Raw genomic sequence first — 56,186 nt, 5'->3', positions numbered from 1 at the left:
GGTATTGAGCACGGAGAATTTGGAGTGAAAGCCGTGTTTGCTGGAAATCAGGATTGGCCGCGCGCGCTTCGACAATAAGCGCGTCCAGGTCATGGCTGTTGACCAGCTCATTCAGGTAGGCTGTTTCGAGACCAACCTCCATCTCAAACTTGGAGACGACGTTCTGACGCTCGGAATCGGCCTGAGCGAGATAGTCCGTTCTCGTGGACAACGAACTGCAGCCTGCAATAACCAGGCAGCATAAAGCAGTCAGCACTACTTTCGAGCAGGGCAAGCGATACATAGGTAAAGTCCATTCGGGCGCGGTCAAATCTGCGGTAAACGACGGGATACAGACTATCTAGGAGGTGGTTAATGGAGGGTTAAGACCTTCATGGACCTGCCTATTATCTACGGCGACGACCAATGGATGCTCCATGAAGAACAGGGCCATGCGCGTGTCACGAAGACCAAAGAAGCATTCGAAGCAGCCGCCGCCCCGACGTGGCGGAAGAGTACAAGAACTACTGCGGTGAAGGACGCATAAAATGGCTTAAAAACGGCGAACCTGTCACTCCGCATGTTGCTGAGCGCCGCGAACAGGTAGAACAGGTTGGTGTTCTTCGACAGGCTGCGATCGCGGACTTTGGCATAACTTAACTGCCGCTTGATGGTGCGAAAGGGATGCTCCGAGTTCAAAAAGTCCGTCAACTGGACCAGAGTGTTCCAGTGCAATTCCACGAATCGGCCCGTTAGGCTGGCGCTATCTTCCAAGCTGAATGTTCGCTTTGCGACCATAGCTTGCGTTTGTACCTCCGCCAATCAATCTGCGAGCATCCCGGTTTCAGTCGCAATGTTGGCTAAAGTTTTCCGCCCCCGGTATATCGCCAGTGCTCCGTCGCCAATCGCTGAACCCCTCACTCCTTAGTTATGCCGGTTAAGTTCGACTCGTTCTCGTTAGTCCGGAGGCCACCGCGAGTTCCCGATGATGTCAGCACTATCTAGCAAGCAGGCGGGCACTCTTCAGTGCCAACGGCCGGCTAAACTATGAGCTCAAGAACACTTTTTCGTTTAATCGTCCCTGTATCGATACGTATCACTGTAACGATACAGTTTGATACGTGGTGGTCCCGTGATATGTAACGATACAGTGATACGTATCGTTACAGGCGGCGAGCTTGTGGCTCAGTTCAGTGGTCTGTCGGTCAAGGGGCTGGTAGGGCTGCGTGGCCAATTCAGGGGCTATAGACTCTCAGGACTTGATTAGGTGTGCCGCCGTCCATATTCAGGCCAGATGAGCCTTTCTTTTTGCCAGTCCTACATGTTGGTTTTTTCGTGTCTATAGTGGCGTCTAGTCTAAAAGGAGCTAGCAGTAGAGGCGTATCTCGGGCCGGGTTGGTTGGGCAGTCTGCAATACTGGCTTGGGACGAATGCTCTTTGGAGATTCGTTGTCTCTTGATGTGTTTTGAGTGGCGGGCGTCCGGATAGAAGTTTCGCTTTGTATCGTGTGGTTACAAAAGTGGTTATTTTTCGAGGAGAGAGAATGAAAAAGGGCTTGCAGTTGCCTGCAAGCCCTTGATAAATATGGCGCGCCCGATAGGATTCGAACCTATGACCTTTGCCTCCGGAGGGCAACGCTCTATCCAGCTGAGCTACGGGCGCATTCGAAACAACGAGTGCTCGTCAATTTCGAGTGCGCAATCTTACGTGTGCCGGCGGCTTCTGTCCAGCCCCGGCCATTAAGCGTTTCGTTCAGATTCGAGGTAGCCGCTGGTCTGGCGTCAGGTTGACCAGATTTTGCTCGTTGCTGATGGTCACTTCGCCATCCTGGATGCTTACCTGCAAGGTCATGGACCGTTCTGCCAGGGCCGCCAGTGCGGCTGTTCCTTCTGCCGGAAGGTCGACAATAGTAAGGTTGCTAAATCTTTCCAGCTTGTTATGGTGCTTGTCCCACCACACCGGCACCGCACGCCCGCCGTAGGTATAGAGAATGACCTGGTTGGCCTTGTTGCAGGCCTTGCGCAGGCGGTCTTCCTCGGGCAGGCCCAGTTCCACCCAGAGTTCGATGTCTCCGGTCAGGGATTTTTGCCAGAGTTCCGGCTCGTCGTCTGTGCTCAGGCCTTTGGTAAATTCCAGGTTATCGTTGGCGTTGAGGGCGAAGGCCAGCAGCCGGATCATCATCCGCTCGTCGGTTTCAGAGGGATGGCGGGCAACGGTCAGATGGTGGTCGGCGTAGTAGTGCCGGTCCATATCGGCGATATGGAGGGTGGCTTTGAAGATGGTGGCTTTCAGTGCCATTGAATGAATAGTCCTGTGGTCTTTGGGCGGATCAGGGCGTTAGTGTAGAGCATATTGAGCGTGGCGGGGCATAGCAGCATGGTGTTGTTGCGGGGTTTTCTGGTTCTGGTGGTGTTTTTTCTGCTGGGTGAGGCACTGCGGGTGCTGGTCGGCCTGCCCATCAGCGGTGGCGTGCTGGGGATGGTCATGGTCACGGCCACTCTGATGCTGCGGGGGCGGGTCAGTGATCAGTTGGCTGAAGCCAGTCGCGGGCTGATCTCGGTGCTGGTGCTGCTGATTTCACCAGGTGTTGTCGGGGTGTTCTTTATTGCCGATCGCTTTGCGGGCCACTGGTTTTCCGTTGCAGTGGCTTTGGTTGCGGGTACCTTGCTGAGTTCCGTGACCACGCTGTGGCTGATGAAGAAAACAGCGGGAGATCGCACCCGGGGGCACAGTCATGACTGAGTTCAACGGACGAATGCAGGAATTGCTGTTGGTCTGGACCACAGGCCCGATGCTTTCCATTGCCCTGACGCTGGCGGCGTTTATGGCGGCAAACTGGTTGTTCGCGAAGGTGGGACGCCCCCTGTGGATGCCGCCGGTATTGATGGCGGCGGTGATTCTGGCGGGGGCTGTAGCGGCCAGTGGTATTGGCTATGAAACCTATCAGCAGGGCGCGCGCTGGTTAACGGTATTGTTGGGCCCGGCGACGGTGGCCCTGGGTGTGCCTTTGTATCAGCAGATGCACCATATTCGCGCGCTCTGGCGGCCAATTCTGTGCACCTTGCCACTGGCGGCCAGTCTGGCAGCTGTCTATGCGGTGGGTATTGCCTGGCTTATGGACGCTCCGCTTTCCATACTGGCGTCGCTGGCGCCGAAGTCGGTTACCGCGCCCATTGCCATGGGTATTGCAGAACAGCTGGGCGGCTCGGTTGCACTCACCCTCGGCGGTCTGCTGATTACCGGCGTACTGGCCTCGGTATTTGTGGACTGGGGTGCCAAATGGATGAAGATTTCCGATGACCGGATGGTGGGTTTTGCCCTGGGGCTTAATGGCCATGCCATTGGCACTGCCCGGGCATTTGAGATCAGCCCCACGGCGGGTGCTTTTGCCTCCCTGGGGATGGGATTGACCGGTGTGTTTACGGCGCTGTTTTTGCCTTTTGTCTTTCCGTTCTGAGGCTGCTGCTTTTTGGGTCATTCACCATACGAATAGGTCCATGTTGCAATTTCGATTGCCGTAAGGGTTTTCCGAGACTAGCTTGTTTGCCAGGCAATCGGTGCCGTCCTGCACCGATGTTCCGTGAAAATTCCTAAAACAGCGACGGAAAACGCGATGAAAAAGATACTGGCAGCTTTTGTTGGCTCCATGGCCCTGGCGTCTGCGCCTCTGGCCCTGGCAGCCGACGCGACCAAAGAACTGAAAATGGCGTACGACGCCGATCCCGTAACCCTCGATATTCATGAGCAGTTGTCTGGCGGCATTCTGCAGTTGTCCCACATGACCTTTGATCCGCTGTTGCGCTGGACCAAAGATCTGGGTTTCGAGCCGCGCCTGGCAGAAAGCTGGGAGCGTGTGGACGACAAGACCATGCGCTTCAAACTGCGCGAAGGTGTGAAGTTCCATTCCGGTAACGAACTGACCACGGCCGACGTGAAGTTCACCTTTGAGCGACTGAAGGAAAGCCAGGACTTCAAGGCGATTTTCAAACCCTTCAGCGCCATCAATGTGATCGACGATTACACCTTCGAGCTGGTCACCAGCGAGCCTTACCCTCTGCTGCTGAACACCGCCACCTACATTTTCCCGCTGGACAGTGAGTTCTATTCCGGCCAGACCGAAGATGGCAAAGACAAGGACGCCATCCTCAAGCACGGCAACTCCTTCGCTTCCGAGAACCTGTCCGGCACCGGTCCTTACACGGTAACCGAGCGTAAACAGGGCGTGCGTGTCGAGTTCGAGCGTTTCGATGATTACTGGGATACCGAGTCTCCGGGCAACGTGGGCAAGATCGTGCTGACTCCCATCAAGGAAAACGCTACCCGGGTATCCGCCCTGCTGTCTGGCGGTGTCGACTTCATCGCTCCGGTTCCACCCAATGATCTGGACCGCATCAAGCGCGACCGCAACAGCGAACTGGTGACCATGAGCGGCACCCGTATCATCCTGTTCCATATGAATCAGGAGCGGGTTGAAGCCTTCAAGAACCCGAAAGTTCGCCAGGCCATCGCCTACGCCATCAACCAGGAAGGTATTGCTGCCAAGATCATGAAAGGCTTTGCCACGCCGGCAGCACAGATGTCGCCAGCGGGTTACCAGGGCCATAACGAAAACCTGAAGCCTCGCTTCGATGTTGAGAAAGCCAAGCAGCTGATGAAAGAAGCCGGCTATGAGGACGGCTTTACCATCACCATGATGGCCCCCAACAACCGCTACGTGAACGACGACAAGATCGCGCAGGCAGCGGCGGCCATGCTGGCGCGCATCAACATCAAGGTGGACCTGAAAACCCTGCCGAAAGCCCAGTACTGGCCGGAGTATGACAACCGTGCCGCCGATATGATGCTGATCGGCTGGCACGCAGACACCGAGGATTCGGCCAACTTCTACGAATTCCTAACCTTCTGCCCGGATGCTGACAGCGGTGATGGCCAGTACAACGCCGGCAACTACTGCAACCCGGAAATCGATGCCCTGGTGGAAAAAGCCAACGTGGAGACCGACCTGGACAAGCGTGCGGCCATGCTGCAGGAAGTGGAACAGCGTCTGTACGACGACGCAGCCTTCGTACCGCTGCACTGGCAGGACCTGGCCTGGGCCTCCCGCAAGGGCGTGAACATCGAGCCGGTGCTCAATGTCATGAACTTCCCCTACCTGGGCGATCTGGTTATCGAATAAGGGGAGCGCGCTCCCTGAGACCCAACCTCTCTCCCGGTGCGGGAGAGAGGCTTTCACGTATTCATCAACGGTAAATCCTTCATGCTAGCGTTTTTGGTTCAGCGGATATCCCAGGCGCTGCTGGTCATGTTTGTGATCAGCATCATCGCCTTTGCCATTCAGGATGGCCTCGGGGACCCGCTTCAGGAAATGGTGGGCATGTCCGTCTCTGCCGAGGAGCGGGAAGCCATTCGTGAGGAGTTGGGGCTGAACGACCCCTTCCTGGTCCAGTACCTGCGGTTTGCGGGTAATGCCATACAGGGCGACCTGGGCAATTCCTATTTTTACAGCAAGCCGGCGCTGGAAGTGATTGCCGAACATCTGCCAGCGACCCTGGAGCTGGTGATCGGCGCGAGCCTGATCATCATCTTCCTGTCGGTACCCATTGGCGTGTATGCCGCCATCCGACCCCAGGCCTGGCTGTCCAAATTCTTCATGGGCGTGAGTACGGTCGGTATTTCCATACCGGTGTTTCTCACGGCCATTGTTCTGATTCAGTTGTTCTCCATTGGTGTAACGGTCAACTGGTTTCCGGCCGATACCGGTTGGGGCCAGTGGCTCAACGATTTCTTTACCACCGAAGGTGGGCTGCCGTCCTATGGCCGTGGTGATGACCTGGTGCACCTGTTCGGCACCTGGGAATCCGGCCTGTTTACCAGCGAAGGCCTGGCCCATCTGGTGCTGCCCTGCGTGTCGCTGGCGTCCATTATGCTGCCGCTGTTTATCCGCCTGATCCGGGCGGAGATGATGGAAGTTCTGCAAAGCGATTACATCCGCTATGCCCGGGCCAAGGGTTTGAGTGCGGGCCGTATCAATTTCCTGCATGCCCTGAAGAACACCATGCTGCCGGTGATTACTGTGGGTGGCGTACAGATCGGCATTATGGTGGCCTACACCATCCTGACCGAGACGGTGTTTCAGTGGCCGGGGCTGGGTCTGATGTTCCTGGAGGCCATCACTCGCAGCGATATTCCCCTGATTGTGGCTTACCTGATGGTGGTTGGCCTGATCTTTGTGGTGACCAACACCCTGGTGGACCTGATCTACGGACTGGTCAATCCCACCGTCAAACTGACAGGTAAGAAAGCATGACAACGGCAACGGTTTCCCGCTGGGACCGCTTCCGCGAGTCCTTTTTCTGGTACAGCTTCAAACGCGACAAGGTAGCGATTGCGAGCTTTCTGGTGCTGCTGGCCATGGTGCTGGCGGCGGTGTTTGCGCCTTGGCTGGCGCCCGCCGATCCATATGATCTGGCGCAGATCAACATCATGAACTCCGAGCTTCCACCGGTGGGCCTGGACGGGGCTGATCCTGCCTTCCCGCTGGGCACCGATGCCCAGGGGCGGGATCTGCTCTCCACCATTCTGTACGGCACCCGGGTGTCGCTGATGATCGGCTTTGGGGCCGTGGTGCTGCAGGCGGCGTTGGGTATCTTGTTTGGTCTTCTGGCCGGCTATCTGGGCGGTAAGGTCGATGCCATCCTGATGCGCATTGCCGACGTGCAGCTGTCGTTCTCCACCCTGATGGTCGCCATTATTGTGGGTGCTGTGTTCAAGGCCAGTTTTGGCAACCTGATGTTCGGCGAGATTGCCATCTACATGCTGATCTTCATCATCGGTGTGGCGGAATGGCCGCAGATCGCCCGTACTGTCCGGGCCTCAGTGCTGGCGGAGAAGAAAAAGGAGTATGTGGATGCCGCCAAGGTGATGGGTTTCGGTACGCCGCGCATCATGTTCCGGCACATCCTGCCCAATACCCTGTCGCCGATTTTTGTGATTGCCACGGTACAGATTGCCAATGCCATTATCTCCGAAGCGGCGCTGTCGTTCCTCGGCCTTGGCATGCCGGAAACCCAGCCGTCACTGGGTTCGTTGATCAAATCCGGTTTTGACTACATCCAGAGCGGTTCCTGGTGGATCACCCTGATCCCGGGTCTGGTGCTGGTGGTGCTCGTGCTGGTCATCAACCTGTTGGGTGACTGGTTGCGGGATGTGATGAACCCACGGCTGTATAAGGGGTAACACCATGGCACTGTTGGAAGTGAAAAACCTGGATGTCCGTTTCGCGGTGCGCGGTGGCGATCTGACCGCCCTGCGTCGTATTAGTTTCAGCCTGGACAAGGGCGAGCGGCTGGGCCTGGTGGGTGAATCCGGTGCCGGCAAATCGGTGGCGGCCTTCTCAATCCTGAACCTGATTGCCAAGCCGGGTTATATCGCCGGTGGCCAGATTCTTTTTGAAGGCAAAGATCTGGCCGCCATGAGCGAGCGGGAGCTGCGCAAAATCCGTGGCAACCGCATCGCCATGATTTTCCAGGATCCGATGATGACCCTGAACCCGGTGCTCACCATCGGCACCCAGATGGTGGAGGCGATCCTGGCACACCGGAAGATCAGCAAGAAAGAGGCGAGGGCCATTGCTCTGGATCGCTTGCAGAAAGTGCAGATTCCCTCGCCGGAAAAGCGGCTGGACCAGTATCCCCATGAATTGTCGGGGGGCATGCGCCAGCGGGTGATCATTGCCATCGCCCTGCTGTTGGACCCGGAAATCATTATTGCCGATGAGCCCACGACCGCCCTGGATGTGACCATCCAGGCCGAGATCATGGACCTGCTGCTGAACCTGTGTGAGCAGGAAAACGTGGCGCTGATGCTGATCACCCACGATCTCGGGGTGGTCTCGCAGGTGACCCAGCGCATGCTGGTCATGTACTCCGGCCGGATCATCGAACAGGGCCCGACCCGGGAAATCATCAATGATGCCCAGCATCCCTACACCCAGGGGCTGATCAACGCGCTGCCCCAGATGGGTGAACCGGGTGCGCGGCTGTTCCAGATACCTGGCTCCATGCCATCCCTGAAGAATGTGCCTTCGGGTTGTCCGTTCCATCCCCGCTGTAACTTCGCCACCGACCAGTGCAAGCGCGCCATGCCGGAATATGTGCGTTCCGGCAACGTTGACGTCGCCTGTTACGAAGTTGCCAACCTGATTGAGCAGGAGAAACGCATGCAGGAGGCCGAATCATGACCTCCCCTCTGGTAAGTATCCGCGGTCTGGAAAAACGTTTTGATCTGTCCGGCAGCTTCCTTGAGCAGCTCCGGTTTGAAGGTGGGCGTTTGCGCCGCAAACAGGAAGCGGTGCACGCCATCAACGGTGTGAACCTGGAGGTGCAGAAGGGCGAGGCCCTGTGTGTGGTCGGTGAGTCCGGTTGTGGCAAATCCACCGTCGCCCGCACCGTGATGGGGTTGCTCTCGCCGAGCGCTGGAGAGATCCACTATGGCGGCCAGCGGATTGATAATCTGGAAGGTAAGGCTGCGCTGCCCTACCGCCGCAAGATGCAGATGATCTTCCAGAATCCCTATGCCTCCCTGAACCCGCGAATGACGATTCAGCAGACCCTGGAAGAGCCGATCCGGTTCCACCATCCGGACTGGTCACCGGTTCAGGTACGGGACAAGATTCACGAAGTGATGCATTCGGTGGGCATCGATCCGGACTGGGGCAGTCGCTTCGGCCACGAGTTCTCCGGCGGCCAGCGCCAGCGGATTGCCATTGCCCGCGCCCTGGCGGTGGACCCGGAATTTATCGTTGCCGATGAGCCCATCTCGGCCCTGGATGTGTCTATCCAGGCCCAGGTGCTGAATCTGTTGATGGATGCCCAGGAAAGCCGTGGTCTGACCTACCTGTTCATTACCCACGATCTCGCGGTGGTAGAACACTTCGGTACCCGGGTGGCCGTCATGTACCTGGGCCGGGTGTGTGAGCTGGCAGACACCAAAACCCTGTTCGCCATGCCCCGGCATCCCTATACCCAGGCGTTGCTGTCGGCCATCCCGAAACTCGAGGATGACCGGCCCAATCACATTCGCCTTCAGGGCGAGGTGCCCACGCCGGTGAATCTGCCCTCGGGGTGCGTGTTCCACGGCCGCTGCCCCTACGCCAATGAGCGTTGCCGGCAGGAAGTTCCACAGCTGATCGCCACCGACGGCGGGGCGCAGGTGGCCTGTCACGCCGTTGAGGAAGGGCGTTTGTAACGGCCGGGCGCGCATAGGCTATCATGCCTGCAGCAACGTACCGGTTGTGATCATTGCCAAACCTCAGGGGTTCCCATGGAAATACGCTGGCTGGAAGACTTTCTGGCGCTTGCCCGCACGCGCCACTTCTCACGGGCTGCCGAACAGCAGCACGTGAGCCAGCCTACGTTCAGCCGGCGCATCAAGCTGCTGGAGGAATCCATGGGCACCACCCTGATCAATCGGCAGACTCTGCCATTGTCCCTGACCCCGGCCGGAGAAGTGTTTCAGGAACTGTGTGAACGCATCACCCGGGAGGTCCGGGACACCCGGGACCGGATAGCCGCTCTGGATGCGGAAGCGTCTGCCCGCATCAGCGTTGGTTCTACCCAGGGGCTGTTTTCGCATTTCTATCAGGGTTGGGCGACGGAGATGGGCATTGCCGAGCGCCTTCAACTGAACCTGACCGCCACCAACTGGGTGGGGGAGCAGTTTCTGGATGCCCTGGAAAGCGGCGAATGTGACCTGGTGTTGTGTTACTGGCACCCGGATTTGCCCTGGGGGGATCGCCTGGCCAGTGACAAGTTTCAGTGGCAGACCATCGGCAGGGAAGCACTGGTGCCGGTCAGTATCGCCAATGAGCAGGGCGAGCCCCGTTACCGGTTGCCGGGCACCAATGAACAGCCTGTGCCTCTGATTGCCTACCACAGCCGTGGTTTTTTGCAGTCGGCTATCGACGGGCATCTGCAACGCGGCAAGCTGCCGGCGAATCTTTTACCACTGAACGAGAATACCCAGTCCGCGAGCATCAAGGCCCTGGTCAAACAGGGCTTCGGCATGGGCTGGTTGCCCAAGCGGATGACGGAAAAAAGCGAACAGTTTGGGCGCCTGGTACGGGCTGGTGATGAGCGCTGGGACGTACCGCTGGAAATACGTTTGATCCGCCTGAGTGACGCCCGCTCAGACGACATACTGAATCTCTGGAAACAACTGGAAACCTGATATGCCAAATCAAGACATCCTCGACCTGCAGCCTGCCCACATCCGTGAGCTGCAGAACCGGTACGAACGGGCCATGGCTGATCACGGTTATGACAGCCTGCTGATTGCCTCGGGCGCGGCGCCCTACCGGTATCGGGATGATCAGGCCTATGTATTTCAGGGCTTCGGCCCGTTTTTGCACTGGACCGGGCTGGCTGGCCAGGAGCACAGCTGGCTGTTGGTTCGGCCCGGCCAGAAACCGGTGCTCTGGCTATACCAGCCGGTGGACTTCTGGCACGCCAACCCGGTGATGGCTGAAGAACCCTGGCTAGAGGTTGTAGACGTGCGCAGCCGGCAGCAATCTGGCGCCCCGGAGCTCGATAGCCCGGGGCGGCTGGTGGTAATCGGTGATCCGCTGGTGCTGGATGGCGTGCCGGGAGATCATAACCCGGCGGCACTGGTGGCAGCCGTGGAAGAAGCCCGCGTGCGCAAAACTCCTTACGAAATTGAATGCCTGGCACACGCTAACCGGATCGCCCTGGCTGGTCACAGGGCGGCCAGAGAGGCGTTTCTGGCCGGCGACAGCGAATTCGGTATCAATCTCGCCTACCAGCAGGCCACCGGCCAGCGGGAAGTGGAGGCGCCTTATCACAGCATCATCGGATTGAACGAACATGCCGGCACACTGCACTACCAGTACTACGACCTGAAGCCTCCCCGCCGGCCCCGCAGTCTGCTGATTGATGCCGGGGTGCGCTACCGTGGCTACTGTTCAGATATAACCCGCACCACCGCCGGGCCGGATGAGCCGAGATTCACCGCGCTGGTTCACGGGCTGGAGAAACTGCAGCTGCGGCTATGCGAGATGGTGTCGCCCGGCGTGGACTACGTGGACATTCACCGCAAGGCTCACCTGGGCATTGCGACCCTGCTATCAGCTTCGGGGCTGGTGTCCGGTTTAGCGGATGAAGCCATGGTGGAGCAGGGCATTACCCGGGCGTTCTTTCCCCATGGCATAGGGCATTTTCTGGGCATTCAGGTGCACGATGTCGCCGGCAAACCGACGCCGTCCCCGGAAGATGCGCCGTTCCTGCGCCTGACCCGCACCCTGGAAGCCGGCATGGTGGTCACCATCGAGCCGGGGCTCTATTTTATTCCATCGCTGCTGGAGCCTTTGCTGAACGGGCCTGAAGCCCAGTATCTGAACCGGGCGCTGATTGATGAACTGAAGAGCTGTGGTGGAATCCGGATTGAAGATAATGTGGTGGTCACAGCGGCCGGGGCCCGGAACTTAACGCGAGAATGCGAATAGTCACTTTTTACTACAAAAACTGACTGCAAAAGGGTTGCAATCCTGTTTGTTAATAACAATAATTATCACTAACTTTATTGCTGTTAGTGAGAGCGCCCTATGTACGTTTGCCTGTGTTACGGGGTAACAGACAGAGAAATCCGCGAAGCCGCTGAAAGCGGTGTCAGTTCCATGCGCCAGCTCGGCAAGGAACTTGGCGTCGGTCGCCAGTGCGGTCGTTGCGCCTGCACTGCCCGGGAAATTCTGAAAGAGTCCCGGTCACCGGATTATATGGCGCTCGCCAATATGCTGGCGCAACCCGCCTGAGCGGGCGGGCCTGTCCACATATTGCAATTGCACCTCTTTCCCATCCGTGATTTTTTATTGCCGTTAAACCGACTATCCTTGTGAATTAACGCTTTCGCGACACAAGGAATCCGGTTATGAAAGGCGACAAAAAAGTCATCCAGCATCTGAACAAGGTCCTCGCCAACGAGCTGACGGCCATCAACCAGTACTTCCTGCATTCGAGAATGTACAAAGACTGGGGTATCACCAAGCTCGCGGCGAAAGAATACGAAGAATCCATCGATGAAATGAAACACGCCGATCAGCTGATCGAGCGAATTCTCTTCCTTGAGGGCCTGCCAAATCTGCAGGATCTGAACAAATTGCTGATTGGCGAGAATGTTCAGGAAATGATCGAGTGCGATCTCAAGCTTGAGCACACCGCGCACACAGACCTGAAAGAAGCCATCATCTACTGCGAGCAGGTTCAGGACTTTGCCAGCCGTGAACTGTTCCGGAGCATCCTCGACAGCGAGGAAGAGCACATCGACTGGCTCGAAACCCAGCTCGAAATGATTTCCCAGATGGGCATCCAGAACTATATCCAGCTGCAGTCGGCAGCTGCTGAGTAAACTCCCCGGCGTTCCGGACACCGGCTCACTCTGCGGGCCGGTGGCGCTTTCTCTCCACTCTGTTCCCCCTGCCTTTTTCCGGGTGCTTCCCCGATTGTCTGTCGAAACAGGTAGAATGGTCGCCCAGATTGGCCAGATATGCTGGCCCAACGCGGTTAATAAACCACTCCGGAGACTGAAATGGACCTGTCCTGCTTCAAAGCCTACGACCTGCGTGGCCGAGTACCTGACCAGCTAAACCCAATCCTGGCTGAGAAAATCGGCCGTGCCTACGTTGAAATCACCGGCGCCAAAAAAGTCATCGTCGGTTACGACATCCGGCTGTCCAGCCCCGAAATCGCCGACGCGTTGAGCTCCGGCCTGATGGCGGCCGGCGCCGATGTGTTTGATATTGGCCTGTGCGGCACCGAACAGGTGTACTTTGCCACCAGTCACTACCAGATGGACGGCGGCATCATGGTCACCGCCAGCCACAACCCCAAAGACCACAACGGCATGAAAATGGTGGGCCCGGAATCCCGGCCGATCAGTTCGGACAACGGCCTGAACGACATCCGGGACCGGGTGCTGGAACCGTTCTTTGACGCCGCAGAGCAGGGCAAATACGAAACCCTGGAAGTAATGAGCGCGTACGTCGACCATCTGCTGGGCTATATTGATGCTGGCTCACTGAAACCCATGACCATCGTCTGTAATGCCGGCAACGGTGGTGCTGGCCTGGTGATCGACGAACTGGAACAGCATCTGCCGTTCGACTTCATCAAGGTTCATCACGAAGCCGATGGTCACTTCCCGAATGGTGTGCCCAACCCGATCCTGCCGGAAAACCGCTCCGCGACTGCCGATGCCGTACTCCAGAATGGCGCCGCCATGGGCATTGCCTGGGACGGCGACTACGACCGCTGCTTCTTCTTCGACGAAACCGGCCGCTTCATCGAAGGCTACTACATCGTCGGCCTGCTGGCGGACCAGTTCCTGCGCAAGACCGGTGGCGGCAAAGTCATTCACGATCCCCGCCTGACCTGGAACACTCTGGATCTGGTTGAAGCTGCTGGCGGCGAAGCCATCGAAAGCAAGACTGGCCACGCCTTCATCAAACAGAGAATGCGCGACGAAGACGCCGTTTATGGTGGCGAAATGAGCGCCCACCACTACTTCCGCGACTTCGCCTACTGCGACAGCGGCATGATTCCCTGGCTGCTCGTGGCCGAACGCCTGTGCCAGAGCGGCCAGACCCTGTCATCCCTGATCGACGCCCGCATCGAAGCCTACCCGGCCAGCGGTGAAATCAACCGCACCATCAGCGACCCCCCGAAAGTTATCGCCGCCATCGAAGCCAGGTACGGCGTGGGCGCGAAATCCGTCAGCCATGTAGACGGCCTGAGCGTGGAATTCGACAACTGGCGCTTCAACCTGCGCATGTCCAACACCGAACCGGTGGTTCGCCTGAATGTTGAGGCCCGTGGAGATAAAGCGTTGATGGAAGCGAAAACTGAAGAACTGCTGGAAGAAATGAAAAGGCTGAACGTTTAAAAGGCTGGCAGTGTTAGAAGGCCCCTGAAGTTTGTGGGGCCATCCTGGTCTTGCACCAGCGCCTAGAGCCAGTCATTCAGCATAATGCCAAACCCGACCCGCTCAATCCGCTCGTTATAGTCAATCAGGCTCTCCCCATACCCGTTGTAATACTGGAAGAATCCCTTCAGCGTATCCCCCATGGGAAAGCTGTACCCGAACTCCACCGACGTCCGGTTATCCGACCTCAGATTATTCAGCAGCTTCAAAGAAAACGTCCGATCTTCCGTCAGCTTGTAAACCGCGTGATAACTGGCGTGGCCCAGATAGCTCTCTATGTCTTCGTTGTCGTCGCTGCTGCTGTTTTCCGGCAAGCGATACCAGGGCTGAACCATAAACAGCCAGCGATCCACACTATAGGCAACGGAACCCATAATCCGGTTCCAGCTCCGGGACCGGGGGTCAGGCTGTCCGTTTGACTGGTGATTAAAGCCCACCGACACCGCACTGAGCGTACCGGGACCGAGATCCCAGTTCAGGGCGTGCCTGAAAAACAGCTCCGGCTCATAGTTGGTCTCCCGGAAAGGCGCCGATTCATCCTGGTTGTAGACCTGCCAGAAGGATTTCTGGGTGTAGCCAAACCAGAAGGTTGTGCGGTCGTCGAAAATGCCCGTCAGCAACGGAACCTTGAAGCTGATCTGGTACTTGGCTTCCTCGTTTTCCAGGTTGTAGTCATAATCGATAGCTCCCAGTCGCGGGCTTGCGGGCAAGGCATTGGGGTCGTCCACCCAGGTGATCGGCAGAATGTAATTGGGCTGATGAGTCACGAAACTGCCGGTAAACGAGAAGATCGCCCGCTCGGCAGAAAGATAGTTGTCCACCAGCGCGGCCATCACCCCGTCATCAGGATCGTCTTCCAGGGCATTACCCACGATCTTCTCCCGGGTTTTCTTGTCGGCCACCAGTTCCTCTGCATCCGCCTCGGCTTCTTCCAGCTGTTCCTCGCTGGCCTGGTCACGCTCGGCCTGAGGGTTGTACTTGGCGTCATAGCAGGCCAGCCGTTGCACACCTTCCTTGATCAGCGCGCAGTTAACATCGGGTTCCTCTGGCCGATCCTGGGCAACAACCAGATTGGCCGTGCCCAACAGAATCAGGGGTAGCAGCTTGAGGCTGGGGGTCATGGGGGCTCCTTATTGGGCGGTACTCAGGCTTATCCAGGTGTTGGCAATGCCGTAAATCCAGACCCCAAGCAGGGTGAGGGTCAGCAGGGCGAAGATCGCGCGATGGCGGGGGCGGCGCTGGTCGTTCGCCGAGGCGACCCAGCGTAGATACATCAACCCGATAAAACTCAGAAAAACGCCCAGGCTGGCAAACGCCGGAATCAGCAGCCAGCCGGCAGAAAGCGGGGTGCCATCGCTTGACTGGTTGCTGAACCAGGCCATCGAGATCAGCAGTACCGCCAGGCTGGAAAACTCCAGGATCAGTAAGGTTTTTCGGCGCTTGTCCGGGGTCGTCTGTTGCTGTTGGTTCATGCGGCGACTCTGGGTTTGAGTGAATGAACGCTATGGTAACCGGAATCCATGGCAAAGGAGCTACAACCTACGAAACTGTCATTAAAATGGTTGAAATCAAATTCTGATTTTGCTCTCTGGTTTTTTTGCGGAGGCTCAATCGCTATAATGCGGCGACCGAAAGATTATAACGCTCAAATGCGAGGTGCATTGTGAAGATGAAGAGAGTCCTGGCTGTTGTTCTGCTTGGTTTTGGCCTGGCCGCCGGCGCCGCAGTGGCAAGTGTTGAAGACGAAATCCGCGAGCGCATCAAGCCGGTGGGCGAAGTGTGTCTGCAGGGTGAAGAGTGTGGCGAGGCTGCTGCACCTGCTGAGACAGCCAGCTCCGGCCCGCGTTCTGGCAGTGAAGTCTACGACGCCGTGTGCATGGCGTGTCATACCACCGGCGCAGCCGGCGCTCCCAAGATCGGTGATACCGCTGCCTGGGCTCCGCGCATTGAGAAAGGTATCGATACCCTGATTGATCACGCCATCAATGGCTTCAACGCCATGCCGGCCAAAGGTGGCTGTGCCAACTGCCCGGATGAGGAAATCACCGCTGCCGTTGAGCATATGGTTGAGCAGAGCAAGTAAGCAATCTGTAACGACCGGACAAACCCCGCCCCGAGCGGGGTTTGTTGTTTCTACAGGCCCAGATCGCCAATCAGGGCGCTGAGAGTCGCCTTGCCCTTTTTCTGGTTCGCTTCTTTGTCCTGGTCGCCCAGTCCCTCCCATTTCACATCCTCTTCCGGCAACTCATCCAGAAAGCGGCTGGGAATGGTCTCCAGTTTTTCCCCGTACTGTTTTCGGGAGGCCGCGTAAGTCAGCGCCAGGGTTTCCCTGGCCCGGGTAATGCCCACGTACATCAGGCGGCGCTCTTCCTCAATGTTGCCTTCCTCGATGCTGCTGCGGTGCGGCAGAATCTCCTCCTCCAGGCCCATAATGAACACATGGGGAAACTCCAGCCCCTTGGAAGCGTGCAGGGTCAGCAACTGAACCTTGTCGCTGTCGTCTTCCTCTTCCCGCTGCTCCATCATGTCCCGCAGTACCAGCTTGGCGATGGCGTCCTCAATGCCGATTTCATCGGCCGTGCCCTTGCCGTCGTCCAGCATGCGCTGGATCGACTCCACCAGGTACCAGATGTTCTCCATCCGGCGTTCGGCCTGTTTCGGGCTACCGGAATGCTGGTGCAGCCACTCTTCGTACTCGATGTCAGTGAACAACTGTTTGATGACCGGGATCGGGTCTTCCGAGAACAGGCGCTCGCAGGTTTTGTCGACCCAGTGGGCGAACCGTCTTAGTCGGTCCAGCCCCTTCTCGGTGACGTGGGTTTCCGCCCCCATATCCCCCAGGGCCTTGAACAGGCTGACATTGCGTGACCGGGCATAGTGACTTAACTGTTCCAGGGTGCGCGGGCCAATCTCCCGGCGCGGCACGTTCACCACCCGCAGGAAGGCCGCATCGTCGTCCGGGTTGATCATCAGCCGCAGGTACGACATCGCATCCTTGATCTCGTTCTTGGAGAAAAACGACTGGCCGCCGGAGATGCGGTAGGGAATCTGGTAGGCCTGCAGTTTCATTTCCAGCAGCCGTGCCTGATGGTTGCCCCGGTAAAGGACTGCGAAATCCCTGAAGTCGAGGCCGTTTTTCAGCTTCTGATCGAGGATCTCGGTGGCCACCCGCTCGGTTTCGGCATCTTCGTTGCGGCAGCGGATGATGCGGATTTCCTCGCCAATGGTGTGGTCACTCCACAGCGCCTTCTCGAACACGTGGGGGTTGTTGGCGATCACCGTGTTGGCGCAGCGCAGGATCCGGCTGGTGGAGCGGTAGTTCTGCTCCAGTTTGACGATCTTCAGGCTCGGGAAGTCATCTTTCAACTGGGCCAGGTTCTCCGGCCGGGCGCCGCGCCAGGCGTAGATGGACTGGTCGTCATCGCCCACCACGGTAAACGCCGCCCGCTCGGCCACCAGCTGTTTTACGAGCTCGTACTGGCACACGTTGGTGTCCTGGTACTCATCCACCAGCATGTAGCGGATTTTCCGGCGCCACTTGGCAAGCACTTCCGGGTTGTCCCGGAACAGCTGCACCGGCAGCAGAATCAGGTCGTCGAAATCCACCGCGTTGTAGGCTTTCAGGTATTCGTTGTAGTGCTTGTAAACGATGGCAATGCGCTGCTCACGCTCGTCTGCCGCTTTGCTGTAGGCCTCCGCAGGGCTGCGCATGGCGTTTTTCCAGGACGAGATGGTCATCTGCACATCGTTCAGCTCGTCGCCGGCCTCGGCGCTGGCTTCGCGCATCATCAGATCCTGCAGCAGCGCCTTGGCATCTTCGGCGTCGAAAATGGAGAAGCCTGGGTGGTAGCCCAGGTGGGTGTGCTCCTCCCGGATCATGTTCAGGCCAAGATTGTGAAATGTTGATACGATCAGGCCCCGGGTTTTGCCCCGGTCGACAATGCGGCCCACACGCTCTTTCATCTCCCGGGCGGCTTTGTTGGTAAAGGTGACGGCGGCAATGTGTCGCCCCGGGATGCCCAGTTCCTCAATCAGATAGGCAATCTTGCGGGTAATCACGCTGGTTTTGCCGCTGCCGGCACCGGCCAGCACCAGCAGGGGGCCGTCGGCGTAGCGTACCGCTTCATGTTGTCTGGGATTGAGCTTGTTCACAGTGTTGGTGCCAAAGGGGAACGGGGCATGGGTTTTTAGCGTCTGGCTATTCTACACCAGGCCGGCATGCTGTACCTTGCCGATCTATCAGCTATTCTTTATGTAATGGACTACGCTGTTCTGTACCGATATATGGATCTCGCCAGATGACACTGCCCACCGACACCAGGCCTGATTGTTTGCGCCTTCTGGTGCTGACACCGGAATACGCCGACTATCTCTGGTTCAGCGCCATGCTCGCGGATGATTCCGAAATCTGCAGTGACGCCACCTGGTGCCCGGATCTGGTGGACTGTGATGATCTTATTTCCAACGCCAGCTTCGATGTGATCGTGTGGGACTGCGTGTTCCATGGCGGCTCGGAAGCGTCGTTTCTGCAATATCTGTCGGTATCCAGTGAGGACATACCCATTCTGGCCATGAGCGCCGAATCCTGCGGAGAAAAAGCCCGGTACCTGGTTGAAAATGGTGCATCGGACTATCTGAGCCGCCGTGAGTTAGATCCCTGGAATTTCCGGCGCTCCATTAAATGCCTGTGGTACCGCTCCCAGCTCACGCAGTCGGCAAATGGCCAGCTTGGCCGTGAAGTGGCCACCGGCTTCATCAACCGGGACCTGTTCTTCGATCGGTTGCAGCAGGCGGTGCTGAGGGCTGAGCGGGCGAATCATCGCCTGGCTCTGTTGCACCTGAATATCGATGATTTCCGTAATATCAACGAATCCTTTGGTTACCAGAAGAGTGATCAGCTCATGCTTCGGCTGGCGGAGCGGCTCCGGCAGACGTTGCGACGGGTGGACTCGTTGATGCGCATCGGTGGTGACGAACTGGCCATCATCGTCGAGAAAGTGGAAGACTCGCTGGATATCACCCAGATCATTCGCAAGGTGGTCTCGGCGCTGGATGAGCCGGTGATGGTGGATGGCCAGAATGTGGTGGTCAGCGCCAGCCTGGGCGTGGCCACCTATCCGGAGGCCGGTGACAGCCCGGAAGAACTGCTCCGGCGGGCTAACCGTGCGATGTTCGAAGCCAAACGCGATCCGGGTACCAGTTACCGGTTTTACGACCGGCAGCTGCACATTTCCGCAGGCTATCAGCTCCGGCTCGAAGCCGACCTTCGCAATGCCCTGCGGGGCAAGGAACTGGAGCTGTATTATCAGCCACGGATTGACCTAGCGACCGAGGAGGTGCGCGGGGTCGAGTGTCTGTTGCGCTGGAATCACCCGGAGCGCGGCCTGGTGGGCCCCGATGAGTTTATCCCGGTGGCCGAGCGCAGTGGTCTGATTGTGCCCATCGGCTACTGGGTTATCGAGCAGGCCTGCAAGCGCTTGCAGGAGTCCACCGAGCTGGGCTTTCCCGGACTGGTGTTTGCGGTCAACCTGTCGTTCCGGCAGTTCCACGATCGCAAGATGACCGAAACCATCTTCCGTATCATTTTCAATGCCAACGTCGATACCAGCCTGCTGGAACTGGAGCTGACCGAAAGTGCCATGATGCACGACCCGGAATACGCCCAGCGCTGCCTGCGGGAGCTCAATCAGTTGGGCATCAGTTTTGCACTGGACGATTTCGGTACCGGCTTTTCCTCCCTGAGCAATCTGCAGCACCTGCCAATCTCGCTGGTGAAGATCGACAAGTCCTTTGTCCAGGAACTGGGCCAGTCTGCCGATGCCGAGCATATTATCCGGGCCATTATCAGTCTGGCTCACAGCCTGCAGATCAGCGTGGTGGCCGAAGGGGTGGAAACCGATGGCCAGCTGGAATTCCTGCGCCAGCAACACTGTGACGAAATCCAGGGCTACTATTACGCCCGCCCGATGCCCTGGAACGATCTGGTGCAATTCATGAACCGCCAGAACCAGTCCGCTTGCCTGCAGAAGTAAGCCGCTGTACCTTTGCGCATTAATTCCGAATGCGATACCAGATCGAGGCAGCATGAACAGTATTTCCCGGCGCATTGCCGAAGAGCTCGGCGTACGTGAACAGCAGGTTAATGCCACCGTTACCCTTCTTGATGAAGGCGCTACCGTTCCCTTTATTGCACGCTACCGAAAAGAAGTAACGGGTTCTCTGGACGACAGCCAGCTGCGGACTCTGGAAGAGCGGTTGCGCTACCTGCGTGAGCTGGAAGACCGCCGGGGCACCATCCTCAACAGCATTGAGGAGCAGGGCAAGCTGACCGACGAGCTGCGGGCCTCCATCGAAGCTGCCGACACCAAGAACCGCCTGGAAGATCTTTACCTGCCCTACAAGCCCAAGCGCCGCACCAAGGCGCAGATTGCTCGGGAAGCAGGTCTGGAGCCGCTGGCCGATACCCTCTACGACGATCCCACCCAGGATCCGGAAACCGTCGCTGCCGGTTACCTCAACCCGGAAGCCGGCGTTGAGGATATCAAAGCCGCTCTGGACGGTGCCCGCTACATTCTGATGGAGCGTTTTGCCGAAGATGCTGAATTGCTTGGCGCCCTGCGGGATTTCGTCTGGCAGGAAGGCCAGCTGAAAGTCACTGTGGTAGAAGGCAAGGAAAATGAAGGCGCCAAGTTCCGGGATTACTTCGACCACGTTGAACCGCTGAGAAAGGTTCCGTCGCACCGGGCGCTGGCCATTCTTCGGGGCCGCAATGAGGGCATTCTGGCCTATTCGATTGTTATGGGCGATGCTGAGGAGGATCGCCGTCAACCCCATCCCGCCGAGCAGCGAATCGCCGCCCACTGGCGCATTCGGGATAACGGCCGGGCCGCCGACAAATGGTTGTCGGATGTGGTGCGCTGGACCTGGCGCGTGAAGTTGTCGACACAGATTGAAACCGATCTGATCGCCCAGGTGCGTGAAGCGGCTGAAACCGAAGCCATCAACGTTTTTGCTGCCAACCTGAAAGATCTGCTCCTGCTCGCTCCGGCCGGTCCGCGGCCAACGCTGGGGCTCGATCCCGGCCTGCGTACCGGGGTCAAGGTGGCGGTAATCGACGGTACCGGCCAGGTGGTGGATCACGGCGCCATTTTCCCCCATGCGCCCCAGAATAAATGGGATCAGTCCATTGCCCAGATGGCAGCCTGGTGTCAGAAATACAAAATCGAACTGGTGGCCATCGGTAACGGCACCGCCTCCCGGGAAACCGAGAAACTGGTGGGCGACCTCTGCAAACGTTACCCCGAATTGAAGCTGGCCCGTATTGTGGTGAATGAGTCCGGGGCGTCGATCTATTCCGCCTCGGAATTTGCCTCCCGGGAACTGCCGGATCTGGATGTCACCATCCGTGGTGCGGTGTCCATTGCCCGTCGTTTGCAGGATCCACTGGCCGAGCTGGTGAAAATCGAGCCCAAGTCTATCGGCGTGGGGCAGTACCAGCACGATGTGTCCCAGGTGCAGCTGTCCCGTAGCCTGGATGCGGTCGTTGAGGACTGTGTAAACGGCGTGGGCGTGGATCTGAACACCGCCTCGGTGCCACTGCTTACGCGGGTGTCTGGCCTGAATCCGAGCATTGCCCAGAACATCGTGGATTTCCGGAACCAGAACGGCAAGTTCACCAGTCGCAAACAGCTGCTGAAGGTGTCTCGACTGGGTGATCGCACCTTTGAACAGGCTGCGGGCTTCCTGCGTATCGCCGGGGGCGAAAACCCTCTGGACCGGTCATCCGTGCATCCGGAAGCCTACGGTGTGGTTGAGGCCATTGCTGAGCGAAATGGCAAGAGGGTGGAGGATATCCTTGGCGATTCCGCGTTCCTGCGCAGTCTTAACCCACAGGACTACGTAACCGAGCAGTTCGGCCTGCCCACCATCAAGGACATTATCTCCGAGCTGGAAAAACCGGGCCGGGACCCGCGACCGGAATTCCGCTTTGCCCATTTCGAGGAAGGGGTGGAAACCCTCAACGACCTCAAACCCGGTATGGTGCTGGAGGGCTCGGTAACCAACGTCACCAACTTCGGTGCCTTTGTGGATATCGGCGTTCACCAGGATGGCCTGGTGCACATCTCGGCCTTGTCCCATACTTTCGTGAAAGATCCGAGAGAAGTGGTCAAGGCCGGTGACATCGTCAAGGTCAAAGTGATGGAAGTGGACATTCCCCGTAAGCGGATTGGCCTGTCCATGCGTATGGATGACCAGCCGGGGGCGGACAACAAGCCAGCCCGGGGCGCAGACCGGAACTCTGGCCGCAGTGCAGGGCGCAAACCTCAGGCCGGCCAGGGCGCACCTCAAGGTGCCATGGCTGGCGCTCTGGCCCAGGCTATGGCCTCTGCCCGTAAGAACGGCCGTTAACCCCTTCCACTGATTCACAGCCGTTACGTCTCACAAGGGCGTAACGGCTGCAACAGGAGCTCAACATGGCACAATCCCGCCACTCCCTGTTCCAACAGTTTGCCGCCAGTGACTGGGACGGTTTCCTCAAAGGGGTCGAAAAGGAAGGCCTGCGCGTCGATGCCAATGGCTTCATTGCCCAGACACCACATCCGGAAGCCCTGGGCTCCGCACTGACCCACCCCCGTATCACGACCGACTACTCGGAAGCCCTGCTGGAACTGATCACGCCGGTCTTCGACAATACTGAAGCTATGCTGGCCTCGTTGCGGGATATACATCGGTTCGTCCAGCAGAACCTGGATAACGAAGTGTTCTGGGCCGCGAGCATGCCCTGCGAGATTGACGGCGATGCCAGCATTCCCATTGCCGAGTACGGCAGCTCCAACACTGGCCGGCTCAAGCATGTGTATCGTCAGGGTCTGGCGGTGCGTTATGGCCGGATTATGCAGAGTATTGCCGGCGCCCATTACAATCTTTCCCTGCCGGACAGTTTCTGGCGCAAATGGCAGGAACTGGTGGGCAACAAGGATAGCCTCAGGGATTTCAAATCAGACCAGTACTTCTGGCTGATCCGGAATTTCCGCCGCCGCAGCTGGTTGCTGATGCTGCTGTTTGGCGCCTCGCCGGCACTGGATGCCAGTTTTGTGGCCGGCGTCCGGCACGACCTGGCACGGTTCGATGATCGCACCTGGTTTGGCCAGCACGCCACGTCTTTGCGCATGGGGGATCTGGGTTACCACAACAATGCCCAGGCCTCGCTGAATATCTGCTTCAATGAGCTGAGCACTTATACCCGGACACTGGATCGCGCCATCCACACCAACTGGCCAGCGTATGAAGCCATTGGCACCCGGCGCAATGGCGAGTTTGTCCAGATCAATACCAATGTGCTTCAGATTGAGAACGAGTACTACAGCGCGGTACGTCCCAAGCGCACCACCGAGCGGGGTGAAAAGCCGATCCAGGCTCTGGATGCCCGGGGTGTGGAATACATTGAGGTGCGTTGTCTGGACCTGGATCCGTTCTCGCCGGTGGGCGTGAACCGCGAGCAGATCGATTTCCTCGACCTGTTCCTGCTGGATTGCCTGCTCACCGATTCTCCCCGTATTGAAGACGATGAGTGCGAACGGCTTGATGACAATTACAAGGACGTCGTCGCCAGCGGTCGCCTGCATTCACTCAGTCTGTGCCGGGGTGGACAGCGTGTGCCTGTGGGCGAGGCCGCCGTTGAATGGCTGGAGCGCTTGCAGCCCCTGGCAGAGCTGCTGGATGGCTGGAATCATAGCGATACCTACAGGTCGGCGCTGGCGGCTCAACGGTCGAAACTCGAGGGCAATGATTGGGCGGTGCCTTCCGCTCGAGTGCTTGAGGCCATGGGGCAGTCAGGCCTGGGCCATCGCGACTGGGTGCAGGCGATATCCCGTGAACACCAGCAAACCCTGAATTCGGAGCCACTGGCACCGGAGGTGCTGGCGGACTTCCGTGCCATGAGTGCGCAGTCCCTGGTCGAGCAGAAAGAGCAGGAAGCTGCGGACAGTCAGCCATTTCCGGAGTTTCTGGAGGCCTACCTGAAATCCTGACGCCGCTTGCGTCACGTCCGGAAAGGGACGTGACGCACAGAACCGGCTGTCCGGTTTGCTGGATCTGTTACCTGCTGTTACTTTCTATTACATCAGGTAAGGAGGTGGCCCATGGCAACGGATATCAAGCTCGGCTGGGATGTAGAAGCATTGAACAAGGCCTACCGGCAGGGATACATGGCCGGAGAGATGGGCATGGACAAAACCCGCTGTCCATACCGTGGTGAGGTCATTATTGCCGCCTGGGAAGCCGGTTGGGATGATGCCGGTCAGGCCCGGAAACAGCGCCCGCAACAGGATGATGATCTGTTCTCACGCATCGCCTGATCCGGTGCCACCGCCCGGTGGACGCCGCAACTAGCGCTGAACCACAAACTCGGTAAACAGCACTCCGGTAATGGTCTCACCGGTTTGCTGCTCCTCCAGCACTCCGTTTATCCGTTTGGTTGCTTCTTCCCGCAGCGCCTGCTGGCCGTCCATGGAAGACAATTGGTCAAGATCCGTCTGCTCACCAAACAGCATCACCAGTTCGTGCCGTAACCTGGGCATGTGCGCTTCTACCGCCGGCCGGGTGGTTTCGCGGGAGGCCCGAATGGTTACGGAGGCTTTGAGATAGGCCACTTTCGCATCCGGTTTGCCGACATGGGTGACGAATGCCGGTTCCATGGCGATATAGTCGGTTACCCCCTTCACTTCGGTTTCTTCATCAGCTTCCTCGGCCATGGTGGGCAGGGAAGGCATCAGTGCGCACAGGGTCAGTAACAGGGCCGGCGTCAGTTTTCTGAGAATGGTCATAGGCTTGGCGTTAGTCATGGGTTAGGATTGGTTCAGTGTTTCATGGCACGCTGGTTTTTCTCTGAGAATATCAGGCCATGGAAGCTTGTGCAGTCCACATCATGATTCCGGGGTAGCGTTTTGACAAGCAGATGGATATTCGGGTTGGTATTTCTGGTGTGCGCCGGGTTGCTGGCGGTGGCCTTTTACATGGAGCACGTGATGGGTCTGGAGCCATGCCCGTTGTGCTGGTTGCAGCGTTTCGGATTTATGGGTGCAGGGCTGGTGAGTCTGTTGGCGTTTCTGCACGGACCCCGCGGGTTCGGCAACCGGGTCTACGGGCTGTTACTGATTGTTGCCGCCGGCGCTGGTCTGGCGGTGGCGGGGCGTCAGCTATGGTTACAGAGTCTGCCGGCGGACCAGGTGCCTGCCTGTGGTCCCTCGGTTGATTACATGCTCGAGGTACTACCCTGGTTTGAAGTGCTGCAAACCGCTTTGAAAGGCACGGGTGATTGCGCCGAAGTGGTCTGGCGTTTTCTCGGTTTGAGTATCCCCGGATGGACCGCGGTCTTTTTTAGCCTGCTGATTGTACTGGGGCTGTTTGTGATGCTGCGACGCTATTCTCCCCGGGACTGGTTGCAGAGCTGAAACAGTTGCGGCTGACCATGACCATGGGGTAACTTGAATGCCACATAATAATTATCAAGACTAGATCCAGAGAACGGGCGGATTGACCGAGGGGAGACAGGCGTCATGTTGGAGAATTGCCGGAATGCCAGGGAGCGTTGGGGTGGTGTCAGCGAGCTGATTGATCGCTGGCTGAAGGAGCGCCAGGAGCTTCTGGTTCAGTATTGCGAGTTGTCTGGAGAAAGTGATTTTTCCCAGACCGATGCCCTCCGCGAAAAATTCGTCCGCCTGTGCGAAGTGCTGGTGGATTATGTTTCGGCCGGCCACTTTGAAGTCTACGAACAGCTGATTCAGGAGGCCCGTGAGTTCAACGATGGCGGTCTCGAACTGGCAGCAAAGCTCTATCCCCGGATCGAGCAGACCACGGAAGTGGCATTGAACTTCAATGATCGTCTGGATGGCCGGGAGCTGTCCGAGGTCGACGTCAAGGAATTGTTCAACGAGTTGTCACGGCTTGGAGAAGTGCTGGAGTCACGCTTCGAGATGGAAGATTTCCTGATTGAGAATCTGCATAACGCCCATGCGGGCAAGGTGGCTTCGGCCTGATTGCCTCTACCCGGAACCGCATTACCCGCAATAAAAAACCGGCCCCAGAAATGGTGCCGGTTTTTTATTGCCTGCCGGAGTGCTGGCCAGAGCTTATTCGTCTGAACCGGCGTCGTCCTGCCACGGATTCACGGCGATCAGCTCGACATCGAATACCAGGGTCTCGTTAGGGCCAATAGCCTGGTTTCCGCCCGGGCCGTAGGCCAGGTCAGACGGGATATAAAGCTTGTACCGAGCACCTTCGCTCATCAGCTGCAGACCTTCTGTCCACCCAGGAATCACCTGGTTCAGGCCAAAGGTCACGGTTTGCCCGCGCTCACGGGAGCTGTCGAACACCTCACCGTTGATCAGTTCGCCGGTGTAGTGGACTTCCACCTGATCCTCGGCGGTTGGGCGCTCACCGTTACCTTCTTCAATCACTTCGTACTGGAGACCGGACTCTGTGGTCTCAACGCCTTCACGCTCGGCGTTTTCAGCCAGGAAAGCCTCGCCGGCATCCTTGTTCTTCTGAGCCAGTTCTTCCAGTTGCTGCTCCTGCTTTTGCTGGAGCTCCTGCTGGTAGGCCATCAGCGCTTCCTGGATCTGCTCGCGGGTCAGTCGCTTGCTGTCTTCATCACCGGCATGGCCATGCTGGATGCCCTGAAGGAACTGGTCCATCTGGAGATCCGGCAAGTCGTTGCTCATGCGCTCACCCAGCACCAATCCCATGCCATAGCTGACTTTCTCGGGCGTGGTTTCAAGGGCCGGGTCGTTTGCCGGCTCCTGGGCTGTTGAGCAACCGGCAATCAGGCCGGTAACGGCGATAGCCAAAAGCGTTTTCTTCATCATTTCATCCTTTTCACGTGTTTCTGGGCTCTCTGACCCTGGATTCTGAAAGTGAACAAGGTAACGGGTTCAGCAGCGGGATGCCACTGAACATGTGTTAATCAGAGACTCATTTCGCGGCAATGCGCAACCCGCGTCAGGAACCGCTGGCGGGTGAGCCATTGAGCGAATAGGGGGCCTGGTAGGGGGACTGCCAGTCATCTTCCGGGCTGATGGTCTGCGGCTTCCGGGGCACGGGGTCTGGGCGCTCAATGGCCAAGGCATTCCAGGGGCCCTGGGCCGGGGGCTGATCGGCATAGTGCCAGTTGCCATCGGTGTCCTGCCATTTGAACACGATGTCCGGGCCCTCGGTGGGGATTGGCGATGGCAGCAACCCCTCGAATGAGGGAATCGTCGTCGCCTGCTGGGTATTCTCCGGTTCGGAAACTTGGTCAGGATCGCCCAGGCCGAAGAAAATCAGCAGCAGCAAAAGGCCGAGCGCCGGAAATGAAAGCCGGATCAGCCATTTCATGAACATGATGGGCCGCCTCTGGTGGTCTGGCCAGCAAGCCGGCGGGCCAGAAGTTCAAGGTGAGGTTTTACCCGCACGGGTACGTCACGGGACGGCGCGGCAGCGACAAGATTCTGCCCGATGATGGTGCCTGATTCCTGCATGTTTCCGCGCTCCGGTTCGGATTCTTTCAACGTTTGCCAGGCCAGAGCCAGCTCCAGCTGTTCGGCCAGCAGCTCTGCCCTGGCCAGAGTGTCCCGTAGCTCCCGGCCACGATCATTGGCCCGGGGAACAGACTTGCGGGCGGAGCGAAGGCAACCGGTTACACGGCTTCGCCACTCTGTTACCTTAGCGTCCTCAACGCCAGAGAACGACTGACCGTGCGTGGCGAGCCAGCCGGCACAGAGGATGCGGCTTACGCTCCATCCCTCGGACTGCAGCTCAAGACAGGCCTCAGCCACTTGCGGATCCTGCCATTGAGCGAGGGCATAACGCCATAACGGATTGTCTGGTTCCATGTGTTCTGGAAGTTCCAGCGGCTCCGCTTGTTGAACGGTCATGATGGCGCTTCCCTGGCAGTAATCCATGGATAGATTAAATCTATGTTAACGATAACCGATCTCAGTTTACAACGGGGCGGCGTCTGGTTGCTAGAAAACGTGAACCTGACCGTGCAACCGGGGCAGCGCGTTGCCATTGTTGGTGCCAATGGTGCCGGCAAATCCAGTCTTTTCCAGCTCTTGCTGGGGCAGCTTGCACCCGAGCAAGGCAGCGTGGCGTTGCCCGGTGGCTGCCGGATTGCCCATATGGCTCAGGAAGTCGCGGCTTCGTCCAGATCCGCCCGGGATTTTGTGCTGGATGGCGACACCGAGTTGCGGCGAATGGAGCGGGCGCTGGCCGAAGCGGAAGCGGGTGGTGACGACCATGCCATTGCCCGCCTGCACGGGGAGCTGGATATTCACGAAGCCTGGTCCGCACCGCGTCGGGCCGAGACTCTGCTCAGGGGCCTGGGCTTCGCCGACAGCGATGCCGAGCGCCCGGTTTCGGCATTTTCCGGTGGCTGGCGTATTCGACTGAACCTGGCCCAGGCACTGATGCGTCCATCCGATCTGCTGTTGCTGGATGAGCCCACCAACCACCTGGACCTGGATGCTTGTCTGTGGCTGGAGAACTGGCTCAGAAAGTATCCGGGTACCTTGCTGTTTATTTCTCACGACCGGGACTTCATGGACCGGGTGGCTACTCATCTGGTGCATTTCGATCAGAAGCAATTGGTGCTGTATACGGGAAATTACTCAGCCTTCGAGCGTCAGCGCGCCGAGCGACTGGCCCAGCAGCAGGCCAGTTTCGAACGCCAGCAAGCCAGAATTGCCGAAATCCAGCGCTTTATTGATCGCTTCAAGGCCAAAGCCACCAAAGCCCGGCAGGCCCAGAGCCGCGTCAAGGCACTGGAACGGATGGAAAAGATTGCGCCGGCGCACGTGGACTCACCCTTCAGTTTCGAGTTCCCGGTCGCGGACAAGGTCTCCAATCCATTGCTGTCCATTCGCCACGGGGTCGCGGGCCATGGGGATGTGCCCATTCTGAAGAACATCAATGTCACCCTGTTGCCCGGCACCCGGGTTGGTTTGCTGGGGCCGAACGGGGCCGGTAAGTCCACCTTTATGGATGCCCTTCGCGGCACCGGAACCCTGCTCAGTGGTGAGCGCACCTGTGGCGAACATCTGGCCATCGGCTATTTCGCCCAGCATCAGCTGGAGTCCCTGGATCTCGACGCCAGCCCGTTCCTGCATCTGCAGCGTCTGGCGCCAACCGCATCGGAGCAGAAAGTCCGGGACTTCCTGGGCGGCTTCGATTTTCACGGCGACGAAGCACTTGCGCCCATTCGCTCGTTTTCGGGCGGTGAGAAGGCCCGGGTTGCGCTTGCCGTTATCGCCTGGCAGAAACCCAATCTGCTGCTGCTGGATGAGCCCACGAACCATCTGGACCTGGAAATGCGACAGGCCCTGACCATGGCGCTCCAGAACTTCGATGGCGCCATCGTGGTGGTATCCCACGACCGCCACTTGCTGCGCAACACGGTGGATGAATTCTGGCTGGTATGCGACGGCGCTGTTGGCGAGTACGAGGGCGACCTGGAGGATTACGAACGCTGGCTGGCGGATCGCCGAAAGGATGAGGAATCGCCGCCCCGACGTGAAGTGGCCGAGGGTCAGGAAAAATCAGCCAATATCGCCGGAGCCGCGACCCTGACGGCGGACGAACGCAAGGCCCGCAAGCGCCAGGAAGCTGAACTGCGACAGAAACTCAGCCCGTGGCGGAAAAAACAGGGAACGCTTGAGGCCCGTATGGAACAGTTGCAGCAACAGCTGGCCACCGTGGAGCAGAATCTTGCCGACCCAGGTCTTTACGATGACCAGCAAAAGGTTCGGCTCAAGGGACTGCTGGCGGAGCAGGCAGAGCTCAAGCGCGAGCTGGAAGGCATTGAAGCCGAGTGGCTGGAGGTGAGCGAAACTGTGGAGAGCCTGGAGGCGGAACTGGCTGGCTGAGGCCGGCCAGTGTTACCGGCCCGAGATCTCCAGGGTAAAGTCCTGGCGTGCCAGATAGTCCCGTTCGTTCTCCAGGTCTGCGAGGGTCAGCGGGCGGTTGTCCAGCCAGCCCTCGGGGAACTCGACTACCAGGCGGTTATCGTGGCCGTGAAGGGTGAAGGCGGGGGGGGCTTCCAGGTTGCGTGGGTGTTGGATCAGCACCGCCAGTCGCACCAGCACGCAAAGGTAGGTCAGGCGGGGTTTGTCCTCGGGCTCGATACCCTCGAAAACCGCCGACGAGAACTTCCGGCGATGGCCCCGGACCAGAGTGGCCAGATCCTTCTGGAACGGCTGACTGAAGCCGGGTAAATCGGAATAACGCAACAGGTAGGCGCCGTGCTTGTGGTATTGGCTGTGGGAAATGGTCAGGCCGATCTCGTGCAGCCGGCAGGCCCAGCGCAGCACGTCTTCATCGGCGGCGGTGCGCAGGCCCCATTGCCCCGCCACCTGTTCCCAGGCGGCAATCGCGGTGTTCTCGACCGCTGCGCCGTGAGCCTGGTCTACGTGGTAACGCTCCTGCAGCGCCGCAATCGTGCGTTCACGAACGTCCTCGTGCTGGATGCGTCCGACAATGTCGTACAGCAGGCCTTCACGCAGGGCGCCGTCGGCAAAGGTCATGGTCTGGATGTCGAGTGAACGGAACGCGGCCATCAGAATGGCAAAGCCGGCGGGGAAAATGCTCTGGCGATCTTCCCTTACCCCCAGTTCGGCCAGTTTCTCCACCTTGCCCATGCTCACCAGGCGCTTGCGCAGCTCTTCCATGCCGTCGCGGTTAATGGAGCCGTCGGTAATCTTCAGGGTTGCCAGCACGTTGGCAATCGCCTTGATCGAGCCGGAAGAGCCCACCGCGCTCTGCCACCCCACTGAACGATAGTGCTGACGGATATTCAGCAGTTCCTGCTCGGCGTGGGTAATGGCCTTGTCCATCTGGCGCCGGGTAATCTTGCCATCGGGAAAGTAGCGGTTGCGGAACGAGACGCACCCCATGTGCAGACTTTCCAGCTCCTGGGGTTCGAAACGCTGTCCGATGATGAATTCCGTGCTGCCGCCGCCAATATCAATCACCAGCCGCCGACCGGAATCGTCTGACAGGGTATGGGAGACACCGAGATAGATTAACCGCGCTTCCTCACGCCCGGCGATGATCTCTACCGGATAACCCAGCACCTCCTCGGCACGGGCAATGAAATCGTGAGCATTGCGGGCGACCCGGAGGGCATTGGTGCCGACGATCTGGACGGCTTCCCGGGGCATGCCCTGAAGGCGCTGGGCAAACCGGCTCAGACATTCGAGGGCCCGCTGCTGGGTTTCTTCGGTCAGCCGATTGTACTGATCCAGCCCCGCGCCAAGCTGGACTTTCTCGCCCATCTTCTCAACCGTGCGGATTTCGCCATGCACCAGACGGGCGACGACCATATGAAAACTGTTGGAGCCCATATCGATGGCTGCCAGCATGTCCGGGGAGGTTTCAGGCTTCTCGGCAGGGGATGCGGCCGTCACGTTGATAGGCGTCCTGTGTGATATGAACTTGGCCGTACTATAAGTGAAACTTCCCGGCCGTGTCAGTAACTCGCTGCGGACATTACTGACACGGATCAACCCGAGGGTAGATACAACCGGCTTCACATCAGGGCCGGCAATCGCGTAAAGTAATAGTCTGTCTTAATCCGGGTGGGCGGCCGGTCCGTAAAGAGAACACCGTCCACTACAGTCAACAGCGACTCCCGAAGGGCCGGAATCCAAGCCCCGGAGCGCCTGAATCAGGAAAAGGTAATGAGCGGAAATATCGTTAATGTCACCGACGCTTCCTTCGAGCAGGATGTACTGAAGTCCGACGTTCCGGTACTGGTAGACTACTGGGCCGAGTGGTGTGGCCCGTGCAAAATGATTGCTCCGGTTCTGGAAGAAATCGCTGACGAATACGACGGCAAGCTTAAGGTCTGCAAACTCAACATCGACGAAAACGAACAGACCCCGCCCAAGTTCAACATCCGTGGTATCCCGACCCTGATGCTGTTCAAGAACGGCAACGTGGATGCCACCAAAGTAGGCGCGCTGTCCAAATCGCAGCTGGCCGCCTTCCTCGACAGCAACCTCTGATCCGCTGTTGAAGGAAACCGCCCCTGAACACCGCTTCACGGGCGGTTTTTTTATGCCATGACCCGACCAGACAGAATCATCGGCCTGCTCCTGGCAGGCGGCAAAGGCACCCGCATGGGCGGCCAGGACAAAGGCCTCGTACCCTGGCAAGGCAAAGCCATGGCGGAATGGGTGCTGAGGGCCCTGAAGACCGTCACCCCGGCTGTCTTTATCAGCGCCAACCGCTCCCTGCCGGAATACGAACGCCTGGCGCCCGGCCGCATCCTGCAGGATCCTCCTGAACTACGCGACCAGGGCCCTCTGGCGGGCCTGCTCACGGGCCTGAAAGCCGCGGAAACTCAGGGTGCCGAAGCTGTGCTGGTCTGCCCCTGTGATACCCCGGGAATCACCCCGGGAACCCTTAGCGCCCTGGTCACCGCCTGGCAAACCCAACCCGACCGCCCGGCTATTGCCGAACATAACGGCCGCCTGCACCCGTTGCACGGTGTGTATCCGGTAAATGTAATGGTGGAACTGGATCGCTGGCTGGCCTCGGACAACCGCCGGGTGATGGGATTTGCCGAATCGGTGGGGGCGGTTGCGGTTAATTGTCCTGAAACCGACGAAGTGTTCAGGAATCGCAATGATTTTAGGGGGTTGGAACGCTAATATGATCTCGGCTGGATCAGCTGACTGCATATGTAGGGTGCTGGTCTGGTGGGATCTCCGAAAATGCTCGGAGCCATGGATGGCGGAGAGCAAGCGTACAGGGACGTATTCACAGCGGTTTTCGGAGGTCCCACTAGGCCAGCGGCCGGGCGGCAAACTCCAATAAGCGTCTCACTCCCAGTTCCGACTCCGGGCAACATCAGCCTCTTTCTGCTCCACCCAATGTTCACCCTCGCGGGTAATCTCCTTCTTCCAGAATGGCGCCGACGTTTTCAACGCGTCCATAATGAACTCACAGGCCGCAAACGCATCGCCCCGGTGGGCACCGCACACCCCTACAAACACAATCTGGTCCGCCAGCGCCAACTGCCCGACCCGGTGAATCACCCGGGCCCGCTGCACATCCCAGCGCCGGCCCGCCTCATCAATCAGCCCCTGAATCACCTGCTCGGTCATTCCCGGATAATGCTCGAGAAACAGCCCCGTCACCCCGGACAGATCCCCGGAATCCCTCACCAGACCCGAGAAGGTCACAATGGCCCCGGTGCCCGGTCCGGTCCCGCGAAGCGCCTCATATTCTGCACCCGCATCGAAATCGTCGGTCTGGATTGAAATCATCTCAACCTCCGGTGACCGGTGGGAAAAAGGCTACCTCATCCCCTGGCTGTACCGGGCTGGACGGCTTCGCCATGGACTGATTGATGGCCGCCATCACCGGTTGGCCACCGGTCAGCTGGGCCCAGGCACCGCCCCGGCTGGCCAGGTGGGTAAGCAGGTCCGCGACCGTCTGGTGCTCTGATGCCGGCAGGGTCAGGCTTTCGGTACCCAGCTCTTCTCTTAGTCGGGCGAAAAAACGCACGGTCAGTGTTGGTTCTGTCATCGTTAACTCAGTAATTCGGTGAACGGATAGTATGTAATCAAATCGCCGGCGCGGATGGCCGTGTGTTCCGGCACCACAGCCAGGCCGTCGCCCCAGCAGGCGGAACTCAGGACGCCGGAGCTCTGGTTGGGGTAGGCGACAACCTCCAGACCCGCTGCTGAACCCTGCTTCCGGGCCCGTACAAACTCGCGGCGGACAGATGTGGAGGTTACGTCAAACCCAGCGGGCAGAGATTCGCCCACGGGAAGGAGGTCCTGCCGGCCCTGGCGTTTGCGAATGTAAGGCATCGCCACCACCAGAAAAGTGACCAGGACCGCTGCCGGATTGCCCGGCAAACCGAGTACCGGTATGCCTGCCACTTCGCCAAACGCCAGTGGTTTGCCGGGCTTGATTGCCATGCGCCAAAGTGACAGCTTGCCGGATTTCTCCAGTACCGCGCGAACGTGGTCCTCCTCACCGACCGATACGCCGCCGCTGGTGATGATCAGGTCGGCCTTGGCAGCAGCAGACTCGAGCGTGCTGCGGGTGGCTTCCCGGGTATCTTCAAGGGTTTCGCACAGAACCAGCTCGCAGCCAGCCTCGGCCAACAGGCCCATGAGGGTAAATCGGTTGGTGTTGTATATCTGGCCAGAATCAAGTGGCTGGCCCGGCTCCACCAGTTCATCACCGGTGGTCAATACCGCGACTCTTAGCCGGCCCATGACCGGAACCTGGCTGATTCCCATGGAGGCCAGCAGGCCCATTTCCTGGGGGCGAATGCGCTTGCCCTTCGCCAGCGCCAGATCGCCCCGGGCAAGATCCTGGCCCTGCCTGCGAATGTTCTGGCCCTCTGAAACCTCGGCCTGGATCAGAATCATGTCGTCGGTGCGTTCCACCCGTTCCTGCATCACGACCGCATCGGCCCCTTCGGGAATCTCGGAGCCGGTAAAAATCCGTGCCGCTGTGCCGGGTGCCAGTGTTCCGGGGGCAACGCCGGCCGGGATTCTGGCGGATACGGACATCGGTTTGCCGGCGGCGACATCGGCCAGACATACCGCATAGCCGTCCACGGCGCTGTTATCCGCTGGCGGCACATCCGCGGGAACATACTGGTTCTCCGCCAGAACCCGGCCGAGGCTGTCCGTTAAGGCAACGGCTTCGGTTCGGGTGATGGCCGGCGCCCGGTCAAGAATATGTTGCAGTGCATCGTCAACCGATGTCAGATCGTTAGCCACCATGTGTCCTCCTGTTTATCGCTCGGCACGCTGGCCAATCACTTCCTGAACCCGCTGGTAGGGGCGGTCCGGCTTGCGCAGGGCCAGAGCAGAGAAATTACAGGGGCCATGGCGACTGTCCAGCTGGGTTGCCAGAATGCCGTTCCAGCCGGTTCGGCAAGCCCCGGTTGAGCCGGGCAGGCAGAAAATAACCGTATGGTTGGCCAGGCCGCCAAAGGCCCGGGACTGGATGGTGGAGGTGCCGATTTCAGACGCGGACAGTCGCCGGAACTCCTCACCAAATCCGTCGATGGTTTTATCCAGCAGGGGCGCTACCGCCTCCGGCGTACTGTCACGTTCGTGGAAGCCGGTGCCGCCGGTAATGATGACGGCGTGAATCTCCGGATCGGCAATCCATTGTGACATCAGGGCCCGGACCAGGTAGATGTCATCCGGCAGGATGCGGCGGGCCACAAGCCGGTGACCGGCCTCGACAACGCTGTCCTCGAGAAACTGGCCAGACGTGTCTTCATCCGGGCCTCGGGTGTCCGAGACGGTCAGAAGGGCGATGTTCAGGGGCTTCAGTTCGCTGGTGCGATCACTGCTCATGGGGTAGGCTCCGGAAGTCTGTCATCAATCATAGGCTCAGTATCCTGATCTGCTGCGTGGTTGGGAAGGGAGTAACCCATCAGAGGGAGCTCCAGAACCAGTGAACCCCATGCCAAAAACTGGCTTAATTTTATTCAGGGGCTTGACATTCGCGCTAAAGGTGGCCGATGATGCCGTTGCCCGGCGAACAGTTGTTCCCACTCTCTGGCTTCGGCATTTAATATCCGGCTTCCATCTACACCGGTTGCTCCATCTGCCAGCACCTTTGTTTCATTTTTGATTCGATCAACACGTTCAGGGGCGCCCCTGTCATTCCAACAGTCGTTTACTTCCATTCCTGAAAATCCAACAAACTATGAATCTTACTGAACTCAAGCAGAAATCCGTGCCCGAATTGCTCGATATCGCGCAAGAAATGGGCCTCGACAACCTGGCTCGTTCGCGCAAACAGGATGTGATCTTCACCATCCTGAAAAAACACGCCAAAAGCGGCGAAGACATTTACGGTGACGGTGTACTGGAGATTCTGCAGGATGGTTTCGGCTTCCTCCGCTCCGCCGATGCCTCATACCTGGCCGGGCCGGACGATATTTACGTTTCCCCCAGCCAGATTCGTCGGTTCAACCTGCGTACCGGCGACACCATCGCGGGCAAGATCCGTCCTCCGAAAGACGGCGAACGTTATTTTGCCCTGCTGAAAGTCAACGAGATCAACTTTGACAAGCCGGATAACGCCCGCAACAAGATTCTGTTCGAGAACCTGACGCCGCTGTTCCCGGATGAGCGTCTGACGCTTGAAGCTGGTAACGGCAGCACTGAGGATCTCTCCTCACGGGTTCTGGACCTGGTGGCGCCCATTGGTAAGGGGCAGCGAGGCCTGATCGTATCCCCGCCCAAGGCCGGTAAGACGCTGCTGATGCAGAGCATTGCCCAGTCCATCACCCGTAACAATCCAGAGTGCCATGTAATGGTTCTGCTGATTGACGAGCGGCCAGAGGAAGTGACCGAGATGCAGCGCACTGTGCGCGGCGAAGTCATCGCCTCCACTTTTGACGAGCCGCCGGCCCGTCACGTGCAGGTGGCCGAGATGGTGATCGAAAAGGCCAAGCGCCTGGTCGAGCACAAGAAAGATGTGGTTATTCTGCTGGACTCCATAACCCGTCTGGCCCGTGCCTACAATACGGTCATTCCTTCCTCCGGTAAGGTGTTGACCGGTGGTGTTGATGCCCACGCCCTGGAAAAGCCCAAGCGTTTCTTTGGTGCTGCCCGTAACGTGGAAGAAGGCGGAAGCCTGACCATTCTCGCCACGGCGCTGGTGAACACCGGTTCCAAAATGGACGAAGTGATCTACGAGGAGTTCAAGGGCACCGGTAACATGGAGGTGCATCTGGACCGACGGATTGCGGAGAAACGGGTGTACCCGGCCATCAACATTCGTAGCTCCGGCACTCGCCGCGAAGACCTGTTGATGTCCGAAGCCGACATCCAGCGTGTGTGGATTCTGCGCAAATTGCTGCACTCCATGGACGACGATACCGCCGCCATCGAGTTCCTGCTGGACAAGCTCAAGGACACCAAGACTAACGACGAGTTCTTCCAGTCCATGAAGCGTCGGTGATACTGACTCCGATTCCCGACCGGCGGGCGTTCTTATGGAATGTCCGGGTGGTCGGGGCGGATTCCCTCCCCAGCATTCAAGCTGCTCAGGCCAATACCTGAACTCAGGTCTGAATCCAGACCAGAAAAAACTCCGTAGTACCGTAGACCAGAAACGGAGCACACCATGAAATACAACGACCTTCGGGACTTTGTCAGCCAGCTGGAAAAGCTGGGTGAGCTCAAGCGCATTACCGCCGAAGTTGACCCCCACCTGGAAATGACCGAAATCTGCGACCGCACCCTGCGTGCCGGTGGTCCGGCGTTGTTGTTCGAGAATCCGAAAGGCTACGATATGCCGGTGTTGGCCAACCTGTTCGGAACACCGAAACGGGTGGCACTGGGCATGGGGCAGGACGATGTGGCTGCGTTGCGGGAGATTGGCAAGCTGCTGGCGTTTCTGAAAGAACCGGACCCCCCCAAGGGCTTCAAGGACGCCATTGAAAAACTGCCATTATTCCGGCAGGTCATGCGCATGAGCCCCAAGGTGTTGCGCTCGGCACCCTGCCAGGATGTAGTGATTGAAAAAGACAAGGTGGATCTGTACCAGATACCGGTCCAGCACTGCTGGCCGGGTGACGCCGGTCCTCTGGTGACCTGGCCGCTGGTGATTACCCGTGGCCCCAACAAGGAACGTCAGAACCTGGGTATCTACCGGCAGCAGGTGATTGGTCGTAACCGTCTGATTATGCGCTGGCTCAGCCATCGGGGGGGCGCCCTGGATTACCAGGAGTTTCGTAAGGCCAACCCGGACAAGCCCTATCCGGTTGCGGTCGCACTGGGTGCTGATCCGGCCACCATTCTGGGTGCCGTTACCCCGGTGCCGGATACGCTGTCTGAATATGCTTTTGCAGGATTGCTGCGAGGGAGTCGAACGGAACTGGTGAGTGCGGGCCTGAGCGATCTTCAGGTACCGGCCAGTGCCGAGATTGTACTGGAAGGCTTTATCTACCCGGACGATATGGCGCCGGAAGGGCCGTTTGGTGATCACACCGGGTATTACAACGAAGTGGATCAGTTCCCGGTGTTTACCGTGGAGCGCATTACCCACCGCCGGGATCCGATCTATCACAGCACCTACACTGGCCGGCCACCGGACGAGCCGGCGATTCTCGGAGTGGCGCTGAACGAGGTGTTCATTCCAATCCTGCAGAAGCAGTTTCCGGAAATTGTCGATTTCTATCTGCCTCCGGAAGGCTGTTCCTACCGGCTTGCCGTAGTCACCATGAAGAAGCAGTATCCCGGCCATGCCAAGCGGGTGATGATGGGGGTATGGTCATTCCTGCGGCAATTCATGTACACCAAGTTTGTGATTGTCACCGATGACGACGTCAATGCCCGTAACTGGGAAGACGTGATCTGGGCCATTACTACGCGGATGGATCCGGCCCGGGACACCACCCTGGTGGAAAACACCCCGATTGATTATCTGGACTTTGCCTCGCCGGTGTCTGGGCTCGGCTCAAAGATGGGGATGGATGCCACCAACAAGTGGCCCGGAGAGACCGACCGGGAGTGGGGCACTGCCATCGCCATGACCGACGAGGTTAAACAGCGGGTGGATGACATCTGGGACAGCCTGGGGATTGAAATTCCCGGTGCCCGCCCCGACTGACAGGGGGCAAAGAGTGTTTCGGATACGCCTGCAGCCATCGGGGCTTGGTTACGGTGCGGATCAGGCTGAAGACCTGTTGTCTGCAGCGGCCGCAGCCGGAATACGGGTGCCGGCAGCCTGCCGAAACGGCGTGTGCGAAATCTGTGAGGCCCGGTTGCTGAAAGGTCGGGCGCTGAATACCCGAAATCAACATTCTATCGCGGTTGACGAGCCACTGATGATGTGTCGGACACGGCCGCTCGCCGACCTTGAACTGGAGATACCCGCCGTTATGGCATCAGGAAATTACCAGCCCCGCCAGTACCAGGCGAAGGTAATCGACGTACGTTCCATCAGTCACGATGTGTACCGGGTGGCCTTGCAGCTACCCCGGCGGAGGGATGTGGCTTTCCATGCCGGGCAGTATCTGTCGGTGATTCTGCCCGGAGCTGACCCCTGCTATTTCTCGATTGCCAGCAGCCCCTCAGCAGAGCAGATCGAACTGCACATCCAGGCTTCGCCCGACTGGGTCTCGGCCCAGAAAGTCATCGATGCGCTGACTTCCGGTCAGGATGTGACGGTGGAACTGCCCCATGGCAAGGCCTGCCTGGCCAGTATGCCGGACAAACCTCTGCTGCTGGTGGCGGCAGGTACCGGTTTTGCCCAGATGAAAAGCCTGGTGGATTACCTGCGGGAAACCCGTTACCAGAAGCCAGTCAAACTGTTCTGGGGCGTGCGCAAGCACGAGGACATGTACCTGCGTTCTCTCGCACAGCAGTGGCAGGAGGAGTGGGCGCCGTTCAGCTTTTTGCCGGTGGTGGGAGACGATGAAGACAATGACTGGGGCGGTCACCACGACCAACTGGTCAGAGCTGTGCTGGCTTCAGGGTTCGATTGGCAGGACGTGGAAGTTCATGCCAGTGGCTCGCCCACCATGGTGTATACCCTGATGGATGCGCTGGTGGAGGCTGGCCTTCCGGAGCAGGCCTTTTTCTCGGATGTTCTGGAGTATGCTCCCCGCAGCTGACAGTTTCAGTGGGCGCTATCAACAAGGGCCGGCAATTTGCCGGCCCTTGTTGTTTGTCTGAATCAAAGACTGCGAAGTCTCAGGCCCGGGGCATGGGGAGGTCGGGCAGGCCATGGTCGGTTTCCAGCCCCTGCATCAGCAGCTTGATGCTGGCTTCTTCCTCGCCCATATGGGCATTCAGCCGGCTCAGCTCCGCGAGGGTTTCACGATTACGGCGTAATTTCAGACTGGTTTCAAAGTACTCCCGTGCTTTTCCCCACAGCTCATTACGCAGGCTGAGCCGGCCCAGTGCCAGCAACAGCTCGGGGTTGTTGGTGCGATGTTTCAGCCACTGTTCTGCAATCAATAGCTGTTCCTCCGGATCCTGGCCCTGAATCCGGCCATACAGGTTGACTAGCTCATCGCTCCAGTGATTACGCAGTACCTTTCTCAGCAGCGTTTCTGCCTGGGCCTCATCACCCAGTCCCGCCAGCAGTCGGGCGTAGTCGCGGATGGTGTACTCATCCCGGCGCACAAAGCCCGGCAGCTCGTCCCACAGGCGAGTCAGCGGTTCCAGGCTGGCTTCGGGATTTTCCTTTCGGCTGCGTTGGCATTCCTCTGCGGCCTGTTCCAGCAGGTTTTGCCAGACCTGACGTTCCAGTTCGTTCAGTTCGCTCTCTGGCACCACGCTGCGCTTGCGCAGTTCCGGAATAAGACGGGACAGCTCGCGCCAGTCCTCCAGACGCAGATAGGCGTTCTTCAGCAGCTTGAGGACAAACGGGTGATGTGGAGATTCCTTGCGTAGGCGCAGCAGGGTCGCCAAAGCCTGCTCGGGCCGGTTGCCGGCCAGTTGCAGCTGGGCCTGGGTCAACCCCACTGCCATGCTGGAGCCAGGAGTGCTTTCAAAGGCCTTGCGCAGCAGTTCATCGACCGCTTCATGGTCGCAGGACTCGAACGCGGCCTGGGCCGCCGCAAGATAGTTGATCAGGGGGGTGTCGGCATGGCTTGCAGAGCTGGACAGTAGCTTACGGGCGCGGGGCCAGTTGCCTTCGGCCAGAGCCAGGAGGCCTCGTGTGGTCCGGCGCCGGGCCCGGCGCTCATTACCGCGGGCAATCCAACCAGCCATCACACCGGTGCCGTGGCGGAAGCGGCGCACCGTGTTGATGAGGGTGACGGTCAGCAGGATGATCACCAGAATCAGCCCCAACCCGACCCAGAAATTGGTTTCAATCAGGTAGTTGCCCAGGCTGATGCGGATATAGCCGAGATCGTAGGTCAACCCCAGGGAAAGCCCGGTGCCCACCAGAAGGGCAAGCAGCAGGATCAGCAATACGCGGATCATGACTCATCGCCCCCGTTGGCCGCCTTGCTGTCGGCATCGTTGTCGCCTGTGGCCAGGCGCCCCGCCAACCGCTCCTTCAGCAGGCTCAGGGACTGGCTGATATCCGGCAGTTCGGGGTCTACGTTGCGCTCGGCCAGTTCGTTCAGGGTCTCGTTGAGCCCGCGAATGGCCGGGTTGGTGCCGTCATACCAGTCGTTGATGGTGGTGATGGCCTTGTTCAGAGCGCGTTCATACAGTGGCTGATTGCCCCGCAAGACCGCCATTTCAGCTTCTTCCAGCATCAGTTGCAGGTTGAGACGGGCCCAGGCGCTCTGGTCCGGAGACAACAGGGGTTTTACCGGTTCGTCCATCCGGCGGATCACAACGACTTCCTTGAGGGTGCCCAGGAACCGGTTCCAGCCTCTGGTGAACATGTTGCTGCCGTCAGACGGCGCATTCTGGTCTTCGACCATGTCGAATCCCGGCGCCTGATCACTGATCAGGGCCTGGTCGGTGAGATCGTTGACGCTGGCGATGGCAGCCTCCAGTCTCAGGTATAGCCCGGTGCGGTCGACACCCTGAATGCCTCTCAAGGACTGGATTTCCCGTGCCAGTTGCTGGCGTACCGGATAAACCCCGATATCGTCGGATTCCCGCAACACCTCGTCGGCCGATTCCAGGGCGGACAGTGAACCGCGGATGTCTTTTTCAATCAGCAGGCGCTGGTTGGCAATACGCAGCAGATATTCGGCTTCCGCCAGCAGCCAGTCGGTGCGGGTGCGGTTGCCGGCTTCCAGCAATTCGCGGGCGGTGTGATCGATCTGGCGTTGCTGGGTGGCAATCAGCTCCCGCTGTTCCGCCACGCGGTTTTCCAGTGCCTGAAGCCGCTCGCTCTGTTCGCTGCCGCGGTTGCCGTAAAGGCTTTCCAGCTGGTTGGTATCCTGCCGGAGGTCCTGAACCACCTGCAGGGTGGCCTGGTGCTTCTGCCACTGTTGCCAGTTCCAGAGCCCAAGGGCAATCGCCAGAATCAGCGCGAGAACCGCCACAATCCACACTGGCCACAAGCGTGGGCGTTCTGGCCTGGCGGGTTGTACGGGAGCGGGGAGTTGTTTTGTTGTTTCAGTCACGGGCATCCTTACTTGGTTATCCGTTGTCACCGGCCTCCTGCGACAGGCAGGAAGCAACACTGATGACCAGGTCGTCATCGTTCAGGCTACCGGGCACCAGTGGCTTGCGGAAGCCCAGCGCGCGCGCCTGTTCCGCTACACGCTCCGCAGGTACTACGATTATGTCGGGCGTCAGAGCCAATTGGTATCTGTGGCCCAGCTCCACCAGATTGTTCAGGGTTTCGCCGGAAAGCGCAATCACCACCTCGGGGTGGAAGTCGGCAACCAGAGCCTTCACCTGTTTTGCAGAATAGTACGGCAGCACGCGCCGGTACAGGGGCAGGGTGGTAATCCGTGCGCCCCGTTGCGCCAGGGTCTCACGAATCAGTTCCCGGCCATGCTCGCCCCGAGCCAGCAGAACTTTCTCTCCGTCAACGCGCTGCAGTGATGGCAGCGCCAGCAACGCTTCGCTGGTCCAGCCTTCGGCGGGCATTCTCGGTTTCAGGCCATGTTCGCGAAAGACCGCGGCGGTGCCGGCGCCCACTCCGTACCATTGCAGGCCGGCGGGAAGTTGAGGCCACCAGTGGTCGATTTCCTCCATCAGCCGGCGGGCGGCATAGGGGCTGACCGCGATGATGTGGGAAAAGTTGTCCAACTGCTGCAGGATGCCGCGCTGCTCCGGGGTTTCCGGTAAAGGCTCGCGCGCCATCATCGGCATCACCCGGGCATCGGCACCGGCCTTGCGAAAGGCCTCGGCGAGGCGGCTGGCTTCGGGCTCGGGCCGGCAGATCAATACACGCCGGCCCTGGAGTTCAGACGGTTGCTGAAACTCAGCGCGGGGTGTGGCCATAGATTTCAGCCAGCACCTTGTCGGCCCCCATGGACAGCAGCTGTTCAGCCAGTTCACGGCCCAGGCGTTCACCTTCGGCGCGCGGGGCACGGCCTTCCACCCGGAAAATCTGGGTACCATCGACTGCGCCAACCAGGCCCCGCAGCCACAGGGTGTTATCGTCTTCCAGCAGGGCATAGGCGGCAATGGGCACCTGGCAACCGCCTTCAAGGCGACGGTTCAGCGCCCGCTCAGCGCTGACGCGGTCCCAGGTGTCGGTGTGATTGAGCGGGGCAATCAGCTCCAGAAGTTCCGTGTCACCGACCCGGCATTCGATGCCCAAAGCACCCTGGCCAACGGCTGGCAGGGAAAACGTGTCTGGCAGACAGTAACGGATACGGTCGTGGAAGCCGAGACGCTTCAGGCCGGAGCTGGCCAGCACAATGGCGTCGTATTCACCGGCATCCAGTTTCGCCAACCGGGTATTCACGTTGCCACGCAGTACCTTGATCTGAAGATCCGGGCGGTTGGCCCGCAGCTGGGCTTCCCGACGCAGGCTGGCGGTGCCTACTACCGCGCCCTCAGGCAGCTGGTCGATGTGTTCATACTGGTTGCTGACGAAGGCATCGGTGGGGTCTTCGCGCTCGCAAATGGCGACCAGCCCCAGGCCCTCGGGGAATTCCATGGGCACGTCTTTCATGGAATGCACGGCCAGATCGGCACGGCCGTCCAGCATGGCTTCTTCGAGTTCCTTCACGAACAGGCCCTTGCCGCCGATCTTGGCCAGGGGGACGTCCAGGATCTTGTCGCCCTGGGTCTTTATCTTGATCAGTTCAACGTCAACGTTGTCATGCAGCCTTTCCAGCTCGGCCTTGATGAATTCCGCCTGCCACAGCGCCAGTGCGCTGCTGCGGGTTGCAATGCGAAGGGTACGTTTGGACATGTCACTCACTGTCGTTCGGGAAAATGTGCCCCAAGGTTACCTTGTGGCAGAAAAAAAGTCCCGCGGTGAACCCCCGCCTACCCCCTCAGGGGGAGGGTTGGTGTTCGTGTAACCATTGGCGGACCGTACTGGCATGGCGGCGGCTGACCGGCAGCAGGGTGGCATTGCCTTTCAGTGCCAGCTGATTCTGGCCATCGGACGACCGCCGCAGCCCCTGGATAAAGCGCACGCCAACCAGTGTGTGTCGGTGGATGCGCAGAAGGTGATCCGGGTAAGCCTGCTCCAGTTCTTTCAGGGTGTAGTCGCACACTGTCTCGCCGTGGCTGTGGTGCAGGGTCACGTACTTCTGGTCGGCCTCACAGTAGTACAGATCTGCCAGGTCGATCAGTTCGGTACCTCGGTGCGTGCGCACCGCCAGTTGGTCGTTACCGGCATCGGTACTTTGCGCCAGGGCTTGCCTCTGTACCCGGTTCAGCTTGCCGGCCCGGGCCAGGGCATCGGCCAGCGCCTCACGCCGGACCGGTTTGAGCAGATAGGCGACGGCGCGAACCTCGAACGCCTGGATGGCATAGTGGTCATAGGCGGTGCAAAAAATCACTGCGGGCGGATTCTGGAGCTTGCTGAGCTGGTCGGCTGCCTCCATGCCATCCATGCCGGGCATGCGGATGTCCAGCAGCAGGATGTCCGGTTCCAGTTCGGCCACTTTGCGCAAGGTGTCGTTGCCATCCACCGCTTCGCCACAAACCCGGTAATCCGGCAGGGCTTCCAGCAGGCGCTGAATGCGCTGGCGGGCGAGAGGTTCGTCATCGGCAATCAGTACGCGTTTGCTGTCTTCGATATTCATGGCCTGTTTCGTGACTGACGGTTGCTGGTATTGATGCTGCGCCGGGGCAGGCGAAGAGTGACGGTGTAGGTATTGCCCTGGCGGCTGTGTTTGAGCACGGCCGGTTCGCCAAACAGTGCCTGTAGTCTGGCCTGGGTGTTACTCAGGGCAACGCGGTTGCCCTGGTGCTGGCGTTCCGTAGATTCCGGCGCGGGATTCTGCACCAGAAGGTAGACAAAGTGATCCTTGGCCGATACTTCGACCCGGACGACACCGCCTTTCGGCCGCGGCTGGATGCCGTGATAGATGGCATTTTCCACCAGCGGCTGCAGTGTCAGGGGTGGTATTACCTGTTGCCCAAGCCCGGGTTGAATATCCCACTCCAGCTGCAGGCGTTCCCCCAGTCTCAGAGACTCAATCGCCAGGTAACGCTGGCACAGTTCCAGCTCACGGTTCAGGGGAATGAGCTGGTCGTCGGTGCGCAGGCTGGCCCGGAACAGTTCCGACAGATCCAGCACCGCTTCTTCCGCCTGCTCCGGATTGGAGGCAATCAGGCTGGCAATGGTGTTCATGCTGTTAAACAGAAAGTGTGGCTGGATCCGGGCCTGCAAGGAGGTCAGCCGGGCCTGCATTTCCGCCTCTCGCTGTTGCTGCCACTGGTGCTGAAGGTAAAAATAACGCAGCACCATCAGGACGATCAGCAATGCCAGTAACAGCTTTTTGGCAATGCCGTGCCAGAGTGCCACGCCTGGCTGCGGGTGCAATACGCTGTCGGCAAACAGGCTGAATGCCAGTACGTCCAGCAAGACAATGGTGACGATGGTCAGTGTGGCGCGGCTGTTGCTCAAACGAGCCAGGCGGGGGCGCAACAGACAGATCAGTGCGGCGCTGGTGAGGGTGGTCCATTGCACGAACAGGGACAGCAGACCGAAGTAGTTCCAGTCGATCCAGCTGTTCTGTGCCTGCACGATGGCCAGCACCAGAACCAGAAGTTCGCTGGTAATCAGTAGCATGAACACAGCCCGCACGCGACACAGATCGGGCACGTAGAAGCTGTCGGTGTCCTTGTGGTTCATGCCTTTGTCGGGTTTCAGGGGAGTCTCCTTAACCGGGGCCGGAATGCTATACTGCCGCAACTTTTAACTTATCCATTGCCGGCATGATGATGCCGGGCTGTCAGCAGGAAAGATAGACCATGACGGATCAGAAAAAGTCTGACCAGACCACATCCTCCGAAAAACCCTGGGGTGGCCGCTTCAGCGAGCCTACCGATGCCTTTGTTGAACGCTTCACCGCCTCGGTGGGCTTCGACCAGCGCCTGTATCATCATGATATTACCGGCTCCATCGCCCATGCCACCATGTTGGCGAAGGTGGGTGTGCTGACGGACGCCGAGCGCGACCAGATCATCGACGGCCTGAAGGGCGTGAAGGAAGACATCGAAGCCGGGCGCTTCGAATGGTCCGTCAGCCTGGAAGATGTGCACATGAACATCGAAGCCCGGCTCACCGATCGCATCGGCATCACTGGCAAGAAACTGCATACCGGCCGCAGCCGGAATGATCAGGTCGCCACCGATATCCGGCTGTACCTGCGCGATGAAATCGACGTGATTGCCGAGGAACTGGCGCGCCTGCAGGCTGGCTTGCTGGACCTGGCCGAGCGCGAGGCAGACACCATTATGCCCGGCTTTACCCACCTGCAGACCGCCCAGCCGGTTACCTTTGGCCACCATTTGCTGGCCTGGTACGAAATGCTGGTGCGCGATGCCGATCGTCTGCAGGATTGCCGCAAGCGGGTGAACGTGATGCCTCTGGGGGCTGCTGCCCTGGCCGGCACCACTTACCCGATTGACCGCAATCTGACCGCCGAACTGCTGGGCTTTGACCGGCCCACTGAAAACAGCCTGGATTCGGTCTCCGACCGGGATTTCGCCATTGAATTCTGCAGTTTCGCCGCGCTGCTGATGACCCACCTGTCCCGGTTCAGTGAAGAGCTTGTGCTCTGGACCTCCGCCCAGTTCGATTTCATCGACCTGCCGGACCGGTTCTGCACCGGTTCCTCGATCATGCCCCAGAAGAAAAACCCGGATGTACCCGAGCTGGTGCGTGGCAAGACCGGCCGGGTAAACGGCCATCTGATCAGCCTGCTGACCCTGATGAAGAGCCAGCCGCTGGCCTACAACAAGGACAATCAGGAAGACAAAGAGCCGCTGTTCGACACGGTCGATACCATCAAGGGCTGCCTGAAGGCCTACGCCGACATGATCCCGGCCATCAGGGCCAAGGCCGACAACATGCGGGTAGCCGCCAAGCGGGGCTTCTCCACCGCCACGGATCTGGCTGATTACCTGGTCAAGAAAGGCGTGCCGTTCCGTGATGCCCATGAGATTGTCGGCAAGTCAGTTGCTTTCGGTGTCGCCGAAGGTCGTGACCTGTCAGATATGACGCTGGAGGAACTTCAACAGTTCTCCGATGTGATCGGCGAAGATGTGTTCGACGTGCTGACCCTGGAAGGTTCCGTGCAGGCCCGTGATCATCTGGGTGGAACTGCGCCAAACCAGGTACGTGCAGCGGTGGCCCGCGCTCGGAAAACTCTGGCATAGTCGATTGGCTGTCATGGGCGAGGCAGTTTAGAAAAAAAGTTTATGACAAAACCGTAAAGTGCGGTTTTGTCATAAATACACAATATCGGCTAGGATTGTCCGACTAACTTTACCTGCTTGCTACCGTCAACAAGGACGCTGACGATGAGCTTTGTGAAACTGGTCAGGCCTTCAGAATTGAAGGTCCTCGACATTCCCTTTGTTGAAACTCCTTTTTTTGCTGCCGACAGGGCCCGCCTCCTGGTTGAGCAGGACAACCATCTTCGTTCAAGCATGCAATCGCTGTTCAGGTATGGCTCTGGTGACCGACGGAACCTAGCGGAAACTGTCCATCGGGCGGTCAGAGACGGCGAGTTGATGTTGGTCTGTTCGGAGTGGAATAAGCCTTTCTCGCCGATGGTGACCTGGCGGCCAGACAACAGTCTGCCTGCCGGTGGCCAGTGGCGGATAGAGGGCAGTTGGCTGAACGTTCCATCTGAGATTGAGTGTGCAGTAGCAGAGCTGAACAACTGTGGCATTACCTGCGAGCAGTTGCGCCAATCCGAATCCTGGGGTGTCGGGTCGCTGGAAGTGAACATGTTCTCAATGAACTACCGGCAGCGTCAGCGCCGGGAGCGGGCGGCTCAAGGTAGCGTGGATGACCATCGGCTGAGCCTGCCCTTAGGGGCTTCCGCACTGGTGGCTCCCGTGTTGATGTCTGCAGCATCCGCAACCGAAGACGCTAAGGCAGACTCCTCTCAGGCACCCGCCCCAAAGATACACCTGGAAGTGGGCCTGTTTACCGATGGCACCATGAACAACGCCGCCAATACCCGGGCCTTCGTTGAGCAGCTGGAGCAGGAGTGCCTGATTCCCTACGAAAATAACACCATCGGCCGGGAAGAGTGTGAGCGGCGGATGGGTCTGATGTTGGGCGACAGTTACGCCAATGCGGCCAGCAATGTGGCGAAGCTGTGGGATTTGTACGTCGAAGACGAAAAAGAGGAGGAGGGTACCAGCACCTACCGGCGTAAAATTTATGCTCCTGGGGCTGGCACCAAGACTGGCGAGGATGATGTGATGTATAGCGCAGCCACCGGCATGGGGGAGGCCGGCGTTATCGCACAGGTGGACTATGCTTTCTCGCAACTGGCCTTGCGGGTGAAAGAAGTCTTGCAGAACCTGCCCGCCGACCGTCTGGACAAACCCATCGACAAACTTACGTTGGACCTGTTCGGCTTCAGCCGGGGCGCGGCGGCTGGCCGCCATACTGCACACGAGATAAATCAGGGGGAGAATGGTCTGCTGGCCCAGATGCTGGCTGACAGCGGTATCCTCTGGCCGAAGACGGTAGAAATTCGCTTCGTGGGGCTGTTCGACTCCGTGGCCGCCATCGTTAACCTCGCTGCTGGTGATGCGTTGGCCCATAACAACCGCAACCACCCGGTGGAGTTGTACCTGGATCCAGGCAAGGTGGGCCAGGCGGTGCACCTGACCGCGGCCCATGAGCACCGCAGGAACTTTGCCCTGAACAGTCTGCGAAGCCGCGACGGCAGCTTGCCGGCCAACTTCCGGGAAATTTCCCTGCCGGGTGTTCATTCCGATATTGGCGGTGGCTACGGCGACAGCCAGCGAGAGGACGTGCTGTTAAGCCTCAGGTTACAGGTGCCTCGCGACCGGCTGAGCAGGCCGGACCAAACCCTCCAATGGGATAACCTGGAGGCCAAGCGGCAACAGATAGAGGCGGCAGGCTGGATTGGCCCATATAATCTGCCGGTACGGCAATCCGAGCAATTGCAGGCATGGCCGAAAGACCAGGGCCCGGAAGGGCCAGCCCGGCTGGACATTGTCACCCTGCGCCACGAGCACCCGGCCCAGGATGGCCGGGTAGAACTGGTGTTGCGGATGCTGCGCCAGGTGCGGGGGGAGTATTCACGGGTGCCTCTTCGGTTGATGCACCGATTGGCGGTAGAACAGGAAGTGCCACTGAGAGAAGTTGATCCCACTGATGAGACCGTGTTGATACAGGGTGAACTTGAACCCATCCTTCAACAAATTCTGGAACAGGTTGTACAAGGGAATGACGCCCCCTCACTGACCACGGAACATGAGAACTTGTTGCTCCAGCGCTATATCCATTACTCGGCGCACTACAACGCTATTGAGACCATGGTGGCGGGCTTGCCTGCGAAGTTGCAGGGGTTTCATCCCAATGCACCAGCACCTTCAGGCGAGCGCCTGGTGTATCCACAGACAGAGGGCGACTAATGATTCAGAAAATACTGGCCATGGGAGTCATGGCCATCGCCCTGTTGGGCAGCGGCTGTTCGGCGTGGTCGAAGGCGGACGACACTCTTTGGATGGTCAGGATAGCGGCGCCACAGCACTACGAAGTGTGGGTGACTGATATGTTCCTGGAGAAGTCGGGTGAGCGGAGCTGGCGCCAGCCGATAGGCACGGTGGGGTGCTGCTGGAAGGGGGCCCGTGGCCCAACCGGGCCTGGGGGCAGAGCTGACCCCTTTCCGGAACTGATTCTGGTCAAGTGGTTTTCCTACGCGGAGCAGAAATATTACACCAAGATCATTCAGGTGCCGGAAGACCTGCTGGACCGAATGCGGGAGCCGGCAACCTATGTTACGCAGGTTGATGTGCGCTCAGGCCCCCGGAACCTCCTGACCATTGGCCTGGCGCCCGGCGGTACCGTGGTGGTCTGGATTTCGAACCAGATTGGCAACGAGATCGAGGTGATGCGCATGCAGGCCACGGAGTTGCCGGGTGACCCTTCCCGGTTCACGGAACGCACAAAAGGCTATCTCGAAAGGAACGGCGATTACCTCAGGGAACACGGAATCCCGACGGAGGGCTGGTAAGCAGCCGCGGAAGCGGTTCTGAAGTGATCCAGTGTGAGGTCGGGGTAGAATGAAGCCTGCCCTCAACATAACTTAGCCGCCGATCCAGCCCGTACTCAGCTCAACCCCTACCGGCTTCAGCTCCGCCAGCGGTCGGGGCCTTGATAACCGGTAACCCTGGCCAAAATGGATGCCCAGGGTACGGACCTTTCTCAGGGTTTCGTCGCTCTCGATAAAGGTGGCAACGGTCTCCTTGCCTGCGGCTTCTGCAATACGATGCAGGGCATCCACCATTACTTGCTGAACCGGGTCATCCTCCAGATGATCCATCACCCGTCTATCCAGTTTGATGATATCCACCGGCAGCTGGGCGGCCAGGCTGTAGCTTTCCACGGAGGCACCAGCGCCCTCCAGAGCCACCCGGCAACCGATTCGATGCAGTGCATCGCAGAGCACGGCCACTTCGTCCGGATACTGGGTGGCATGGGCTTCCCGGATCTCCAGGCAGAAGCACTCCGCCCGGAACGGTGAGGGTGCCAGTAGCTGTTCCATGAAATCGGCAAAGGTGTCATCCAGTACCGAGGCCAGAGACAGGTTGAAGCCGCAGTATTTCAGCCTTGGTTCCAGCAGTCGGTGCTGCCCCAGCCAGTCCAGGGCCTGACGAATGACCTGACGGTCCAGCCGTTTGGCCAGGTCAAAGCGCTCGGCCAGGGGCAGGAACTGTCCGGGCAGGAGTGTGGTGTCGTCCGGTCCCTGACCGGGAATGCGACACAGTATTTCAATATGGTCGCCCCAGGTCACACTCGCCACCGGCTTCAGAGCCTGGAACTCAAGGATCAGTTGATGGTGGTCCAGGGCTTGGCGGAGCTGTTCCAGCTGCTTGTTTGTACCAGTATCGCCGGCGGCATCCGGCAGTGCATGGGCGGTGTGGATCCGGTTCCGGCCTGAAGTCTTGGCGGTATGGCACAGGTCCGCAGCCTGGGTGAGCAGCGTGTCGGCCCGTTCCGGCAACTCACTGTCCAGAATCAGCAGACCGCCGCTGGTAGTGGTCTGCAGGGTATGCCCCTGCCATTCAAACTGGAACTGGGCAATCTGTTCGCGGATTTCCTCGGCGATCTTTCGCGCTCTGGGTTTCGGGCAGTTCTCGATGAACAGCGCAAAGGTATCGCCGGCCAGTCGTGCCAGGGCATCGCGCTGTCGCACGCGCAGCCCGAGCATGGCGGCCAGTTCCCGCAGGTAGCGGTCGCAGGTGCCGCTGCCAGCGTCCTCGTTGAACTGTTCGAAGTTGTCCAGATCCAGAAACAGCAGCCCGTCGGTGCTCTGGCGTTTGTGGCGATGGCCCATGGCCCGTTCCAGGTGTTCGATGAAAGAACGGCGATTCATCAGTCCGGTGACCGGATCGTGTCGCATGCGGTAATCGCTGTTGCTGGTGTGCTGGATCCGGTTGCTGATATCGCGTGCGACATGAACGGCCCCGGTGACCTCACCCCGGTCTCCGCGGATGCTCTGGAAGTGAAATTCGTAAATCGGCAGTCCCTCTCCCTGGCGGTTCAGGGGCATTTCTGCCACAAAATGCTCACGGTCGAAGGCCCGTTGCCATAGCCGTTCGATCAGTCTCCGCTCATTTGGGAAGTCCTTCAAAAGGCTGCGCAGGTTGTCTCCGGTCTTTGGCGTCAGGTCAAAGGCGTGTTGAAACTGCTGGCACCAGGGGGTGTTGAAATGCAACAGCCTGAACTCGGTGTCGATGGCTACCACCAGATCAGAGGATGCGGCGGTCGTGGCTTGAAGAATCTGCTGAGCCTGTTGTTTTTCCAGATCGTGGACCATGGCCTCGCTGTGGTTGACCATCACGCCGCCGAGTTTTTGCACCCGGCCGCCGTTCTTCAGAGCACGACCGGCCAGAGTAACCCGTTGTGGCCGTTGCCGGCTGGTGAGAATGGTCAGGTCCATGCTGAACGGCTGGCCGGTGCGCATACAGCGCCTGAACATCGCTCGTACCCGGTTCTGGCCTGTCTGGCAGTAAAACAGCGCCTGTTCCGGTGTCAGCTCGCTGCCGGCTTTGAGTTCCAGCAGGCGGTACATACCTTCGGACCAGCTGATCTCGTTGCTGGGCATGTCCAGTTCCCAGAGACCAAAGCCGGCATTCTGTTCCGCCAGTCGTTGAATCCGGCTATCCATGGCATCGCTGTCTCTGAGGGTAATCGAGGCGGTAGCGGCCTGGTCTGAATCCCGGACCTCCATTCGCAGCCCGAGCAGGGCAGTAAAGAAAAAGCCATCCTTGTGGCGAAACGTCACCAGCACTGTCTGGCCATTGTCGAGCCGGTGTCGGTGGGCGGGGGCGAAGGGATCGTCCTGGCGGGAAGCCAGAATATGCTGGACTTTCTGCCCGGTCAGATCGCTGATGTCGTAGCCAAACATGGTTTCTGCATGGCGATCAGCCTGGATGATCCGGCCATCGTCATCCACCCGAAGCAGGGTGGGCCGGATAACGGGGCCCGTCGGATCGGGCCGGTAGCGTTGAATCAGAAACTCTTTCACAGCTCGGGTGCCTCGCTCGGGCTGGCAGCGTGTTCACTGCCTGTGCTTTTATTTTTTTACAGGTTTTGCCACGATTCATTCATCATACTGACTATCTTGCCGAAAATAACCTCTTGCCGGAGCTCTCTTGACCGTTCACGCCGCGCCCATAGTTCTCGATTTCGAGGATGGAATCGACCGAAAGACGCTCAGGCGCCTGCGGGACCGGTTTCTGCTGGTTAACCAGCAGCGCTGGCAGCGGGCGTGCTCGGCACTGACCTACCGGCAGCAGATGGTGCTGGAGTTGTTGCCGCTGGTTTTTCACCGTAACCATCCGGCCTTGCCTGGCTATCTGGATGGTAACTGCCCGGACGGCTTCAGTGGTTACACGCCCGGCCAGGAAGTGCTGGACGCCGCCCGCCGTTACGCCCGTAGCTTTCACTATCGTGACAAGGGCACTCGAAAGCCTGATCTGGACAGTCTGTTCCTGATGGGAAGCCCTGGCACCCTCGGCCACTCGGTGGCCAGTGATCTGGATGTCTGGCTCTGCCACCGTCAGGATTTGCCGGCGTCGGGCATTCGGTGCCTGGAGCGAAAAGCCGAAAAACTGTCGGAATGGGCCGGTGGCCTGGGGGTGGAGCTGCACGTGTTTGTGTTCTCTGCCGCCGATTGGCGGGCCGGGCGCCAGCGCGTGGAAGTCACCGGGGAAAACTGCGGCAGCGCCCAGCATTTTCTGTTGCTGGATGAGTTCTACCGCACCAGCATTCACCTCGCCGGCCAATATCCGTTGTGGTGGCTGATCCCGGTAGACCGGGAGGCCGATTACGACCACTGCCGGCGACAGCTGGTGGAGTGTCGGTTTATCCAGGCCAGGGATTACATCGACTTTGGCGCGGTGCCGGACATTCCTCCCGCAGAACTGCCTGGCGCTGGCATCTGGCAGCTCTACAAAGGAATCGATGCGCCCTGGAAAGCCATCCTCAAGCTGCTGTTGATTGAATGTTACGCCACCGACCGGGAGCGACCACTGCTCTCGGCCAGCTTCAAGCAGGCGGTTCACAATGGTGTGATTAGCGCCGATGCCCTGGACCCCTACGTGCTTTTGTACCAGAGACTGGAGCAGTGGTTGCTGGCCCGTGACGGCGCAGATCGGCTGGAGCTGGTGCGCCGAAGCCTGTACCTGAAATCCGGCTTGCCGCTCAGCCGGGCGGGTATGGTAGGTGACCCCTGGCGGGTCGAGTTGTTGCGCAGCCTGGTTGAAGGCTGGGGCTGGTCATCGGAGGATCTGGGCAGGCTGGACGATCGTCAGCGCTGGTGTGCCGAGGAAGTGATGGGGTTACGCCGGCGGGTGGTTGCCGAGCTTACCCACAGTTACCGCTTGCTGGCCAGATTGGCCCGGGAACAGGATGCACAGGCGTCGATCAGCGCCAATGACATCAACCTGCTGGGCCGCAAGCTCTATGCCGCCTTCCAGCGCAAGGCCGGTAAGGTCGAGCTGATCAATCCTGGGCTGGTGCCCTCGCTGGCAGAAGAGAATCTGTCGTTTCACCATCGCAGTGAACAGGGGGCAGCCGGAGACGGCTGGTTGTTGTACCGGGATCTTGAAGATCCGTCCGACGCCTTCTGGCAGCCGGTTATTCGCCGCGCCGGCAACCTGGCTGAGTTGCTTGTCTGGTGTTACTGCAACGGGCTGCTCAGTCGCAGTACACGGTTGAATGTGCGAGCGGGCCAGAGCGTGGCGTCGGTCAGCGAGTTGAAGGAAATACTGGATGTGCTGGCTGGTTTCCTGCCGGTGCCTATGCCCCCGGCGCCCCGGCAGGCCCTGTCCCGTGCAGTACGGCCGTTACGCAACCTGTTGTTGCTGAATGTGGCGGTGGACCCACAGGCTCATCTGACCGAGCGGGGGCTGCATAAACTCAGCGCCCGCAACGACTCGCTCGGGTTCAGTGGGGCCCGGGACAACCTGGTGGTGACCATCGACCAGATTACCCTGAACAGCTGGCACGAAGTCAGTCTGCAGCATTACGCGGCTGGGGATACCCTGATCCAGTGTTTGAAGAATGTGCTCGCTCAGGTGGCGATCAACCCTGCGGAATTGCCGGATATCCGAGTGATGGCGCCCAGCCGGGGGCACGGACAGGCCATTGCCCGGCGTGTGAGTGAGTTGTTTGCCGATGTGCTCCGACAGTTTTTTGCAGGCGGCACCGGCCCCCATCCCTTGCGTTATATCATCGAGATGGATCAGCGTTATTTTCTGCTCCAGTTCAATGGGCAGGAGCCGGGGTTTGTTGCCCTGGATAGCCGCGCGGCATTGATGGATGCCTTGTTCCAGCCCCAGGACAGTTTTCTGCCGGTGGTGCCGGATCGCTATGCTTTGCAGGATGCTCCCCTATTGAAAGCGGTATGTGAAGCCTCCGAAGCCGGTAACATCCAGGTATTCTGGCAGCTGCAGGGAGACCAGGGCCAGCTCTGGGTGGTGGATGAGTATGGCAGTCTGTGGCATCGCCAGCTGAAGGCCCAGCAACGCCGTCATCTACTGGCACCGTTATTGCGATTTCTGGACAGTGTTATTGAGCGCCGGCAGTTGCGCCAGGCAGATAATCTGGAGCCGGTCGCCGGTATCCGGTGTTACGAACTGGTACGCAGGGATGGCCGATGGCTGGCCGATCCGCGGCCAGAACTGGTCGCCGGAATGCCCTTGTCCGGCCTCGAAGTGCAGGCGGTGGGCGTGCAACAGGGTGACAGCATTCTGCGCTTTGATCTGTATTGCAACGATCAGGAGTTTACCGTGCAGGAATATGGCGACCGGTTGATTCCGGCGGTGGCCCATTACATCCGCTCCCTGCGGCAGAGTCCGGACCCCTATCCGGTGTATCTGACTGACCTGCATCTGCCCCACGATCTCGATCCACAGCTGTATCAGCGCGATATCCAGACCAGCCAGTACCTGTTCTACCGGGCGCAGTTGGAAGATGCCCTAAACCAGCACCTGTCCTGAACATGTGAATCCTCGCGGTGCGGCCCGGGTGTCGGGTATACTTCGGCCATTATTCACTCAGGGGATTGGGTATGCAGCTTGGGCTTGTGCGCCGCCTGGCCGTCGCGCTCTCGGTGTTTGTGGTTTTGATGGTATCCGGTTGTGGCCAGAAAGGGCCGCTGTACCGGAACGCGCCGGTGCCCGACGCCGTACCATCGCAGACTGGTGACACCGAGGCAGCTGCGGAGGCGGGCGAAAATGCCGATGAGGACAATGAACAGCCCTGAGCCAGACCACCCGACCTTAAGCTTTCAGGAACAGCATGGATCACTTCAATTACCGTAACGGCGAACTCTACGCCGAAGACGTTGCCGTTGCCGATATCGCCGAGCGCTTTGGTACGCCAGCCTACATCTATTCCCGGGCGACGCTGGAGCGCCATTACCGTGCTTACGATGAGGCCCTGAAGAATCGCCCTCATCTGGTGTGTTATGCGGTCAAGGCGAACAGCAATCTGGCCGTGCTCAATGTGCTGGCTCGTCTGGGGGCCGGTTTTGACATAGTCTCGGCCGGAGAGCTTGAACGTGTGCTTCGTGCCGGCGGGGATGCCGGTAAAGTGGTTTTTTCCGGCGTTGGCAAGCA

The 56,186-nt window shown here is 59.1% G+C and carries 52 protein-coding genes, 1 tRNA gene and 1 pseudogene (2 of these 54 running past the window's edge); 31 read left to right on the top strand and 23 right to left on the bottom strand.

The annotated features are described in order from the left end of the window. From ACSSVV_RS12365 to ACSSVV_RS12350, 4 genes and pseudogenes are all read right to left on the bottom strand, one after another. On the bottom strand, positions 1 to 211 hold the 5' portion of the coding sequence (locus ACSSVV_RS12365) for a TolC family protein (RefSeq protein ID WP_181800106.1). 1,118 nt of this gene lie to the left of the window's left edge; the window shows 211 of its 1,329 coding nt (coding positions 1-211); it begins with the start codon at positions 209 to 211; its stop codon lies off the left edge, out of view. A gap of 347 nt (positions 212 to 558) precedes the next feature. Beyond that, positions 559 to 669: pseudogene (locus ACSSVV_RS12360) on the bottom strand (IS5/IS1182 family transposase); the annotation flags it as partial. 895 nt (positions 670 to 1,564) lie between these two features. Further along, positions 1,565 to 1,641, bottom strand: a tRNA-Arg gene (locus ACSSVV_RS12355). A gap of 90 nt (positions 1,642 to 1,731) precedes the next feature. Continuing rightward, positions 1,732 to 2,277 carry a YaeQ family protein gene (locus ACSSVV_RS12350; protein ID WP_011783991.1) on the bottom strand — a complete coding sequence of 182 codons (546 nt, stop codon included), beginning with the start codon at positions 2,275 to 2,277 and terminating at the stop codon, positions 1,732 to 1,734. Between the two features lie 78 nt (positions 2,278 to 2,355). Between ACSSVV_RS12350 and ACSSVV_RS12345 the strand changes: the two genes are divergently transcribed. From ACSSVV_RS12345 to ACSSVV_RS12290, 12 genes are all read left to right on the top strand, one after another. Beyond that, positions 2,356 to 2,721, top strand: coding sequence for a CidA/LrgA family protein (locus ACSSVV_RS12345; protein WP_011783992.1), 366 nt, complete (start codon positions 2,356 to 2,358; stop codon positions 2,719 to 2,721). Further along, entirely contained in the window at positions 2,714 to 3,436 is a 723-nt protein-coding gene (locus ACSSVV_RS12340) for an LrgB family protein (protein ID WP_011783993.1), read from the top strand. The genes ACSSVV_RS12345 and ACSSVV_RS12340 overlap by 8 nt, the downstream gene beginning before the upstream one ends. 156 nt (positions 3,437 to 3,592) lie before the next feature. After that, the gene (locus tag ACSSVV_RS12335) at positions 3,593 to 5,155 is read left to right on the top strand and encodes an ABC transporter substrate-binding protein (protein ID WP_011783994.1); all 1,563 of its coding nucleotides are present in this window, start codon (positions 3,593 to 3,595) and stop codon (positions 5,153 to 5,155) included. Positions 5,156 to 5,236: 81 nt separating this feature from the next. After that, positions 5,237 to 6,286: an ABC transporter permease gene (locus tag ACSSVV_RS12330; protein WP_011783995.1), complete on the top strand. Its 1,050-nt coding sequence runs from the start codon at positions 5,237 to 5,239 to the stop codon at positions 6,284 to 6,286. Further along, a complete protein-coding gene (locus tag ACSSVV_RS12325) occupies positions 6,283 to 7,215 on the top strand; it encodes an ABC transporter permease (RefSeq protein ID WP_011783996.1) in 933 nt (310 codons plus the stop codon). Before ACSSVV_RS12330 ends, ACSSVV_RS12325 begins: the two co-directional genes overlap by 4 nt. 4 nt (positions 7,216 to 7,219) lie before the next feature. Beyond that, positions 7,220 to 8,218 carry an ABC transporter ATP-binding protein gene (locus ACSSVV_RS12320; protein WP_023008397.1) on the top strand — a complete coding sequence of 333 codons (999 nt, stop codon included), beginning with the start codon at positions 7,220 to 7,222 and terminating at the stop codon, positions 8,216 to 8,218. Next, a complete protein-coding gene (locus tag ACSSVV_RS12315) occupies positions 8,215 to 9,225 on the top strand; it encodes an ABC transporter ATP-binding protein (protein WP_014420321.1) in 1,011 nt (336 codons plus the stop codon). The genes ACSSVV_RS12320 and ACSSVV_RS12315 overlap by 4 nt, the downstream gene beginning before the upstream one ends. A 75-nt stretch (positions 9,226 to 9,300) precedes the next feature. Next, positions 9,301 to 10,206, top strand: coding sequence for a LysR family transcriptional regulator (locus tag ACSSVV_RS12310; RefSeq protein WP_011783999.1), 906 nt, complete (start codon positions 9,301 to 9,303; stop codon positions 10,204 to 10,206). A 1-nt stretch (position 10,207) separates the two neighbouring features. Next, entirely contained in the window at positions 10,208 to 11,497 is a 1,290-nt protein-coding gene (gene pepQ, locus ACSSVV_RS12305) for a Xaa-Pro dipeptidase (RefSeq protein ID WP_011784000.1), read from the top strand. Between the two features lie 99 nt (positions 11,498 to 11,596). Next, positions 11,597 to 11,803, top strand: coding sequence for a bacterioferritin-associated ferredoxin (locus ACSSVV_RS12300; RefSeq protein WP_011784001.1), 207 nt, complete (start codon positions 11,597 to 11,599; stop codon positions 11,801 to 11,803). A 116-nt stretch (positions 11,804 to 11,919) separates the two neighbouring features. Next, positions 11,920 to 12,396, top strand: coding sequence for a bacterioferritin (gene bfr / locus ACSSVV_RS12295; RefSeq protein ID WP_011784002.1), 477 nt, complete (start codon positions 11,920 to 11,922; stop codon positions 12,394 to 12,396). Between the two features lie 180 nt (positions 12,397 to 12,576). Continuing rightward, a complete protein-coding gene (locus ACSSVV_RS12290) occupies positions 12,577 to 13,929 on the top strand; it encodes a phosphohexomutase domain-containing protein (RefSeq protein ID WP_011784003.1) in 1,353 nt (450 codons plus the stop codon). A gap of 62 nt (positions 13,930 to 13,991) precedes the next feature. Here ACSSVV_RS12290 and ACSSVV_RS12285 read toward each other — a convergent pair whose 3' ends face one another. Together ACSSVV_RS12285 and ACSSVV_RS12280 are read right to left on the bottom strand one after the other, a co-directional pair. Next, a complete protein-coding gene (locus ACSSVV_RS12285) occupies positions 13,992 to 15,089 on the bottom strand; it encodes a phospholipase A (RefSeq protein ID WP_011784004.1) in 1,098 nt (365 codons plus the stop codon). A 9-nt stretch (positions 15,090 to 15,098) separates the two neighbouring features. Continuing rightward, positions 15,099 to 15,440 (bottom strand): hypothetical protein, encoded by a 342-nt coding sequence (locus ACSSVV_RS12280; protein ID WP_011784005.1) that lies wholly within the window; start codon positions 15,438 to 15,440, stop codon positions 15,099 to 15,101. A 197-nt stretch (positions 15,441 to 15,637) separates the two neighbouring features. On the opposite strand from ACSSVV_RS12280, the gene ACSSVV_RS12275 reads away from it, so the two are divergent. Beyond that, positions 15,638 to 16,051, top strand: a complete 414-nt coding sequence (locus tag ACSSVV_RS12275; RefSeq protein WP_011784006.1) for a c-type cytochrome — start codon at positions 15,638 to 15,640, stop codon at positions 16,049 to 16,051. A gap of 50 nt (positions 16,052 to 16,101) precedes the next feature. Here the strand turns inward: ACSSVV_RS12275 and rep are convergent, their stop codons facing one another. Beyond that, a complete protein-coding gene (gene rep / locus ACSSVV_RS12270; protein ID WP_011784007.1) occupies positions 16,102 to 18,120 on the bottom strand; it encodes a DNA helicase Rep in 2,019 nt (672 codons plus the stop codon). Positions 18,121 to 18,266: 146 nt separating this feature from the next. Here rep and ACSSVV_RS12265 point away from each other — a divergent pair, with 146 nt between their 5' ends. From ACSSVV_RS12265 to rmf, 4 genes are all read left to right on the top strand, one after another. Continuing rightward, the gene (locus tag ACSSVV_RS12265; RefSeq protein WP_023011772.1) at positions 18,267 to 20,000 is read left to right on the top strand and encodes a GGDEF/EAL domain-containing response regulator; all 1,734 of its coding nucleotides are present in this window, start codon (positions 18,267 to 18,269) and stop codon (positions 19,998 to 20,000) included. Positions 20,001 to 20,052: 52 nt separating this feature from the next. Then, positions 20,053 to 22,377 carry a Tex family protein gene (locus ACSSVV_RS12260; RefSeq protein WP_011784009.1) on the top strand — a complete coding sequence of 775 codons (2,325 nt, stop codon included), beginning with the start codon at positions 20,053 to 20,055 and terminating at the stop codon, positions 22,375 to 22,377. A gap of 65 nt (positions 22,378 to 22,442) precedes the next feature. Next, complete coding sequence (gene gshA / locus ACSSVV_RS12255) at positions 22,443 to 23,999, top strand: glutamate--cysteine ligase (protein ID WP_011784010.1); 1,557 nt, start codon at positions 22,443 to 22,445, stop codon at positions 23,997 to 23,999. 111 nt (positions 24,000 to 24,110) lie between these two features. Continuing rightward, positions 24,111 to 24,326 carry a ribosome modulation factor gene (rmf, locus tag ACSSVV_RS12250; protein WP_011784011.1) on the top strand — a complete coding sequence of 72 codons (216 nt, stop codon included), beginning with the start codon at positions 24,111 to 24,113 and terminating at the stop codon, positions 24,324 to 24,326. Between the two features lie 30 nt (positions 24,327 to 24,356). On the opposite strand, the gene ACSSVV_RS12245 is transcribed toward rmf, so the two are convergent. Then, the gene (locus ACSSVV_RS12245; RefSeq protein ID WP_011784012.1) at positions 24,357 to 24,812 is read right to left on the bottom strand and encodes a flagellar basal body-associated FliL family protein; all 456 of its coding nucleotides are present in this window, start codon (positions 24,810 to 24,812) and stop codon (positions 24,357 to 24,359) included. Positions 24,813 to 24,914: 102 nt separating this feature from the next. Between ACSSVV_RS12245 and ACSSVV_RS12240 the strand changes: the two genes are divergently transcribed. Then, positions 24,915 to 25,421: a disulfide bond formation protein B gene (locus ACSSVV_RS12240; protein WP_011784013.1), complete on the top strand. Its 507-nt coding sequence runs from the start codon at positions 24,915 to 24,917 to the stop codon at positions 25,419 to 25,421. A 105-nt stretch (positions 25,422 to 25,526) separates the two neighbouring features. After that, positions 25,527 to 26,006, top strand: coding sequence for an Rsd/AlgQ family anti-sigma factor (locus ACSSVV_RS12235; protein ID WP_011784014.1), 480 nt, complete (start codon positions 25,527 to 25,529; stop codon positions 26,004 to 26,006). Between the two features lie 93 nt (positions 26,007 to 26,099). On the opposite strand, the gene ACSSVV_RS12230 is transcribed toward ACSSVV_RS12235, so the two are convergent. The 3 genes from ACSSVV_RS12230 to ACSSVV_RS12220 all read right to left on the bottom strand — a co-directional run bounded on the left by ACSSVV_RS12230 (position 26,100) and on the right by ACSSVV_RS12220 (position 27,881). Continuing rightward, positions 26,100 to 26,831, bottom strand: a complete 732-nt coding sequence (locus ACSSVV_RS12230) for an FKBP-type peptidyl-prolyl cis-trans isomerase (RefSeq protein ID WP_454106324.1) — start codon at positions 26,829 to 26,831, stop codon at positions 26,100 to 26,102. A gap of 136 nt (positions 26,832 to 26,967) precedes the next feature. Beyond that, a complete protein-coding gene (locus ACSSVV_RS12225) occupies positions 26,968 to 27,348 on the bottom strand; it encodes a DUF4124 domain-containing protein (protein ID WP_454106323.1) in 381 nt (126 codons plus the stop codon). Then, positions 27,339 to 27,881: a DUF2390 domain-containing protein gene (locus ACSSVV_RS12220; protein ID WP_454106322.1), complete on the bottom strand. Its 543-nt coding sequence runs from the start codon at positions 27,879 to 27,881 to the stop codon at positions 27,339 to 27,341. The genes ACSSVV_RS12225 and ACSSVV_RS12220 overlap by 10 nt, the downstream gene beginning before the upstream one ends. Positions 27,882 to 27,923: 42 nt before the next feature. Here ACSSVV_RS12220 and ACSSVV_RS12215 point away from each other — a divergent pair, with 42 nt between their 5' ends. Beyond that, on the top strand, positions 27,924 to 29,870 hold the full coding sequence (locus ACSSVV_RS12215) for an ATP-binding cassette domain-containing protein (protein WP_454106321.1): 1,947 nt from the start codon (positions 27,924 to 27,926) through the stop codon (positions 29,868 to 29,870). Between the two features lie 12 nt (positions 29,871 to 29,882). Here the strand turns inward: ACSSVV_RS12215 and ppx are convergent, their stop codons facing one another. Beyond that, positions 29,883 to 31,364: an exopolyphosphatase gene (gene ppx, locus ACSSVV_RS12210; protein ID WP_051993034.1), complete on the bottom strand. Its 1,482-nt coding sequence runs from the start codon at positions 31,362 to 31,364 to the stop codon at positions 29,883 to 29,885. A 318-nt stretch (positions 31,365 to 31,682) separates the two neighbouring features. On the opposite strand from ppx, the gene trxA reads away from it, so the two are divergent. Both trxA and mobA read left to right on the top strand, forming a co-directional pair. After that, positions 31,683 to 32,009 carry a thioredoxin TrxA gene (gene trxA / locus ACSSVV_RS12205; protein ID WP_011784020.1) on the top strand — a complete coding sequence of 109 codons (327 nt, stop codon included), beginning with the start codon at positions 31,683 to 31,685 and terminating at the stop codon, positions 32,007 to 32,009. Between the two features lie 57 nt (positions 32,010 to 32,066). Further along, positions 32,067 to 32,657 carry a molybdenum cofactor guanylyltransferase MobA gene (gene mobA / locus ACSSVV_RS12200; RefSeq protein WP_454106320.1) on the top strand — a complete coding sequence of 197 codons (591 nt, stop codon included), beginning with the start codon at positions 32,067 to 32,069 and terminating at the stop codon, positions 32,655 to 32,657. A gap of 171 nt (positions 32,658 to 32,828) precedes the next feature. On the opposite strand, the gene ACSSVV_RS12195 is transcribed toward mobA, so the two are convergent. The 4 genes from ACSSVV_RS12195 to moaB are packed head-to-tail and all read right to left on the bottom strand — an operon-like array spanning position 32,829 to position 35,339. Continuing rightward, positions 32,829 to 33,275, bottom strand: a complete 447-nt coding sequence (locus ACSSVV_RS12195; RefSeq protein WP_023008382.1) for a molybdenum cofactor biosynthesis protein MoaE — start codon at positions 33,273 to 33,275, stop codon at positions 32,829 to 32,831. Position 33,276: 1 nt separating this feature from the next. Beyond that, a complete protein-coding gene (gene moaD / locus ACSSVV_RS12190; RefSeq protein ID WP_023008381.1) occupies positions 33,277 to 33,537 on the bottom strand; it encodes a molybdopterin converting factor subunit 1 in 261 nt (86 codons plus the stop codon). A 2-nt stretch (positions 33,538 to 33,539) separates the two neighbouring features. Beyond that, positions 33,540 to 34,754, bottom strand: coding sequence for a molybdopterin molybdotransferase MoeA (locus ACSSVV_RS12185; protein ID WP_022992120.1), 1,215 nt, complete (start codon positions 34,752 to 34,754; stop codon positions 33,540 to 33,542). A gap of 12 nt (positions 34,755 to 34,766) precedes the next feature. Then, entirely contained in the window at positions 34,767 to 35,339 is a 573-nt protein-coding gene (gene moaB, locus ACSSVV_RS12180) for a molybdenum cofactor biosynthesis protein B (protein ID WP_014420345.1), read from the bottom strand. 355 nt (positions 35,340 to 35,694) lie between these two features. On the opposite strand from moaB, the gene rho reads away from it, so the two are divergent. From rho to ACSSVV_RS12165, 3 genes are all read left to right on the top strand, one after another. Then, on the top strand, positions 35,695 to 36,957 hold the full coding sequence (gene rho / locus ACSSVV_RS12175; RefSeq protein WP_454106319.1) for a transcription termination factor Rho: 1,263 nt from the start codon (positions 35,695 to 35,697) through the stop codon (positions 36,955 to 36,957). A gap of 165 nt (positions 36,958 to 37,122) precedes the next feature. After that, positions 37,123 to 38,610 (top strand): 4-hydroxy-3-polyprenylbenzoate decarboxylase, encoded by a 1,488-nt coding sequence (gene ubiD / locus ACSSVV_RS12170; protein ID WP_022992121.1) that lies wholly within the window; start codon positions 37,123 to 37,125, stop codon positions 38,608 to 38,610. A gap of 13 nt (positions 38,611 to 38,623) precedes the next feature. Then, on the top strand, positions 38,624 to 39,616 hold the full coding sequence (locus ACSSVV_RS12165; protein WP_022992122.1) for a CDP-6-deoxy-delta-3,4-glucoseen reductase: 993 nt from the start codon (positions 38,624 to 38,626) through the stop codon (positions 39,614 to 39,616). Positions 39,617 to 39,695: 79 nt separating this feature from the next. On the opposite strand, the gene ACSSVV_RS12160 is transcribed toward ACSSVV_RS12165, so the two are convergent. The 6 genes from ACSSVV_RS12160 to ACSSVV_RS12135 form a co-directional block, all read right to left on the bottom strand. Continuing rightward, entirely contained in the window at positions 39,696 to 40,937 is a 1,242-nt protein-coding gene (locus ACSSVV_RS12160; protein ID WP_454106318.1) for a heme biosynthesis HemY N-terminal domain-containing protein, read from the bottom strand. Further along, positions 40,934 to 42,049 (bottom strand): uroporphyrinogen-III C-methyltransferase, encoded by a 1,116-nt coding sequence (locus tag ACSSVV_RS12155; RefSeq protein ID WP_206769614.1) that lies wholly within the window; start codon positions 42,047 to 42,049, stop codon positions 40,934 to 40,936. Before ACSSVV_RS12155 ends, ACSSVV_RS12160 begins: the two co-directional genes overlap by 4 nt. 10 nt (positions 42,050 to 42,059) lie before the next feature. Continuing rightward, positions 42,060 to 42,872: a uroporphyrinogen-III synthase gene (locus tag ACSSVV_RS12150; protein WP_023011764.1), complete on the bottom strand. Its 813-nt coding sequence runs from the start codon at positions 42,870 to 42,872 to the stop codon at positions 42,060 to 42,062. Then, positions 42,853 to 43,794, bottom strand: a complete 942-nt coding sequence (gene hemC / locus ACSSVV_RS12145; RefSeq protein WP_022992125.1) for a hydroxymethylbilane synthase — start codon at positions 43,792 to 43,794, stop codon at positions 42,853 to 42,855. The genes ACSSVV_RS12150 and hemC overlap by 20 nt, the downstream gene beginning before the upstream one ends. Positions 43,795 to 43,879: 85 nt before the next feature. After that, positions 43,880 to 44,638 (bottom strand): LytR/AlgR family response regulator transcription factor, encoded by a 759-nt coding sequence (locus ACSSVV_RS12140; RefSeq protein WP_014420353.1) that lies wholly within the window; start codon positions 44,636 to 44,638, stop codon positions 43,880 to 43,882. Next, positions 44,635 to 45,693: a sensor histidine kinase gene (locus ACSSVV_RS12135; RefSeq protein WP_121208331.1), complete on the bottom strand. Its 1,059-nt coding sequence runs from the start codon at positions 45,691 to 45,693 to the stop codon at positions 44,635 to 44,637. The genes ACSSVV_RS12140 and ACSSVV_RS12135 overlap by 4 nt, the downstream gene beginning before the upstream one ends. A gap of 119 nt (positions 45,694 to 45,812) precedes the next feature. Here ACSSVV_RS12135 and argH point away from each other — a divergent pair, with 119 nt between their 5' ends. The 3 genes from argH (at position 45,813) to ACSSVV_RS12120 (ending at position 50,071) form a co-directional block, all read left to right on the top strand. Then, complete coding sequence (argH, locus tag ACSSVV_RS12130) at positions 45,813 to 47,222, top strand: argininosuccinate lyase (protein ID WP_023008375.1); 1,410 nt, start codon at positions 45,813 to 45,815, stop codon at positions 47,220 to 47,222. Between the two features lie 144 nt (positions 47,223 to 47,366). Beyond that, a complete protein-coding gene (locus tag ACSSVV_RS12125) occupies positions 47,367 to 49,469 on the top strand; it encodes a T6SS phospholipase effector Tle1-like catalytic domain-containing protein (RefSeq protein ID WP_228285574.1) in 2,103 nt (700 codons plus the stop codon). Further along, positions 49,469 to 50,071, top strand: a complete 603-nt coding sequence (locus ACSSVV_RS12120) for a DUF2931 family protein (protein ID WP_023008373.1) — start codon at positions 49,469 to 49,471, stop codon at positions 50,069 to 50,071. The genes ACSSVV_RS12125 and ACSSVV_RS12120 overlap by 1 nt, the downstream gene beginning before the upstream one ends. 72 nt (positions 50,072 to 50,143) lie before the next feature. Here ACSSVV_RS12120 and ACSSVV_RS12115 read toward each other — a convergent pair whose 3' ends face one another. Further along, positions 50,144 to 52,588 (bottom strand): EAL domain-containing protein, encoded by a 2,445-nt coding sequence (locus tag ACSSVV_RS12115; protein WP_454106317.1) that lies wholly within the window; start codon positions 52,586 to 52,588, stop codon positions 50,144 to 50,146. A 127-nt stretch (positions 52,589 to 52,715) separates the two neighbouring features. Between ACSSVV_RS12115 and ACSSVV_RS12110 the strand changes: the two genes are divergently transcribed. The 3 genes from ACSSVV_RS12110 to lysA form a co-directional block, all read left to right on the top strand. Continuing rightward, a complete protein-coding gene (locus ACSSVV_RS12110) occupies positions 52,716 to 55,565 on the top strand; it encodes a class I adenylate cyclase (protein ID WP_011784037.1) in 2,850 nt (949 codons plus the stop codon). A gap of 71 nt (positions 55,566 to 55,636) precedes the next feature. Then, positions 55,637 to 55,831 carry an LPS translocon maturation chaperone LptM gene (gene lptM, locus ACSSVV_RS12105; protein ID WP_022992130.1) on the top strand — a complete coding sequence of 65 codons (195 nt, stop codon included), beginning with the start codon at positions 55,637 to 55,639 and terminating at the stop codon, positions 55,829 to 55,831. Positions 55,832 to 55,866: 35 nt separating this feature from the next. Beyond that, positions 55,867 to 56,186, top strand: the beginning of a protein-coding gene (lysA, locus tag ACSSVV_RS12100) for a diaminopimelate decarboxylase (protein ID WP_011784039.1). Its footprint extends 931 nt past the window's final position; the window shows 320 of its 1,251 coding nt (coding positions 1-320); its start codon is at positions 55,867 to 55,869; its stop codon lies beyond the right edge, outside the window.

This window comes from Marinobacter sp. MBR-105, from assembly GCF_053628895.1.
The sequence above is the reverse complement of the archived record's forward strand: the minus strand, read 5'-3'. Positions and strand labels throughout refer to the sequence as shown.

What these genes read in the sequence shown, in the direction of transcription:
- ACSSVV_RS12335 (WP_011783994.1), top strand. Translation starts at nt 3,593, where the DNA reads ATGAAAAAGATACTGGCAGCTTTTGTTGGCTCCATGGCCCTGGCGTCT.
- ACSSVV_RS12350 (WP_011783991.1), bottom strand. Translation starts at nt 2,277, where the DNA reads ATGGCACTGAAAGCCACCATCTTCAAAGCCACCCTCCATATCGCCGAT.
- ACSSVV_RS12220 (WP_454106322.1), bottom strand. Translation starts at nt 27,881, where the DNA reads ATGACCGTTCAACAAGCGGAGCCGCTGGAACTTCCAGAACACATGGAA.
- ACSSVV_RS12340 (WP_011783993.1), top strand. Translation starts at nt 2,714, where the DNA reads ATGACTGAGTTCAACGGACGAATGCAGGAATTGCTGTTGGTCTGGACC.
- ACSSVV_RS12155 (WP_206769614.1), bottom strand. Translation starts at nt 42,049, where the DNA reads ATGCCCGTGACTGAAACAACAAAACAACTCCCCGCTCCCGTACAACCC.
- ACSSVV_RS12290 (WP_011784003.1), top strand. Translation starts at nt 12,577, where the DNA reads ATGGACCTGTCCTGCTTCAAAGCCTACGACCTGCGTGGCCGAGTACCT.
- ACSSVV_RS12315 (WP_014420321.1), top strand. Translation starts at nt 8,215, where the DNA reads ATGACCTCCCCTCTGGTAAGTATCCGCGGTCTGGAAAAACGTTTTGAT.
- ACSSVV_RS12195 (WP_023008382.1), bottom strand. Translation starts at nt 33,275, where the DNA reads ATGATTTCAATCCAGACCGACGATTTCGATGCGGGTGCAGAATATGAG.
- mobA (WP_454106320.1), top strand. Translation starts at nt 32,067, where the DNA reads ATGACCCGACCAGACAGAATCATCGGCCTGCTCCTGGCAGGCGGCAAA.
- ACSSVV_RS12235 (WP_011784014.1), top strand. Translation starts at nt 25,527, where the DNA reads ATGTTGGAGAATTGCCGGAATGCCAGGGAGCGTTGGGGTGGTGTCAGC.
- ACSSVV_RS12300 (WP_011784001.1), top strand. Translation starts at nt 11,597, where the DNA reads ATGTACGTTTGCCTGTGTTACGGGGTAACAGACAGAGAAATCCGCGAA.
- rmf (WP_011784011.1), top strand. Translation starts at nt 24,111, where the DNA reads ATGGCAACGGATATCAAGCTCGGCTGGGATGTAGAAGCATTGAACAAG.
- ACSSVV_RS12260 (WP_011784009.1), top strand. Translation starts at nt 20,053, where the DNA reads ATGAACAGTATTTCCCGGCGCATTGCCGAAGAGCTCGGCGTACGTGAA.
- hemC (WP_022992125.1), bottom strand. Translation starts at nt 43,794, where the DNA reads ATGTCCAAACGTACCCTTCGCATTGCAACCCGCAGCAGCGCACTGGCG.
- ACSSVV_RS12225 (WP_454106323.1), bottom strand. Translation starts at nt 27,348, where the DNA reads ATGTTCATGAAATGGCTGATCCGGCTTTCATTTCCGGCGCTCGGCCTT.
- ACSSVV_RS12325 (WP_011783996.1), top strand. Translation starts at nt 6,283, where the DNA reads ATGACAACGGCAACGGTTTCCCGCTGGGACCGCTTCCGCGAGTCCTTT.
- argH (WP_023008375.1), top strand. Translation starts at nt 45,813, where the DNA reads ATGACGGATCAGAAAAAGTCTGACCAGACCACATCCTCCGAAAAACCC.
- ACSSVV_RS12285 (WP_011784004.1), bottom strand. Translation starts at nt 15,089, where the DNA reads ATGACCCCCAGCCTCAAGCTGCTACCCCTGATTCTGTTGGGCACGGCC.
- ACSSVV_RS12125 (WP_228285574.1), top strand. Translation starts at nt 47,367, where the DNA reads ATGAGCTTTGTGAAACTGGTCAGGCCTTCAGAATTGAAGGTCCTCGAC.
- ACSSVV_RS12280 (WP_011784005.1), bottom strand. Translation starts at nt 15,440, where the DNA reads ATGAACCAACAGCAACAGACGACCCCGGACAAGCGCCGAAAAACCTTA.
- ACSSVV_RS12120 (WP_023008373.1), top strand. Translation starts at nt 49,469, where the DNA reads ATGATTCAGAAAATACTGGCCATGGGAGTCATGGCCATCGCCCTGTTG.
- ACSSVV_RS12345 (WP_011783992.1), top strand. Translation starts at nt 2,356, where the DNA reads ATGGTGTTGTTGCGGGGTTTTCTGGTTCTGGTGGTGTTTTTTCTGCTG.
- ACSSVV_RS12140 (WP_014420353.1), bottom strand. Translation starts at nt 44,638, where the DNA reads ATGAATATCGAAGACAGCAAACGCGTACTGATTGCCGATGACGAACCT.
- ACSSVV_RS12320 (WP_023008397.1), top strand. Translation starts at nt 7,220, where the DNA reads ATGGCACTGTTGGAAGTGAAAAACCTGGATGTCCGTTTCGCGGTGCGC.
- gshA (WP_011784010.1), top strand. Translation starts at nt 22,443, where the DNA reads ATGGCACAATCCCGCCACTCCCTGTTCCAACAGTTTGCCGCCAGTGAC.
- ACSSVV_RS12160 (WP_454106318.1), bottom strand. Translation starts at nt 40,937, where the DNA reads ATGATCCGCGTATTGCTGATCCTGCTGCTTGCCCTTCTGGTGGGCACC.
- ACSSVV_RS12150 (WP_023011764.1), bottom strand. Translation starts at nt 42,872, where the DNA reads ATGGCCACACCCCGCGCTGAGTTTCAGCAACCGTCTGAACTCCAGGGC.
- trxA (WP_011784020.1), top strand. Translation starts at nt 31,683, where the DNA reads ATGAGCGGAAATATCGTTAATGTCACCGACGCTTCCTTCGAGCAGGAT.
- ACSSVV_RS12230 (WP_454106324.1), bottom strand. Translation starts at nt 26,831, where the DNA reads ATGAAGAAAACGCTTTTGGCTATCGCCGTTACCGGCCTGATTGCCGGT.
- ppx (WP_051993034.1), bottom strand. Translation starts at nt 31,364, where the DNA reads ATGCTGGCAGCCATCGATATGGGCTCCAACAGTTTTCATATGGTCGTC.
- ACSSVV_RS12275 (WP_011784006.1), top strand. Translation starts at nt 15,638, where the DNA reads ATGAAGAGAGTCCTGGCTGTTGTTCTGCTTGGTTTTGGCCTGGCCGCC.
- moaB (WP_014420345.1), bottom strand. Translation starts at nt 35,339, where the DNA reads ATGAGCAGTGATCGCACCAGCGAACTGAAGCCCCTGAACATCGCCCTT.
- ACSSVV_RS12215 (WP_454106321.1), top strand. Translation starts at nt 27,924, where the DNA reads ATGTTAACGATAACCGATCTCAGTTTACAACGGGGCGGCGTCTGGTTG.
- ACSSVV_RS12245 (WP_011784012.1), bottom strand. Translation starts at nt 24,812, where the DNA reads ATGACTAACGCCAAGCCTATGACCATTCTCAGAAAACTGACGCCGGCC.
- lptM (WP_022992130.1), top strand. Translation starts at nt 55,637, where the DNA reads ATGCAGCTTGGGCTTGTGCGCCGCCTGGCCGTCGCGCTCTCGGTGTTT.
- ACSSVV_RS12310 (WP_011783999.1), top strand. Translation starts at nt 9,301, where the DNA reads ATGGAAATACGCTGGCTGGAAGACTTTCTGGCGCTTGCCCGCACGCGC.
- pepQ (WP_011784000.1), top strand. Translation starts at nt 10,208, where the DNA reads ATGCCAAATCAAGACATCCTCGACCTGCAGCCTGCCCACATCCGTGAG.
- rho (WP_454106319.1), top strand. Translation starts at nt 35,695, where the DNA reads ATGAATCTTACTGAACTCAAGCAGAAATCCGTGCCCGAATTGCTCGAT.
- bfr (WP_011784002.1), top strand. Translation starts at nt 11,920, where the DNA reads ATGAAAGGCGACAAAAAAGTCATCCAGCATCTGAACAAGGTCCTCGCC.
- ACSSVV_RS12265 (WP_023011772.1), top strand. Translation starts at nt 18,267, where the DNA reads ATGACACTGCCCACCGACACCAGGCCTGATTGTTTGCGCCTTCTGGTG.
- moaD (WP_023008381.1), bottom strand. Translation starts at nt 33,537, where the DNA reads ATGACAGAACCAACACTGACCGTGCGTTTTTTCGCCCGACTAAGAGAA.
- ubiD (WP_022992121.1), top strand. Translation starts at nt 37,123, where the DNA reads ATGAAATACAACGACCTTCGGGACTTTGTCAGCCAGCTGGAAAAGCTG.
- ACSSVV_RS12135 (WP_121208331.1), bottom strand. Translation starts at nt 45,693, where the DNA reads ATGAACCACAAGGACACCGACAGCTTCTACGTGCCCGATCTGTGTCGC.
- ACSSVV_RS12330 (WP_011783995.1), top strand. Translation starts at nt 5,237, where the DNA reads ATGCTAGCGTTTTTGGTTCAGCGGATATCCCAGGCGCTGCTGGTCATG.
- ACSSVV_RS12185 (WP_022992120.1), bottom strand. Translation starts at nt 34,754, where the DNA reads ATGGTGGCTAACGATCTGACATCGGTTGACGATGCACTGCAACATATT.